This window comes from Streptomyces sp. NPDC000878, from assembly GCF_053599695.1.
Window position 1 is genome coordinate 57,672 of sequence record NZ_JBSFMT010000030.1, and the last position, 57,304, is coordinate 114,975.

Annotated in this window: 43 protein-coding genes and 1 pseudogene (1 of these 44 running past the window's edge); 17 read left to right on the plus strand and 27 right to left on the minus strand. The window is 70.2% G+C overall.

The features are described 5' to 3' along the window. The 4 genes from ACWDR4_RS25575 to ACWDR4_RS25590 all read left to right on the plus strand — a co-directional run. A protein-coding gene (locus tag ACWDR4_RS25575) for an SPFH domain-containing protein (protein ID WP_450411968.1) crosses the window boundary here: on the plus strand, positions 1-856 show its 3' portion. It extends 182 nt beyond the left edge of the window; only the last 856 of its 1,038 coding nucleotides appear in the window; its start codon lies beyond the left edge, outside the window; it ends in the stop codon at positions 854-856. Between the two features lie 414 nt (positions 857-1,270). Further along, positions 1,271-2,503, plus strand: a complete 1,233-nt coding sequence (locus ACWDR4_RS25580; RefSeq protein ID WP_450411970.1) for an alpha/beta fold hydrolase — start codon at positions 1,271-1,273, stop codon at positions 2,501-2,503. A 718-nt stretch (positions 2,504-3,221) separates the two neighbouring features. Beyond that, positions 3,222-3,686 carry a hypothetical protein gene (locus tag ACWDR4_RS25585; protein ID WP_450411972.1) on the plus strand — a complete coding sequence of 155 codons (465 nt, stop codon included), beginning with the start codon at positions 3,222-3,224 and terminating at the stop codon, positions 3,684-3,686. Positions 3,687-3,805: 119 nt separating this feature from the next. Continuing rightward, positions 3,806-5,140 carry a hypothetical protein gene (locus tag ACWDR4_RS25590; protein ID WP_450411974.1) on the plus strand — a complete coding sequence of 445 codons (1,335 nt, stop codon included), beginning with the start codon at positions 3,806-3,808 and terminating at the stop codon, positions 5,138-5,140. 208 nt (positions 5,141-5,348) lie between these two features. On the opposite strand, the gene ACWDR4_RS25595 is transcribed toward ACWDR4_RS25590, so the two are convergent. The 3 genes from ACWDR4_RS25595 to ACWDR4_RS25605 form a co-directional block, all read right to left on the minus strand. Continuing rightward, positions 5,349-6,563: an alpha/beta fold hydrolase gene (locus tag ACWDR4_RS25595; RefSeq protein WP_450411976.1), complete on the minus strand. Its 1,215-nt coding sequence runs from the start codon at positions 6,561-6,563 to the stop codon at positions 5,349-5,351. A gap of 88 nt (positions 6,564-6,651) precedes the next feature. Continuing rightward, on the minus strand, positions 6,652-8,232 hold the full coding sequence (locus ACWDR4_RS25600; RefSeq protein WP_450411978.1) for an AMP-binding protein: 1,581 nt from the start codon (positions 8,230-8,232) through the stop codon (positions 6,652-6,654). A gap of 89 nt (positions 8,233-8,321) precedes the next feature. After that, the gene (locus tag ACWDR4_RS25605; RefSeq protein ID WP_450411979.1) at positions 8,322-9,650 is read right to left on the minus strand and encodes a hypothetical protein; all 1,329 of its coding nucleotides are present in this window, start codon (positions 9,648-9,650) and stop codon (positions 8,322-8,324) included. Positions 9,651-10,117: 467 nt separating this feature from the next. Here ACWDR4_RS25605 and ACWDR4_RS25610 point away from each other — a divergent pair, with 467 nt between their 5' ends. After that, positions 10,118-10,669, plus strand: a complete 552-nt coding sequence (locus ACWDR4_RS25610) for a DM13 domain-containing protein (RefSeq protein ID WP_450411981.1) — start codon at positions 10,118-10,120, stop codon at positions 10,667-10,669. A gap of 7 nt (positions 10,670-10,676) precedes the next feature. On the opposite strand, the pseudogene ACWDR4_RS25615 reads toward ACWDR4_RS25610, so the two are convergent. The 9 genes and pseudogenes from ACWDR4_RS25615 to ACWDR4_RS25655 all read right to left on the minus strand — a co-directional run. Continuing rightward, a pseudogene (locus ACWDR4_RS25615) lies at positions 10,677-11,224 on the minus strand (PucR family transcriptional regulator); the annotation flags it as partial. Between the two features lie 185 nt (positions 11,225-11,409). Then, a complete protein-coding gene (locus tag ACWDR4_RS25620; protein ID WP_450411983.1) occupies positions 11,410-12,240 on the minus strand; it encodes a hypothetical protein in 831 nt (276 codons plus the stop codon). Positions 12,241-13,012: 772 nt separating this feature from the next. Beyond that, positions 13,013-13,336, minus strand: a complete 324-nt coding sequence (locus ACWDR4_RS25625) for an alpha/beta hydrolase domain-containing protein (RefSeq protein ID WP_450411985.1) — start codon at positions 13,334-13,336, stop codon at positions 13,013-13,015. 465 nt (positions 13,337-13,801) lie between these two features. Beyond that, a complete protein-coding gene (locus ACWDR4_RS25630; RefSeq protein ID WP_450411987.1) occupies positions 13,802-14,731 on the minus strand; it encodes a PDR/VanB family oxidoreductase in 930 nt (309 codons plus the stop codon). A gap of 13 nt (positions 14,732-14,744) precedes the next feature. Further along, positions 14,745-16,199 carry a glutamine synthetase family protein gene (locus ACWDR4_RS25635; protein ID WP_450411989.1) on the minus strand — a complete coding sequence of 485 codons (1,455 nt, stop codon included), beginning with the start codon at positions 16,197-16,199 and terminating at the stop codon, positions 14,745-14,747. A gap of 5 nt (positions 16,200-16,204) precedes the next feature. Continuing rightward, the gene (locus tag ACWDR4_RS25640; RefSeq protein WP_450411991.1) at positions 16,205-17,563 is read right to left on the minus strand and encodes a Rieske 2Fe-2S domain-containing protein; all 1,359 of its coding nucleotides are present in this window, start codon (positions 17,561-17,563) and stop codon (positions 16,205-16,207) included. 46 nt (positions 17,564-17,609) lie between these two features. After that, positions 17,610-19,613, minus strand: coding sequence for a primary-amine oxidase (locus tag ACWDR4_RS25645; RefSeq protein ID WP_450411993.1), 2,004 nt, complete (start codon positions 19,611-19,613; stop codon positions 17,610-17,612). Continuing rightward, the gene (locus ACWDR4_RS25650) at positions 19,610-21,322 is read right to left on the minus strand and encodes a gamma-glutamyltransferase (protein WP_450411995.1); all 1,713 of its coding nucleotides are present in this window, start codon (positions 21,320-21,322) and stop codon (positions 19,610-19,612) included. The genes ACWDR4_RS25645 and ACWDR4_RS25650 overlap by 4 nt, the downstream gene beginning before the upstream one ends. After that, positions 21,319-21,978, minus strand: coding sequence for a cyclase family protein (locus ACWDR4_RS25655; protein WP_450411997.1), 660 nt, complete (start codon positions 21,976-21,978; stop codon positions 21,319-21,321). Before ACWDR4_RS25655 ends, ACWDR4_RS25650 begins: the two co-directional genes overlap by 4 nt. Positions 21,979-22,115: 137 nt before the next feature. Here ACWDR4_RS25655 and ACWDR4_RS25660 point away from each other — a divergent pair, with 137 nt between their 5' ends. Then, positions 22,116-22,805 (plus strand): GntR family transcriptional regulator, encoded by a 690-nt coding sequence (locus ACWDR4_RS25660; RefSeq protein WP_450411998.1) that lies wholly within the window; start codon positions 22,116-22,118, stop codon positions 22,803-22,805. A 35-nt stretch (positions 22,806-22,840) separates the two neighbouring features. Here the strand turns inward: ACWDR4_RS25660 and solA are convergent, their stop codons facing one another. The 12 genes from solA to ACWDR4_RS25720 all read right to left on the minus strand — a co-directional run bounded on the left by solA (position 22,841) and on the right by ACWDR4_RS25720 (position 36,399). Then, positions 22,841-25,492, minus strand: coding sequence for an N-methyl-L-tryptophan oxidase (gene solA / locus ACWDR4_RS25665; protein ID WP_450412000.1), 2,652 nt, complete (start codon positions 25,490-25,492; stop codon positions 22,841-22,843). Continuing rightward, positions 25,489-26,946, minus strand: a complete 1,458-nt coding sequence (locus tag ACWDR4_RS25670; protein ID WP_450412002.1) for an aldehyde dehydrogenase family protein — start codon at positions 26,944-26,946, stop codon at positions 25,489-25,491. Before ACWDR4_RS25670 ends, solA begins: the two co-directional genes overlap by 4 nt. A 69-nt stretch (positions 26,947-27,015) precedes the next feature. Beyond that, on the minus strand, positions 27,016-27,864 hold the full coding sequence (locus tag ACWDR4_RS25675; RefSeq protein WP_450412004.1) for a creatininase family protein: 849 nt from the start codon (positions 27,862-27,864) through the stop codon (positions 27,016-27,018). Positions 27,865-27,911: 47 nt separating this feature from the next. Next, positions 27,912-28,370 (minus strand): cytidine deaminase, encoded by a 459-nt coding sequence (locus ACWDR4_RS25680; RefSeq protein ID WP_450412005.1) that lies wholly within the window; start codon positions 28,368-28,370, stop codon positions 27,912-27,914. Then, on the minus strand, positions 28,367-29,131 hold the full coding sequence (locus ACWDR4_RS25685; protein WP_450412007.1) for an amidohydrolase family protein: 765 nt from the start codon (positions 29,129-29,131) through the stop codon (positions 28,367-28,369). Before ACWDR4_RS25685 ends, ACWDR4_RS25680 begins: the two co-directional genes overlap by 4 nt. Continuing rightward, complete coding sequence (locus tag ACWDR4_RS25690) at positions 29,128-30,147, minus strand: ABC transporter ATP-binding protein (protein WP_450412008.1); 1,020 nt, start codon at positions 30,145-30,147, stop codon at positions 29,128-29,130. The genes ACWDR4_RS25685 and ACWDR4_RS25690 overlap by 4 nt, the downstream gene beginning before the upstream one ends. After that, positions 30,144-31,190: an ABC transporter ATP-binding protein gene (locus ACWDR4_RS25695; RefSeq protein ID WP_450412009.1), complete on the minus strand. Its 1,047-nt coding sequence runs from the start codon at positions 31,188-31,190 to the stop codon at positions 30,144-30,146. The genes ACWDR4_RS25690 and ACWDR4_RS25695 overlap by 4 nt, the downstream gene beginning before the upstream one ends. Beyond that, on the minus strand, positions 31,187-31,876 hold the full coding sequence (locus ACWDR4_RS25700; protein WP_450412011.1) for an alpha/beta hydrolase: 690 nt from the start codon (positions 31,874-31,876) through the stop codon (positions 31,187-31,189). The genes ACWDR4_RS25695 and ACWDR4_RS25700 overlap by 4 nt, the downstream gene beginning before the upstream one ends. Positions 31,877-31,881: 5 nt before the next feature. Continuing rightward, positions 31,882-32,967 (minus strand): ABC transporter permease, encoded by a 1,086-nt coding sequence (locus tag ACWDR4_RS25705; protein WP_450412013.1) that lies wholly within the window; start codon positions 32,965-32,967, stop codon positions 31,882-31,884. Continuing rightward, positions 32,964-33,842 (minus strand): ABC transporter permease, encoded by an 879-nt coding sequence (locus ACWDR4_RS25710; protein WP_450412015.1) that lies wholly within the window; start codon positions 33,840-33,842, stop codon positions 32,964-32,966. Before ACWDR4_RS25710 ends, ACWDR4_RS25705 begins: the two co-directional genes overlap by 4 nt. Beyond that, a complete protein-coding gene (locus ACWDR4_RS25715; RefSeq protein WP_450412017.1) occupies positions 33,835-35,490 on the minus strand; it encodes an ABC transporter substrate-binding protein in 1,656 nt (551 codons plus the stop codon). Before ACWDR4_RS25715 ends, ACWDR4_RS25710 begins: the two co-directional genes overlap by 8 nt. Before the next feature lie 105 nt (positions 35,491-35,595). Further along, entirely contained in the window at positions 35,596-36,399 is an 804-nt protein-coding gene (locus ACWDR4_RS25720; RefSeq protein ID WP_450412019.1) for an N-acyl homoserine lactonase family protein, read from the minus strand. A 163-nt stretch (positions 36,400-36,562) separates the two neighbouring features. Here ACWDR4_RS25720 and ACWDR4_RS25725 point away from each other — a divergent pair, with 163 nt between their 5' ends. The 4 genes from ACWDR4_RS25725 to ACWDR4_RS25740 all read left to right on the plus strand — a co-directional run bounded on the left by ACWDR4_RS25725 (position 36,563) and on the right by ACWDR4_RS25740 (position 43,427). Then, the gene (locus ACWDR4_RS25725) at positions 36,563-37,750 is read left to right on the plus strand and encodes an ROK family protein (protein WP_450412021.1); all 1,188 of its coding nucleotides are present in this window, start codon (positions 36,563-36,565) and stop codon (positions 37,748-37,750) included. A gap of 93 nt (positions 37,751-37,843) precedes the next feature. Continuing rightward, on the plus strand, positions 37,844-39,655 hold the full coding sequence (locus ACWDR4_RS25730) for an alpha-galactosidase D (protein ID WP_450412023.1): 1,812 nt from the start codon (positions 37,844-37,846) through the stop codon (positions 39,653-39,655). Positions 39,656-39,689: 34 nt separating this feature from the next. Beyond that, on the plus strand, positions 39,690-42,149 hold the full coding sequence (locus ACWDR4_RS25735; protein WP_450412025.1) for a glycosyl hydrolase family 95 catalytic domain-containing protein: 2,460 nt from the start codon (positions 39,690-39,692) through the stop codon (positions 42,147-42,149). Positions 42,150-42,152: 3 nt separating this feature from the next. After that, complete coding sequence (locus tag ACWDR4_RS25740; RefSeq protein WP_450412027.1) at positions 42,153-43,427, plus strand: SGNH/GDSL hydrolase family protein; 1,275 nt, start codon at positions 42,153-42,155, stop codon at positions 43,425-43,427. Positions 43,428-43,449: 22 nt separating this feature from the next. Here ACWDR4_RS25740 and ACWDR4_RS25745 read toward each other — a convergent pair whose 3' ends face one another. From ACWDR4_RS25745 to ACWDR4_RS25755, 3 genes are read right to left on the minus strand one after another with little or no spacing between them, the layout of a single operon-like run. Further along, positions 43,450-44,472, minus strand: a complete 1,023-nt coding sequence (locus ACWDR4_RS25745; protein ID WP_450412029.1) for a TolB family protein — start codon at positions 44,470-44,472, stop codon at positions 43,450-43,452. Next, positions 44,469-45,812 carry an MFS transporter gene (locus tag ACWDR4_RS25750; protein WP_450412031.1) on the minus strand — a complete coding sequence of 448 codons (1,344 nt, stop codon included), beginning with the start codon at positions 45,810-45,812 and terminating at the stop codon, positions 44,469-44,471. Before ACWDR4_RS25750 ends, ACWDR4_RS25745 begins: the two co-directional genes overlap by 4 nt. A 25-nt stretch (positions 45,813-45,837) precedes the next feature. Then, positions 45,838-46,695, minus strand: coding sequence for a glycosyltransferase (locus ACWDR4_RS25755; RefSeq protein ID WP_450412033.1), 858 nt, complete (start codon positions 46,693-46,695; stop codon positions 45,838-45,840). Positions 46,696-47,075: 380 nt separating this feature from the next. On the opposite strand from ACWDR4_RS25755, the gene ACWDR4_RS25760 reads away from it, so the two are divergent. The 7 genes from ACWDR4_RS25760 to ACWDR4_RS25790 all read left to right on the plus strand — a co-directional run bounded on the left by ACWDR4_RS25760 (position 47,076) and on the right by ACWDR4_RS25790 (position 57,164). Next, the gene (locus tag ACWDR4_RS25760) at positions 47,076-48,422 is read left to right on the plus strand and encodes an exopolysaccharide biosynthesis polyprenyl glycosylphosphotransferase (RefSeq protein WP_450412035.1); all 1,347 of its coding nucleotides are present in this window, start codon (positions 47,076-47,078) and stop codon (positions 48,420-48,422) included. 23 nt (positions 48,423-48,445) lie between these two features. Then, on the plus strand, positions 48,446-49,516 hold the full coding sequence (locus ACWDR4_RS25765) for a Gfo/Idh/MocA family protein (RefSeq protein ID WP_450412037.1): 1,071 nt from the start codon (positions 48,446-48,448) through the stop codon (positions 49,514-49,516). Positions 49,517-49,563: 47 nt separating this feature from the next. Further along, positions 49,564-50,550: an NAD-dependent epimerase/dehydratase family protein gene (locus tag ACWDR4_RS25770; protein ID WP_450412038.1), complete on the plus strand. Its 987-nt coding sequence runs from the start codon at positions 49,564-49,566 to the stop codon at positions 50,548-50,550. After that, positions 50,547-51,686, plus strand: a complete 1,140-nt coding sequence (locus ACWDR4_RS25775; protein WP_450412040.1) for a DegT/DnrJ/EryC1/StrS family aminotransferase — start codon at positions 50,547-50,549, stop codon at positions 51,684-51,686. The genes ACWDR4_RS25770 and ACWDR4_RS25775 overlap by 4 nt, the downstream gene beginning before the upstream one ends. Then, on the plus strand, positions 51,683-52,375 hold the full coding sequence (locus ACWDR4_RS25780; RefSeq protein ID WP_450412042.1) for an acetyltransferase: 693 nt from the start codon (positions 51,683-51,685) through the stop codon (positions 52,373-52,375). Before ACWDR4_RS25775 ends, ACWDR4_RS25780 begins: the two co-directional genes overlap by 4 nt. Then, the gene (locus ACWDR4_RS25785; RefSeq protein ID WP_450412044.1) at positions 52,372-53,490 is read left to right on the plus strand and encodes a DegT/DnrJ/EryC1/StrS family aminotransferase; all 1,119 of its coding nucleotides are present in this window, start codon (positions 52,372-52,374) and stop codon (positions 53,488-53,490) included. The genes ACWDR4_RS25780 and ACWDR4_RS25785 overlap by 4 nt, the downstream gene beginning before the upstream one ends. A gap of 71 nt (positions 53,491-53,561) precedes the next feature. After that, positions 53,562-57,164 carry a DUF4082 domain-containing protein gene (locus ACWDR4_RS25790; RefSeq protein ID WP_450412046.1) on the plus strand — a complete coding sequence of 1,201 codons (3,603 nt, stop codon included), beginning with the start codon at positions 53,562-53,564 and terminating at the stop codon, positions 57,162-57,164. Positions 57,165-57,304: the final 140 nt, after the last annotated feature.

Below are 57,304 nucleotides of genomic sequence, written 5' to 3' on the forward strand. Positions count from 1 at the left end.
TCCGGTGATCGATCTGCGGGAACAGGTTGTTTCCTTCAAACCGCAACCGGTCATCACCGAGGACAACCTGGTCGTCGAGATCGACACGGTGCTCTACTTCCAGGTGACCGACCCACGAGCGGCTTTCTACGAGATCGCGAATTTCCTTCAGGGGGTCGAACAGCTCACCGTGACCACCTTGCGCAACGTCGTGGGATCCATGGATCTGGAGAAGACGCTCACCTCGCGGGACACCATCAACAGCCAGCTCCGTGGTGTGCTGGACGAGGCCACCGGAAAGTGGGGGCTGAGGGTCAACCGGGTGGAGATCAAGGCCATCGACCCGCCGCAGTCCATCAAGGACGCGATGCAGAAGCAGATGCGAGCGGAGCGGGACAAGCGGGCCGCGATTCTCGGGGCCGAGGGGCAGCGCCAGTCGCAGATCCTCACCGCCGAAGGTGACAAGCAGGCCGCGGTCCTGCGCGCGGAGGGTAACCGTACCGCTGCGATCCTCCAGGCAGAGGGCCAGTCCCGGGCCATCGACGAGGTGTTCCAGGCCGTACATCGCAACGACCCCGACCCCAAACTGCTCGCCTACCAGTACCTTCAGACGCTGCCCCAACTCGCGCAGGGCTCGGGCAACAACTTCTGGGTGATCCCCAGCGAGATCACCTCCGCGCTCCAGGGCATGTCCCGCGCCTTCACCGAGGTGCTGCCCCAGTCGCCGGCCACCCGCGAGAAACCTTCGGACGACATGGTCGCCCAGGCCGCCAACGACAAGGCCCAGGCCGCCGAAGCCGCTGCCGAGGCCCTCGCCGAAGCAGCAAAGGCCGAGCGCGTCACCCCCGATACCCTTCCGTCCCACCCGCCTCGCTGACGGCAGGCGGGCGGTGTCTCCACCTGCGCTACTCCGACACAGGAAGTCTCTGAGCACCTGACCAGCTGGCAATCGCCGCTCGTCAACCCTGCGCAGCTTGAGTGATGCCCGGGCGTAGGGCCTGGCCGCAGTGGCCGGCGCGACGGCCGCCACCCTTCAACTGCTCGGCCATGTCCACGAATTCCCAGCGCCCTGAACCCTGAGACCCGCGCGGTGACCCGCTGCAGCACCAGCCGATCCGTGAACGGGTCACCACGATCCCGCAGTTCGAGTTCCGGGCCGCCGGTGCCGACGGCCCTGCCGACGACGGTGGGGAAGCCGTCGCAGGCAGGCGGCTCAGCGTCCGGCCGGGTGTCGGCGTGCACCTGGATCGTTCATGTGTACGCCGGTAGACGGGAGTTGTACGATGCAAAGGTGGAGGGGGACACGTATCGCTTCGGGGAGTACGAGCTTGACCTCGCTCGTCACCAGCTCCGTCGGGCTGGCGATCCGGTCCATGTCGAGCCCCGGGCCCTGGATCTGCTGAGCCATCTGGTCGAGCACCGGGACCGGGTGGTGTCGAAGAACGAGCTGCTCGACGAGGTGTGGGGGGACCGGTTCGTCAGCGAGGCCGCGCTCACCACTGCGCTGCGGACCGTGCGCCTGGCTGTGGGAGACAGTGGCAGCCGACAGCAAGTGATCCGCACGGTGCACCGGCGGGGATACCAGTTCGTGGCTGCGGCGATGGTCATCGGGGCGGACACATCCATCGGCTCTGCCCGGGAGACAGACCTGAAGGCGCCGGTGGTCGGCGGACCGCTGGGCCCTGATCGTCAGACCATCCGGTTCTGCCGGGCCGACGACGGCACCCGTATCGCCTATGCCTCCGTCGGCGCGGGGCCGCCCCTGCTCAAGGCGGCCAATTGGATGACCCACCTCGACCTTGAGTGGACGACTCCGGTGTGGGCGCACTGGCTGGGCGGCCTTGCCCGTAACCGTGGCCTGATCCGCTACGACGAGCGCGGGTGCGGCCTCTCGGACTGGGTGGTGCCCGGCTTCACGTTTGAGGACTGGGTCGACGACCTGGAGACCGTGGTCGAGGCCGTGGGGCTCGACAGGTTCCCGCTGCTCGGGGTGTCGCAGGGCGGTGCGGTGGCGGTGGCCTATGCCGTGCGCCATCCGGAGCGGGTCAGCCGGCTGATCCTCGCCGGGGCCTACGCCCGAGGACGGCAGGTCCGGGCCCGAAGCGAGACCGAGAGCGCCGAGGCGGCCCTCGACCTGGATGTGGCCCGGGTGGGATGGATCCACCAGGACCCCAGATTCCTGCGGGTCTTCGCCTCCCAGTTCCTGCCCGACGGCACACCGGAGGACTGGGACGAGTTCACCGCCTTCCAGCGGCAGACGACCTCGCCGGCCAACGGGGTCCGTTTCCTTGAGGAGTTCGCCCGGATCGACGTGTCCGACATCGCCCACAGAGTGGCCTGTCCGACGCTGATCCTCCACTCCCGCGACGACGAGCGGGTGCCGGTCTCGCAGGCCAATGAGCTGGCCTCTCTCATTCCCGACAGCCGGCTGGTCCTGCTCAAGAGCCGCAGCCACCTGCTCACCGCGTACGAACCGGCCTGGGACGAGTTCCTGTCGCACGTCGACGCCTTCCTGACTGAGTGAGCCGCGTGGCCTCAGCAGTCGTCGGCCAAGGCGGCGCCGAGCTGGGGCAGGTGGCCGGCCGCCTGCGGGCCGAGGGGTCGGCGGGCGGCCACCAGGACCCAGACGACCGTGACCGCGTCATCAACGACTCGGGCCGACGAAGTCGGTCCTGGCGGCCTGGCGTGCGGGGCGGCGAAGCCAGCGGCCGCAATCTTCGCCGGTGACGGCGACGTCCTGATCTTCCCGCGCCATGTGTGGGCTGCCCTGAAGGTTGCTCAGCCTGATTCCCCGGGCAGGCCCACGCCGGCCTGCGGGCGGGCTGCGGCATCATGCGCCGACCAGCCGTGTCACCGGTGCGGGCCGATGGTGGGGATGAGTGATCAGCCCGCCCCGTAGACCGGTGTTGCGATCTCCGGTTGTCTGCTGTTTCCGGTGTTCGGCGACCCGCATTGCGGCCCCGCGGAGGAGAACATCCGGGCAGCCTCACACACCCCCGTTTGCGTCCGGCCCGCCGGACGCGGTGCACACGCGCCTCGTCAACCCGGCTCGCCCATGAGGGAAGCGCCCTCAGCCCACCCTCAGACATGCCTCAGACATGCCTCAGACCTCCACCAAGCCTTGCCGATCGGCGAGCCCGATGCTGGAGAAGTGCCGGGCCGAAGAGCAGCCGTGAGGGCGTCTCCCCCCAGCCCGGCACTCACCTCAGACACGAGACACACACGAGAGAGAAGGACAGAAGATGCGACTCGACAACACCAGGACGTCCGGCCAGGCCCGGACTCGCCGGGGGCTGGCGCTGCTGATCGCGACGGGGGCCGGGCTGGGCTCCCTGCTGCTGGGAACGCTTCCGGCGCAGGCCAACGACACCACCAAGACGGTCGCGGCGGACGGCCAGTCGATCACGTTCGCCACGAGCGACAGCAGCCGGAGCGTCAACGGCAACGTCACCTTCGTGGTGAAGGCGGACGGCAACTGGTCGATCGCGGGAAGCGGGCACAACTCGAACCTGCTCGTCCGCACCTTCCACTGGACCTGTGACCTGACGTGGGGTGCGGCAGAGGTCTCGCACTCGACCGGGAAGAAGGCCGTGCCCGGCAAGAAGACCCGCAGCATCAGCTCGGCGGCGTACGACCCCGCCATCCAGGCGGACTTCGCCGACATCGCCGCCAGCGGCAGGGCCGACTGCGACATCGTCATCGGCTAGTCGCACACCGATCGCACAGGCCGGCGCGATGCCGGCCCGGCAAGACCACCGGCGTCCGTGAAGCCGTTCGACGGCTTCACGGACGTCATTTCGGAACACCACAGGGGGAACCCAGACACATGATCACTCAGCGCTACGGCGACCTGGAGGTCGCCTACACCACGCAGTGGCACGCGAACACGTACCCGTACTTCCAGGCCGGAGTCCCCGCGGGGGACGGGCAATGGCGCGCCCTGGGCGCCGTCTTCGCGAACAATGCATTTTCGACGACGTGGCCGGGCGGCGAGTTCGGAGGGCTCCTGGTCAAGGACCTCTCCTCCGGTCAGGACCTGCTCCGGCCGCCCGTGGACTTCCAGAAGGTGGGCCGTTTTGACCCCTGGACGTCCCGCGACGCCGACATCTGGCGGCCCGTCCCGCCCGCCGGCTACGTCGCCCTGGGAGACGTGGTGACCATGCACACGAGCGCGGGGGCTGTCAAGCCCCGCGTCTCTGAGTTGGGCCTCGTGTGCGTCAAGCAGGTGCACGAAGGACGCGCCTATGTACGCCGCGGCGAACTCGGTCGGCTCCCGCTTCGGGTAAATGGCTCGGGGGAGGCTCTCTGGGCCGTCACGACCCCGCTGTTCCCGGCGGACGACACCGAGGAGCATCTGCTCCTGCCGGCCGCCACCTTCAGCTGCGGCCCTGATGTGCAGCACGCGCCGACGGCCGTGACCTGGGTGCTGGACCTGCCGGCCGCCGTCGACAAGACCGGCTACGCCCCGGAGATGACCCTGACGTCCTACAACCCGCCCCCGGCACAGTCGATCGTCACCGACCGGACCGTGACCGTGCCGTATCACATGGTCAAGGACGATGGGCGCACCGAGGCGTGGAAGGTGGAGAACTCTCCCTTCTACAAGATTCAGCGCAAGCGTCAGTACGATCTCGTCCGCCACGTCGACTACCGGGGCTCGGGCAGCGGGACGATCCTCGAGGAGATCCAGCAAGGCGTCTCGGAGGAGAGGGGGCAGGAGTTCTCGCAGAACGTCGGGATCTCCGTCAGCGTCACCGCGGGCGTGGAGGCGTCGGCCAAGCCCTTCGGCATGGGGGCCAGCTCCTACGCGGAAGCCACGGTGAGCGCGTCCCTCGAACTCGGGTACGCCTCGCGCTACAGCGTGTCCACCTTCGAGAACAAGGCGGTGAGCGTGTCGTACGACGTGCCCGCCGACCATGCCGGCGCACTGTGGACCGACACTCATCTGCTGGTCCCGATCCGGGGCGACGCCACCCTGGTCACCAGCGCGAACCTGAAGCTGAACTCCGGCTACTACGTGGGCCGCACCTTCCCGCACCTCGACGCCACCAAGATCGTCGTCGCCCGCAAGTTCTCGGACGAGGAGATCAAGGCCGCACAGGACATGGGGATCGACCCCAAGATCCTGACCGAATCCGACGTCACCGAGATCCAGCAGTAACCGTCACCTGGCGGGCAACAGGGGCCCACCGGCCGACGCTGTGCCGGTGGGCCCTCGCCCGTCGCTCATCTCTTCCCGGCATGGCCATGGACTGTGCGACCGCCACACCCACCGGAGCGCGGACCGGCATCCGCACGCAGTCGCCGATACGGCCGTGTGCCGCGCCCCGCGGGGCCCTCCTGTCGTCGCGGGCGTTTCGTCTGCCGGGCTACTCGGAGAGGAAGTTGTCCAGGTGGGTGAGGAAGGTGGGCCAGGCCGGGTCGTCGGCGGTGAACAGGTGGTTGCGGCTGTCGAGCAGGATCAGCCGGCTGTCGGGGATGAGCGTGGCCAGTTCCAGGGCCTGTGCGACGGGGACGCGCGCGTCGTCGCGGGAGTGGATGATCAGCGTGGGGCAGGTCACGTCGTGAGCGATGCCGGAGACGTCGATGCGGGTGAACTCCTCCAGGAAGCGCAGGCCGTTGGCGGGCGAGGTCGTCTGGCGCTGGTAGGCGGCGAACGCGTCCCACTCCGCGGGAGTGGCGTCGGCGAGGAACTGGGAGGCGAAGTAGCGCAGGAAGCTGCTGTCCTGCGAACGCCATCCGGCGCGGGCGATGTTGAGGTCGACCTCGGCGGCATCGCGCTCGGCGTCGCTGCCCGCGCGGATCTGCTGTCCCCGGGCATAAGCGGAGGTGAGGATCAGATGACTGACCCGCTCGGGGCGAAGCGCGGCGTAGGCCACCGCCACCGCGCCGCCCTGTGACACCCCGAGCAGGGGGAATCGGTCGAGGCCGACGGCATCGGCCACGGCATCGAGGTCGGCGACCAGGTTGTCGAGGGTGAAGCTGCCCATGTCCCACGAGGAGAGGCCGCAGCCCCGCTCGTCGTAGCGGATGAGCTGCCGGCCGCGGGTGAGACCGTCGAACCAGTGGGCCCACATCGGGTTGGTCCGGTCGAGGTCGAGGTGAGTCAGCCAGTTGGCGGTCTTCACCAGGGGCGGGCCCTCGCCGGTGAGCGCGTAGGCGATGCGGGTGCCGTCGGCGGACCGGCAGAACCGGATGACCTCGTGGTCCGCCTCCGTTCCTGCCGGGACGCCGGGGGCCGTGGGCATGGCGGCCGGAGTGGTGGACGCCACCGTCGTATGCGAGACGAACCGATAGCCGTGCGGGTGCACGGCGCGAATCAGCTGCTGCCGTGTGTCGCTGTCACCGATCGCGAGACGGGCCGTGCGCAGGACGGTGGCGAGTGCGGCCTCGCTGACCGCGTGTCCGTGCCCCATCCGGTCGCGCAGTTCTTCTTCGGGCACGACGCGGCCGCGGTGCTCGACCAGGTGGCACAGGAGGTCCAGGGCCTGGGGCTCGACGTCGACCCCCTGTCCGTCATGGCTGAGTCGACGACGGTCCGCGTCCAACGCGTACTGCCCGAACCGGTAAACCGCGCTGCCCACACGAAAACTTTACAACATCCCTTCAACCTGAGGGAGTTGGGGGCTCCCACGTCGTCCCAGACGCCGGGCCCGCGAGCACGGACACCGCTCAGGAGCGCGCCGGCTCCCGTTCCCGCAGCTGCCGCCGGAGGATCTTCCCTGAGGCCGCCTTCGGTACCGCCTCGATGAACTCGACCCGGCGGATCCTCTTGTACGGGGCGACCTGCCCCTCGACGTGGGCCATCACCGCGGCGGCGGATATCGGCACCCCCGTCACGGGCACCACGAACGCCTTGGGTATCTCGTTGCCCTCCTCGTCGCTGACGCCGATCACGGCCGCGTCGGCGATGCCGGGATGCTGCACCAGGATGGCTTCGAGCTCGGCCGGCGCCACCTGGTAGCCCTTGTACTTGATGAGCTCCTTGACCCGGTCGACGATGAACCAGTTCCCGTCCTCGTCGACCCGGCCGATGTCCCCTGTGTGCAGCCAGCCTTCGGCGTCGACGGTCGCGTCGGTGTCCTCCGGGCGGCCGAAGTAGCCCTTCATCACCTGTGGCCCGCGGATCCACACCTCGCCCGGTTCGCCTTCCGCGACGTCCTGCCCGGTGAAGGGATCGACCAGGCGTGCCTGCGTCGACGGGAGCAGGTGCCCGACGCACGCGACGGGCTCGTCGAGGTTGCCGTCGGCGTGGATGTGTGAGGCGGGGGACAGTTCGGTCATTCCGTACGCCTGCCCGACCTCCACGCCCAGCCGGTCGGCCACCGCCGCCTGCAGCCCGGCGTCGAGTGGTGCCGCCGCGCAGATGACGCGCCGCAGATGCGACAGGTCCAGGTTTCCGACGGCGGGGTGCTTGGCCAGCGCCAGCATCACCGGCGGTGCGACGTAGGCGTGGGTGATGCGGTCGCGCTCCAGGCTGGTCAGGAACGCGTCGAGATCGAACCGCGCGTGCACGTACACAGTCGCGCCACGGTGCAGCGCGCTGTTGACCAGTGCGGTCAACCCGAAGATGTGGAAGAAGGGCAGGACCGCGATGACGCGGTCGTTCTCACCGACCCGATGCAGTCCGTTCAACTGTTCCAGATTGGTGCACAGGTTGCGGTGGGTCAGCATCACGCCCTTCGGCACGCCCGTCGTACCGCTCGAATACGGCAGCACGGCGACGTCCACGGCGGGATCGAGCTCGAACGCTGGCACGTCGCCGTCGCTCAGCAGCTCCAGCACCGAACGGTGACCGTCCGCCCTGTCACAGACCAGGATCTCGATGCCCCGGCCGGTCTGCCGCCGGACCAGCTCGACCGCGGCCCGCGCGGTCTCGACCAGCGCTGACACGCTCACCATCAGCCGGGCCTCGGAGTCGATCAGCTGCTTGGCGATCTCGGCGGGTGTGGCCAGCGGCGACAGCGTGGTCACCGTGGCTCCCGCGGTGGTGCTGGCGTAGAGGACCACGGGGAACAGAACAGTGTTCGGCGAGTGCAACGCGATCACGGCGCCCTTGCCGATGCCCTCGGCGGCGAGGCCCGCCGCGATCCCCCGGACCAGCGCGGCCAGTTCGCCGTAGCTGAGCGTCCGTCCGCCCGCCACGTCCACCAGGGCCGGCCGCGTTCCGCGCCGCGACGCATCGCCGAGCACCCATTCATGGAGGGGACGGTCGACGACGGCGACATTCGGGTACTTGCTCTTGTAGATCATCGGAACTCCGTTTCTCGGTTTGCCGTGCTGGTCACAACAGCAGGGACACACCCACCTGTCGGTATGCCCCTGCTGTCGCCAGGCGGGTGTTACTGGGTGATCTCGGTAACGTCGGCCAGGGTCTTGAGGTCGACGCCCAGTTCCTCCGCGGCCTTGAGTTCCACGTCGGAGACCTTGCGAACGACGGACACCTTGGAGCGTGCGGTCTCCGGGAAGGTGCGGCCCACGTACGAACCGGAGTCGCCGGCGTTCAGCCTCAGGTTCGCGTTGGTGACCAGGGTGCCGTCACGGCGGATGGGTACCAGCTGGTGGGTGTCGGTCCACAGGGCGCCGGCATGGCCTGCGGGCACGTCGAACGTCACGCCCACGCTCTTGTTCTCGAAGGTGGACACGCCATAGCGCGTGGTATAGCCCAGTTCGAGCGATGCGCTCACCGAGGTTTCCGCGGAGACGCTCGCACCCACACCGAAGGGCTTGGCCGATGCTTCCACGCCCGTCGTGACGCCGACGGTGATCCCGGTCGTGAGGGCGAACTCCTCCCCCCTCTCCTGTGTGACGCCCTCCTCGACCGTCTCGGCGATCTGCCCGCTGCCGGCGCCCCGGTAGTCGACGTGGCGGATGAGTTCGTACTGGCGCTTGCGCTGAATCTTGTAGAAGGGGGAGTTCTCCACCTTCCACGCTTCGGAGCGTGCATCGTCCTTGACCATGAAGTAGGGCACGGTCACGGCCCGGTCGGTGACGATCGCCTGGGCCGGGGGCGCGTTGTAGGACTCCAGCCGCAGTTCGGGGGCGTAGTCGGCCTTGTCGACGACGGCCGGCAGGTCCAGCACCCAGGTCACGTCCGTCGGCCCCTGCGGGGTGGCGGGGCCGCAGCTGAACGTACCGGCGGGCAGGAACAGGTGCTCCTCGGTGTCGTCGAAGGGATACAGCGGGGGCGTGATGGCCCACAGGCCCTTCCCGTTGCCGTTCGTCCAGAGGGGAAGGCGGCCGAGTTCCGCGCGGCGTACGTAGGGGCGTCCGTTGTGCTCCTTCTTCACGCACACGATGCCCAGGGCGGAGGCGTCGGGCTTCGGCGGCCCCTGCCCGAGCAGAGACAGGTTCGCTACGTCTCCCAGGGCCACGTATCCGGCCGGCGGGACAGGACGCCACATTTCGACCTTGATCGTGCCCAAGGAAAAGAAGGGGAAAGTGCCCACGTGCTGGAAGCCGACGGGCGGCTTGAGCAGGTCCTGGTCGGCAGAGCGGTCCTGGACTACGAGTCCGCCGTACAGGCCCTGCCAACTCGACGTCATACCGCCCCCGTAGACGCTCCCCAGCGTGCGCCACGCCCCGGTCCGGGAAACGGTTGCGGCATAGAACATGTCGTTCCATCGGGTGGTGTAGCCGATCTCCAGGTCGCCGTAGCGTTGAGTGATCATCTGATGGTCCCCCTGTGGGTCATCCGGCAGGGTCACGCATGTCAGGCCCTTGCCGGCTCGGTCGTCGGTGTTTTGTGGGGCCGGCGGCGCCGGCCCTGCGCGAAACAGTCGGAGAGGCCTGTCGCAGCGCGTGGTTCCGATCGTCGGGCCTGCCGCCGGGCCACCGCTTGGCGGAACTCTGAGGCTTTTCTGAGGAGAGGCTGAGGGCAGGTGAAGAAGGCGAAGGACGGCAGGGGCATCCAGGCCACCGTTCCGGACAACCGCGACCTGGTCCCGACCGGCCGGTGCATGGTCTTCGTGACCGGCGACAGGGGACACCGGTCAACGCGTTCTAGGTGAGGGGGCCCTGAGCCGACGGATGTTCCGGCCGCAGCGATGTAAGAGTTCCGGCATCTCTCCGGACGCCTGTGACGGCCGCATCTCCTCTTGAATGAGGACGGACAGGGAACTCTCAAGGGGCGCGGCGCGTGCGGAAGTTGTCGGGCAGGTTCTGGTTCATCGGGGTACTGGTGGTGGCCGTCGCCGGGGTCGGCTTCGGGCTGTACTGGTTCCAGCCGTGGGAGCTGTGGCAGGACGAGACGGTGCAGGAGGCGTTGCCCGGCGTGGCGGAGGCGTCCGCCACGCTTGCGGCGGCACCGTCCGGGTCACCCTCCGTGCAGTCCGTGCCGGACACGCTGGCAGGCGGTGAGCTCATCAGCCACGAGCATGCGACGTCAGGCACGGTGAAACTCGTCCGGCTGGCCGACGGCACACACGTCGTCCGGTTGGAGAACCTCGACACCAGCAACGGTCCTGACCTGCGCGTGTGGCTGACCGACGCGCCCGTGAAGGAGGGTGTGGCCGGCTGGCGTGTATTCGACGACGGGGAGTACGTCAGCCTCGGCAGGCTGAAGGGCAACAAGGGCAGCCAGAACTATGCGGTGCCCGAGGACGTCGACCTGTCCCGGTACAGCAGCGTCAGCATCTGGTGCGACCGCTTCGACGTCTCCTTCGGCGCCGCCGAACTCGCCCAGGTCTGACCGGGATTCAGAGGTCCTTGGCTGGCCAGTCCAGCAGACGGGCGCCGATCACCGCGGTCTGGAGCATGTAACGGTGCCTGGGATCGGCCGGGTTGGCGCCGGTGAGCTTGTGGATGCGTGCCAGGCGGTAGGTCAGGGCCCGCACGCTGCGCGTGAGGCGGCGGGCGGCCTCGGCGGCGACACACCCGGAGTCGAAGTGGATGGTGAGCGTGTCGAGGAGGGGCTGGGCGCCGCCGCGGGCCGTGGTGAGCGGGCCGAGGGTGTCGACGACCAGGTCGGCCATGGCTTGGCGGTCGCGGGTGAGCACGGGGTGGACGAGGATGTCGGCTGCGCGGAGTACGGGGTCGCCGAGTACGGGGCGTCGAGGGCGAGGCGTTCGGCGAGTTCGAGGGTGTTGAGTGCTTCCTTGTAGGACTGGACGACACCTCACGGGCCGGGCTGGGCGTGGCCGGTGGCGATCCGCCCGGCGTCCGTGGCGGCGTGCGCCGGCTTGGCGAAGTGGCTGAGTACCTCGTCCTGGTGGCCCGGGGGGATGCACAGCAGTCGGCCGTCCCTCGGCCAGGCCGAGTTCACGCGTTCCGTGCGTGTTTCATTTCGAACCCACCGCCACAGCCGTCGCGGCAGTTGGTTCGGTCAGTACGCTCACCCCTGTCGCCCGGACGATGCCCAGCCAAAGCGGCGGAGTGTTCGTGGAGGCTCCTTGGCAGGCTGCCCGCAGCGATGTCCGAAAGTACGTCTCCTTATGTGAAGCCGCCGGGTTGGTCCTTGGCCCACCACAGGAAGGCGGCGGCGTGTTGCTGGTTGGCGAAGCCTTCGCCGACCAGGGTACGCAGGACGTCGTTGCTCCAGAGGATCAGCCGCCCGAGCGTCCAGTTCACCGACTCAGGTGCCGGCAGCTCCAGGCCGTAGACCATCCGCGCGATCTCGCGCTTGCCGCCCGCCTCCGTCCTGTACTTGAGGATCGTCAGGAACCGGTCGGGCTGCATCACGCAGAGAACCCTCGTGAGGAGGGCTTCTTTGAAACCGGTCATGGCGAACGACTTGGTGCCGTCCAGCAGTTGCTGCAGCCGGTCTTCGAGCGGCACGTCGTCAGGCCCGTACAGGAGGTACTCGATCGTCTTGCGGGTCGCCTCTCCGGCCGCGGTGTCACCCATGGTGTTCCAGACGGAGTTGAAGGTGGCCTGGTTGCCGGGGCGGGCTCCGACGTCGGAGTTGGCGAAGTCCTTGAGGAGCCTCGGGTCGCAGGTCCGCAGCCCGTCGGGAGAGAAGATCTCCTGGTACTTCGCCCAGTAGGCCGCTACCGCGGGGTCGAAGTCCGGCCTGGTGGCGAGGTACTGCGCCTTGAGCCGGGCAGTGCGTTCCAGCAACTCGGGCTCGACGTCCTCGGGTTTGGGGAAACGGGCTTTGAGGTCGTTGAAGGAGTGGGACAGCATCGTCTTCGGGGCGGCGGGCGCCCCGTGTTCCCACGCGTAGCCACACCGGTGTTTGACGACGCGTCGTCCGTCATCGAGGGTGCGGACCACCTCGATGTCCTCGTCTTCACTGCACAGCGGGCACATGGCCAGCCCCATGGTCTCCCCCGTTTCAACGGTGGTTGCGTCCCACCGTGCGCCAGTGCCTTCTTCGCATTAGGGCCGCATTGTTGCATCTGGCGTGGGCGGGCGGGATGTCGTGTCAGTCAGTCAGATCACAGAGGGCACATGCCGATCGAGAGCGCGTACGTCCATGGCCGTGCGGCCACCGTCGGGCAGTTTCACGTGCGGGCCTGCGATCGGTCATTCGAGCAACACCGGCAGCGTCTGGGCCGGTACGGCAACGACCTGGCCGGCCGCTTCACTGAGCTGCCCCGAGTTTCGTAGCGTCCGGTGGCCGCTCCGGAGGCGGTATGGGTCGACATGGGCTGTGCCACGCTGTCCGCCATGAAGTACGCGACGGTCCGGGGACTGGCCTTGCCCGCACAGCTGACTTCCCTGCTCGATCAAGGCCGGTGGCGTCATCCCGGTGACGCCGAGATGGCGAGCCTGATCCCGTGGTTCGGGAGCCCGATCGACTTCCTTACGGCCAGGGGCCAGATGGAACGGGAGTCCGGCCTTCCCGGTGCGAGGCCAGTGGCACCGATCGGACCGCCACCTGGACTGACTGCCGCGGGCGTGCAGGCAGGGCTTCACCCACGCCGAAGCCAGGACTCGCTCACGCGGAGTCCCTGCCCTGGGAGGTAGGCTCCGGGGTTGTCCTTACGGAGGTTGGTGGATACGAATCGGGACAACCCGGACAGGGTGGTTCGGTTGTCGTTTCTCGGGTGAGGGCTGTGGGGCCCTCCCCGTTCCCGCCGCTCCGCTGCTGCTAAGGGATCTCCAACTCCCGTGCCTCGCTCCGCAGGTCCTCGGCGTCCTCCGCGAGGAGCCGGTCCGCGGCGATGAGTTCGTCCAGGCGGCTTTCGAAGCGCCGGAGGTAGTCGGCGGAGTCCCGGTACAGTTCCCGCAGTTTCGCCGTGTCGAACGGCTCGTCGCTGCCGATCGCCACCCACTCGACCAGGTGGTGCAGGCCCATGTTGAACAGCTCGAAGTGCGGCAGGCTGTTCATCTTCGGGCCGAACGAGACGTCGTCGTCGGGGAAGTTGGCCTTCCACAGCGACACGTCGTTGTACGGCGCCTGCCGGGTGCCCATGTGGGGGACGCCGGCCAGTTAGTGGAGGCGGAACCGGTCACCGGGCTTGTCACTGTCCTCGCGACGGTACCCGCGCCCGGGCCCTCCATGTGCAGGGACTCGTAGTGCTGCGGATCGGACGCCTTCACACGCAGGTCCTTCAGTGGCGACCTCACCCCGGCCGTCACGAACGTGGGGGCCGACAAGCGAGGGGGACGCGACGTGGACCGGACAAGACAGCGCGGGCCCTACGCGAAGACGGCGGCCCGGCGGGCGGACATCGTATCTGGCGGAGATCCTGCGCGGGCATCAGAAGGCGCCCGAACTGATGCGGCTGTGGGCGGAGTTGACCGCCTCGGCCTCGCGCCCCGGCCATCCCGCTCACCCGTACTTCGTCGAACGCAATGACCGAGTGCACGCCTACACGGTCCGGACCATGCGGGAACGTGCGGCGCGGGGCGGGCCGGGAGTTCCGGCGGGCAGGTCCTAGAGGTCCAGCTCCAGCACCGCCGACGCGGAGCGGCTCACGCAGATCATCATCGTGGTGGCGGTGGCGCGTTCGGACGGGTCGAGCACCGTGTCGCGGTGATCCGGTACCCCGGCCATGACCGGTGTCTCGCAGCTGCCGCAGTAGCCCTCCTCGCACGAGTACGGCACGGCCGGGAGCAGCTCCCGGACGACGTCCAGCACGGAACGGTCCGCGGGCACGGTCGTACGCAGTCCGGAGCGGCACAGCACGACCTCGAACTCCGTCTCCGTGCCGGTGACTTGTGTGCCGTCGTCGCCCGGGGCGAAGCGTTCTGTGTACGCCGTGGGGCACAGGGACAGCACCGTGTCGAGCATCGGCGTCGGCCCGCAGGCGTAGACCGCGTGACCGGGCGGAGCGGCGGCGATCTCGGTGGCCAGGTCCGGGAAGCCCGCCTCGTCCTGTGGCACGAGCAGTACGCGGTTCCCGCCCCATTCCAGGAGGTCTTCGGCGTACGCCAGGCGGGAGCGGTCCCTGGCGCCCAGGACCAGGCGCCAGGGCAGGCCGTGCGTGGTCAGCTCGCGGGCCATCGGGAGCAGTGGGGTGATGCCGATGCCGCCGGCCAGCAGGAGATAGCCCTTCGCCGGGAGCAACGGGAACCGGTTGACCGGGCCTCGCACCTCCAACTCCCGCCCCACCAGTGCCGTGTCGTGGATCTCCCGTGAGCCGCCGCGGCTGTCGGGCACCCGGTGCACGGCGATCGTCCACGTGCCCTTGTCCGCGGGGTCGCCGCACAGGGAGTACGCGCGGCGCAATCCCGAGGGCAGGGTGAGGTCGATGTGGGCTCCCGGCTCCCACGGGGGCAGAGTGCCGAAGTCGGGCCGGGTGAGCTGGAGTTCCAGCACATCGCGGGCGATCCAGCGGGCCTGCCGGACCAGTAGAGGTCCCATGGGCGGTGAGGGGTCAGAAGACACGGAAGTACTCCCGTTGTTCCCAGTCGGTGACCTCCTGCTCGAAGCGGGCGATCTCCGCGCGCTTGATGCCGGCGTAGTAGGACACGAAGTCCTTGCCGAGCCGGGCCGCCAGGCCCTCGTCCGCCTCCAGCGCGGTCAGTGCCTCGCCGAGCGAGCGCGGTAGCGGCTCGGCGCGGGTTGCGTATGGCTCGTCCGCTGCCGGGCCGGGATCGATGTCGCCCGCCACCCCGTCCAGGCCGGCGGCAAGTTGGGAGGCGAGGTAGAGGTAGGGATTGGCTGCTGGCTCACCGATTCGGTTCTCCAGCCGTGTCGATGACGGTCCGTCACCCAGGACACGCACCATCGCCCCTCGGTTGTCACGCCCCCACACCGCGCGGTCGGGGGCCAGGGACAGGGACCGAAACCGCTTGAAACCGTTGAGAGTCGGCGTGGAGAACGCGCTCGTCGCCCGTGCGTGCCGCAGCAGCCCGCCGAGGAAGGCGGTGCCGTACGGCGACAAGGGCGGCCGTACGGACGCGGCGCCGTCGGATCCGCCGTCCGCTGCCGCCTCGGGGGCGAAGACACCGACGCCGTCACGCAGCACGCTCTGGTGCAGATGCCAGCCGCTGGAGAACACCCCGGGCAGATGGGGGCGGCACATGAAGGTGGCGTGGTGGCCGTGCCGGGCGGCTACCTGCTTGACCGCGCCGCGCAGCAGCACCATCGCGTCGGCCGTGCCGAGACCGTCGGCGGGCTGGAGGGTCAACTCGACCTGGCTCGGCCCGAATTCGACCTCCATGCTGCGCAGCGGCAGCCCCAGCCCCTCGATGTTCGCGCGCAGGACGTCGAGGATGGGGTCCAGCTCGTCGTACCGCAGCTCGCTGAGGTACTGGTAGCCGTGGTTGAGCATGCCGACCTCGGGGGCCGAACCCGGCTGGCCCAGATCTCCGGGGCCCAGGCGCGGATCGGTGAGCCGGAAGAGGTGGAACTCCACCTCCAGACCGGTGCGGTAGGTCAGCCCGCCCGTCTGCTCCAGCACCGAGCGCAGCAGCCCGCGCGTGCACAACGGCACCGGCGCTCCGGTGGTGAAGCGCAGATCGCACAGCAGCCAGCCCGTGCCCGGCGACCAGGGCAGCATCCGGAACGTCAGCGGGTCCGGGACCATCACCATGTCGGCGGCGCCCCGCAGTTCGGGCAGCCCGAGCGGGGTCTCCTTGGTGAAGAGAGGGAAGACGGTCCGCCCCGAGGTGTCCTTGGCGAGCAGCGACGAGGCGATGCCGGTGCCCTCACGCAGCACGTTGGGCAGTTCCCCCACGGTGACGGTCTTGCCGCGCAACAGCCCGTGCTGGTCGGCGAAGACCAGGCGTACGACCTTCATGCCGCCGCTCTCGGCGCGCTCGCGTATCTCCCCGGCTGCCGCGGTCTGTTCGGGGCTCCACAGGCCGTGGCGCTCGATGAATCCCACGTCGCTCAGCCGTCCGTTCCGACGGGCTGCGCCCAGCTGCTGTCGGCGCGCTGCTTGGCGGTGGCGGCGGCCCAGTACTCCTGCCAGCCTTCGGTGGGGCCGATGCCGTCGAGCGTGACCGGCCCCTGGAGCTGCTCCGCCTCCTCGGGCGGCAGCACCAGCGGCGGGTTCTCACCACGCTCCACGGCAGAGATGGCCTCGCCGAGCATCCGCCGGTACATCACGATCGCCTTGTCCGTGCGGCCCAGATGCTCACGCGTACGGTCCTGGACGGCTCCCTGGCCCTCGACCGCCCACTGGTCGTGCACGTTGATGTCGGTGCCGAGACCGGTGTACGTCGTCGTGCGCTGTTCCTCCGGGTCGTAGCCGTAGTTGTTGGTACGGCCGAAGCGTGGGCGGTAGTCGGGCAGGGTGACCGCGCCGACCCGCTGCCTACGCATCTCCTCGGCGTCCACCGGACCGCCGACGCTGGTGAACAGGGCATACCAGTACGAGGAGTTGTCGTCGATCGGCACGTGCCACTGAGTGATCGCCGTCTCCGCGTCGAGCGGGATGTGGAAGGCGTGCGGGAACACCTGGTGCGTGACGCGGACATGGGTGCGGCTGCCGTCCATCGCCCGGCCCTGGGTGTCGGTGCCGTCCAGGGTGCGCAGGGCGGTGATGCGGATGCCGTACGGGGTGCGCACGGCGTCGATGTCGGGCCGCCCGTACTCGCGCAGGATCTTCGTCATCGGCAGGTCCGTGCCCCGGGAGGCGGCCCGGAACTGCTTGCCGTAGCTGTCCTCGGGGTCCTCGTCCTGGAAGAAGCGGTGGAGGTAGGAGGCGTGGGCGGGGTCGATGCCGACCTCCAGGGCCTGGAGCCAGTTGCACTCCAGCAGGCCCTTCCAGGCGAAGGCGTGGTCGGCGGGGGCCCGGAAGCAGTCCAGGGCTGGGAGTTCGGGCGGTTCGCCGGGGCCGAGATAGCCCCAGATGATCCCGTTGATCTCGCGCACCGGGTAACTGCCCAGGCGTACACGGGACTTGAGCGGGCTGCCGACCGGTTCGGCGGGCGTGTCCAGGCAGGTGCCGTCGCGGCCGAACAGCCAGCCGTGGAAGCAGCAGCGCAGGCCGCCGTCCTCCAGCCGGCCGAGCGCCAGGTCGGCGCCACGGTGCGGGCAGCCGCGGTCGACCAGGCCGAGTTCGCCGTCGTCGTCCCGGAACAGGACGAGGTCCTGGCCCATCACTCTGGGCGCCACCAGGGGCCGTACGCCGTCGAGTTCCAGTTCCTCGCTCAGGGCGATGGGCTGCCAGTAGCGGCGCATCCACTCGCCGGCCGGGGTGCCCGGGCCGGTTCGGGTGAGCCGTTTGTTCTCTTCCTCGCGCATCAGAAGCCCTTCCGAGGTGTCACAGAGGGTGGGTGCGGGAACGGGGTCAGCCGCAGCAGTGGTCCGTCGGCGTCACGGACGACGGCTGATTCGGCGTGTGGGACGGCTGCACGGGCGTGTTGGACGGCTGCTTCGGCGTGTGGCAGGAGACCGGCGCGGGCACGTCCAGGGCCGGGTTGCGGTCGAAGAAGCCGTCCGGCTCCAGCCGTAGCCGTGCCTTGGCCACCGGCATCACCGGCCACTCCTCGGGGCGCGGGAAGTGGTGGGAGCCGATCGTGGCCCACAGCACCAGGTCGGTGCCGTCCAACGAGCGGTTCTCCTCCTGCCACTTGTGCACACCGTCGGCGCCCGGCTCGGCCTGGTTGGGGTACTCGCCGGCGACGAACCGCCGGTCCGGGTCGTAGGCCGTCGCCCACAACTGCCGCCCCACGAACGGGGCTCGGCGGGCACACACACTGTCCTCGCGCACCGGCAGCACCGCCGTGTTCTCCAAGTGCACGCGGTACGCGGTCGGTTCGCCCATCCGGTTGCGGGCCTCGGTGCTCTCCACCCGCCAGTGCAGGGCCCGGGAGGGGTCCGTGCTCCGGGCGCCCTCCGCCTCGCTGAGGATCGGACGCAGTACCGTCCGGGCGGCGTTGCCGTACGGGTTCAGCTCCGGGTCCGGCTCGGGCTCCGCCGTGACCTCGACCAGACGGTTGCCGGTGCCGTCCACCGCCATGTCCAGGCGTACGGCGAAGAAGTGCTGGTGGTTGGTGACCGCGACGTTCGGGGCGACCCGGCGCGCGTACGGGGTCTCCTCGTCCTCCGTGACGCCGGTCGCGGAGAGGATGCCGGTCATCTTGATCTCCAGCATCACCGAACCGTCCTGGTACAGCGACCAGTAGAAGCCGTAGTCGTAGTTGGCGACCGTGGCGAACGCCGAGATGATCAGCCGGCGGGAACGGCGGACCTCCGTGCGGCCGGTGCGGCCGTCGTGGTGCTTCCAGAGGATGCCGTCGTCCTCCTCGTGGACGCAGACGGCGTTGGGGATGAGCCGGGGGACGCCGTCGCCACCGAGCACCGCCGCGTCGAAGTACTGGATGACGCCGAGGCAGTCGCAGCCCAGGGCAAGGGAGTTGGTGAGCGGGCCCGCGCCGTACTCGCCCCAGTCGAAGAAGTTCTTGCGGTACTGGGTGGAGGCGGTGTCGAAGTAGGGGACGTACATCTCGTTGACCGCCGCACGCCGGATCACCTGCCGCGGTCCCTTCCCGGCCGCGTCGAAGGTCAGGTCGTGCAGCACCAGGCCCTCACGGTGGCTGAAGCCGACCCGCACCGACCAGCCCTGCCAGTCGAGCCGTTGACCGGTGACGGTGAAGCTGGGTCCGTCGGGCTGGACAACCTCCAGCGGCTTCAGGCCTGTTCGTTCCGGCACGACGCCCGCGCCGAACACCCCGGACTCCTCCGACAGCGGCACGATGCCGTGGTCCTCGATGTGCAGGATCTCCATCGACTCCATGTCGATGATCGGTACGACGCCCTGGACCGGGCGTGCATAGCCGTTGTCGTCCTCGGAGGTGCGGTGCCAGACGCTGCCCCAGGTCAGCCGGCGCCCGGGGTACTCGGGTGGTTCGAAGCCGCCGATCGACTCCGGGTCCACCATGACCAGCGACACGTCGTGGATGCCGCGCAGGGCCAGTGCCTCCCTGAAGCGCGGGTCGGCCCGGCACATGGCGGCGGCCTGGCGGGCCTCCTCGGAGGAGCAGCCCGGGCTGCGTACGTCCAACTCCTGCCAGGCGGTGCTCTGCGGCTTGTCGCCGAGTTCGAGGGCGACCTCGTAGGCGATGTGCGCGGAGGGGCAGATCACGACTGCGCGGGCCCGTCTCGGATCGCCCGGGGTGGCGTGGCGGGCGTGGTCCTCGTCCAGGGCCACGCCCCAGAAGCGGGCGTCCTCGGTGACCCGGGTGTCCGCCTTCAACACCGTGACAGCGGCGGCCAGTTCGGTGACGTCGAGTGGGTCCAGCGGGTGTGGTGCGTCGGTCGCCGGTACGGGTTCGGGGGCGAGGGTGCTCATGCGGGTGTTCCTTCCGGGAGGGGGATTGCCGGGCCGCCGCACAGCACGGTGCCGCCGTCGGCGCGTGGATCGGCGGCACCGTCGAGGCGGCCGTCGGCGGACAGTCGTACGACCTGGGTGTGGCCGGCCAGATCGGTGCGGCCGGGCGCGACGACGACCGGTAGCCCCGGCGGGAGCGTGGCCGTGGTGGCGGGGGCCGCCCCGGGCTCGGCCAGCAGGGTCTGTGTCTCGTGGCCGATGTCGCGGGCGCCGACCACCCAGCGTGGGCGGTCCAGCACGGTGGCCGGATCGGCGTCGGGGTCCATCAGGGAGGGCACGGTCTGGGCGAGGATCTGGGGCTGGGCCCGGCCGCCCTGGCATCCGGCGGCAAGGAGCAGGTCGGCTGAGCGGCCGAGCACGGGGCAGAGGGTGTGCGGGGGGCGTAGGCCGGGGCCGATGAGTGCCGGGTGGCCGGGGTCCAGGCTGAACGCCGAGCCGCGGTTGTGCAGCACGATGCCGGTGGCTGGGTCGCAGATGCCGGAGCCGAAGGTTTGGTAGACGCTCTGGATCAGGGAGATCGCGAGGCCGGAGTCGTCGACTGCCGTGATGGCTACGGTGTCGCCCGCCGGGCGGGAGGGGGGTTTCGGTGGTTCGGCTCCGGCTAGCGGGGCGGGTCGTAGCAATCCGTCGAGGTCCGGCTGTGAGCCGCGTGGGTCGCCGAGGAGTCGGTCGCGGGCCGCGGAGGCGTCTTGGCAGAGGGAGGCCAAGAGTTCCGCTGGATAGGTGGGTTGTTCGCTGCGGGTCGGTGGGGGCTGGTCGCGCAGTTTCCCGCGCCCCTGAAGGGGCGCTTCACTGGACGGGAGTTCATAGGTCCCGTTCAAGACACCGGTCCCGTGCAAGGCCACGGTTCCGCTGGGGACACCAGCCCGCTCCCGCTCGGGAAGCTTCGCTGCCGCGTCCAGTATCGCCAGCAGCGTCGCGCCCTGGCTTGGTGGGGGAGCCGCCCACCAGCGGGTGTCGGCTGTGTCCAGTACCAACGGCTCGACCGTCTCCGGCCGGTGGGCCGCCAGGTCGGTAGCCGTCAGTGGGCTGCCTGCCCGGCGCAGGCCGTCGGCGAGGGCCTTGGCCACTGTTCCTCGGTAGAAGGACCAGGGATCGTCGGCCAAGTTCCGTAGTACGGCGGCCAATTGTGGCTGGGGGAGCGGGGCGCCCTCCGTGAGTGGGGTTCCGTCAGGGTCGGTGAGCAGGGCGGTGAGTCCGGGGTCCGCCGCGATCTGCTCGGCGCGCTCGCTCACCGCCCGGGCCAGGCCCGCCGAGACCGTGGCGCAGTTCTCCGCCAGTTCGGCCGCGTCCCGGAGTGTGGATGCGAGGGCGCCCGGAGTGCCGTAGGACTCGGCCAGGGCCGCCCAGCCGGCCACCACGCCGGGCACGGTCACCGTCTGCGGTCCCTGTGCGGGCATTCGTCGGTCAGCCGCCCGAAGCGCCTCGACGTCCACGTTCTGCGCGGCGGCTCCGGCCGACACGATCGCGCGTACGGTCCCGTCGGGGGAGTGGACGAGGGCGATCAAGTCGCCGCCCAGGGAGCACTGGTGGGGGTAGACGACGGTGAGGGCCGCGGCTGCGGCCAGCGCCGCGTCCACCGCGTTGCCGCCACGCTCCGCCGCTCGGCGGGCGGCAGCCAGCGCCGCAGGGTGCGGTGCGGCGAGGATCAGCCGGGAGCCGGCGCTCATGCGTCGTCCCGGGGCAGGAGAACCGTCCGGGACGGGGCTGCCTCGGCGCCCTGCAGCGGCAGGGGGAGCGAGAGCATGTCGTAGACGCCCGCCGGTGTGTGCAGCAGGTCGACCACTTCGAGGATCAACACCTCGGCGGCACACAGGAGTTGGTGGGTCTCCCAGTGGGTGGTGTAGGCGACCGCCTCGATGCTCAGGTAGTCGATGCCTGCCGTGCGCACCCCGGCTTCTATGAGGCGTTCCGCGCCGTCGGGGGCCAGGCCGACCCACTCCCTGGCCTTCCACGGGCTGCGCAGCACGCCCTCCGAGTTGCTGGTGCGCAGCAGCACCCGCTCCTCGTCGCCCAGGCCGGCCGCGTCCAGGTCCGCGGCGGTGATCTGCTCCTTCACATGGGTCAGGTCGAGGACCCTCGCGGTGCCGTTGAGCGCGGACAGATCTAGCTGGTCGACGGTCTTTCCGCCGTCGATGAAGTGGGCGGGTGCGTCGATGTGGGTGCCCGTGTGGGCGCCGATGCGCCAGCGGCTCACGTTGGACGGGTCACCGGCGGTCCGGGACTCCACGATCTCCATCTCGGGACGGCGGCCCCAGTGCAGCATTCCGGGGTGGATGGGGACGGACACGTCGATGGCCTTGGCGAAATCCAGGATCATGTTCATGCTGTGCTCCTATTGGATGCGGATATCATGGAAGTGGATCCAATAAGTGATGGCTGTGGATGCCCTCGGGTGCATGGGAAACTGCTCCACCACCGCGCACCCTCCGACCGACCCCGAGAAGGGCTTGACCGACTCCGATGACGCCCCAGACAGACGAGGGCCCCCTCGTCGACGACATCGCGGCCCGCATCCGCGCGCGGATCATGAACGGCGAACTGGCGATCGGCAAACCGCTGCGCCAGGCGGCACTGGCCGCCGAGTTCGGGGTCAGCCGCACTCCCGTGCGCGAGGCGCTGCGGCAGCTCCAGAACGGCGGCCTGATCGAGATGCAGCCCCACCGTGGCGCGGTGGTCCGGGTGCCCGCACCCTGGGAGGTGCGCCAGGCCTACGAGGTGCGCGCCGAGCTGGAGGGCCTGGCCGCCCGGCGTGCCGCCACCCGCATCACCGAGCGCCAGCTCGCCGAACTGCGCGAGCACAACGCGGTCCTGCACGAGGCCGCGGAGCGCGAGGCCGGTGGCAGCCCCGCCACCACCGCCGCCAACGACTGCTTCCACACCGTTGTCTGCGTGGCGGCCGACAACCCGTGGCTGAGCCGGATGATCGACCGCATAAACGAGAGCTTCCCGCGCAACGTCTCCTCGCTCGCCCTCGCCGGCGACGAACGTCACCGGCAGGAGAACATCCGCCAGCACGAGGCGATCATCGAAGCCCTGACCGCCCGCGACCCCGACCGTGCCGACGACGCCATGCGCGACCACGTCATCAGCTCGGGCGAGCATCTGACGGCCTGGTACGAGCGCCGTTCCCAGACCGTGTTCCACGGCTGAGACGGTTGAGGTCACTGAGGTGACGGTGGGGCCCCTCACCGGGCCCCACCCGTCAACAGGCGTGCCGGGGAGAGGAATTCGAGGTCCGGGCGGGCCGTCCCGCACACGAGATCGGCCAGTGCCTCGCCGATCGCCGGGCCGAACTTGAACCCGTGCCCCGAGCAGGCCGACGCCACCAACACCTGGGGTACGCCCGGTACTTCGCCGACGACGAAGCGACGGTCCGCCGTCATCGTGTAGAGGCACGTCAGGCTCTCGGTCACCGGTCCGGCACCGGGCAGCACCTGCGCCACCGCCTCGGCGAGCAGGGCGAGTTCGGTCGCACTCGCCGGGGGGCGGGGTGTGTCCGGATCCCATGCCGGGCCGCTGTCCAGCCCCGCCTTGAGACCGCGGCCGTCGGCGGCGGGGAACCCGTACAGCAGGCCCTGCGGCAGATCCACCGAGAAGCTGCCCAGCCCGGACCGGCCCAGCGGGCCTTCGGGGTCGGCCGCGAAGTAGGCGTTCACAATCCGAGTGACCGTCAGATGGGGGGTGAGGGAAGGGACTTGGGCCGCCGTCCAGGGTCCCGTGCACAACACCAGGCGGCGCGTGCGCAGTTCGCGGCTGTCGGCGGTGCGTACGACGACCTCGTCGCCGTCCGGCTCCCAGCCGAGGACCGGCGTACGGTCCAGCACGGTCGCGCCCGCCCGTTCGGCCAGGGCGAGTTGGACCCGTAGCGTCTCCGCCGCGTCGATGATTCCGGCCCTCGGGTCGTGCACCGCGCCGAATCCGGCGGGCAGTCGGAGCCCCGGGAAGATCCGCGCGGCCTCCTCGGGGCCGACCTGACGGCAGCCGGGGCCACGCAGGGGGTCGGGCCGGTCGAGCGGGGCCGCGTACAACCCCCCGGTGATGTCGAGGAGTTGGGTCTTCGCGGCTTCCTCCAGCTCCGCCCAGGCCCGGTAAGCGGTGTCCACCAGGCCGTCCCAGTCGGGGTGCGGATAGGCGCGCCGGATCATCCGGGTCGCACCGTGCGAGGAACCCAGCTCGTGGGCCGACGCGTACTGCTCCAGGCCGAGGACGTCGAGTCCGCGTGCGGCCAGCCGGTGCAGGGCGGCGCTGCCGTGGACGCCGAGACCTACGACAATCGCGTCGTGGCGGCGGGGGGTGGCGGCACGGCGTGCGGAGGCGGCCGTGTCCTGAAGCGTCGGCGCCTCCGAAACGGTCCTCGGTCCAGCCCGTACGTCCGCCCTGGGCGCTGGTGCCTCCGACACCTTCCCCTGCCCCGCGGCTCGTACGTCTGTCCTGGGCGTCGCCGCTTCCGACACCTTCTCCCGCCCTGCGGCCAGGACGTCCGCCCTGGGCGCCGGTGCCTCCGACACCTTCCCCTGACCTGCGGCCCGTACGTCTGCCCTGGGCGCCGGTGCCTCCGACACCATCCCCCGTCCTGGGGCCCGTACGTCCGCCCCGTGCCCCCGTACGATCTCCCGCACCGCCTCCACCAGGGCATCGAGGTCGGACTGGTCGTTGTAGACGTGCACCGAGGCCCGGACCACCTTGGTCAGCCCCCGGGGATCCATGTCCCAGCGGCCGTGCCCGGCCGGTACCGCGATCAGATGGACCCGGCGCTCGGCGAGTTCGCGCTGTACGTCGGAGGCGTCCAGGCCGTCGACCACGAAGGTGACGATGGCGCCACCTGCTGCCGGTGGGTCGGTGATGTGCACGCCGGGCAGATCCGCGAGCCGCTCCCGCAGACCCGTGGCGAGTGCTGCCAGGTGACCGGCGACCACATCCACGCCCAGGGAGTCGAGGCCGGCCAGCGCGGCACCCAGACCGAGGCGCAGGGCGTGTGCGGCCTCCCACAGCTCGAACCGCTTGGCGTCCGGGACCAGTTCCCAGCTCCGCTCGGCGGTCCAGTGGGCACCCCGGACGTCGGGGGCCTCGGGGGCGAGCCGTTCCAGGAGCGGGCGGCGGACCGCGAGCAGGCCGGTGCCGCGCGGGGCGCGCAGGAACTTGCGGCCGGTCCCGATGAGGAGGTCGCAGTCGATGGCGCCCATGTCGACGGGCAGTTGGCCGAGCGACTGGGTGGCGTCGAGGAGGAAGGGCACCCCGTGGGCCCTCGCCAACGCGCCGATGCCGGCGGCGGGTTCGACCAAGCCCGAGGAGGTCGGCACATGCGCCGCGGTGACCAGCGCGGCGGGACCGGCGCGCAGTGCCGCCTCAAGCGCCGCCAACTCCACGGCGCCGTCAGGGCCGTTGGGCAGCAGTTCGACCCGAACGCCGAGATCGCGCTCGGCCGCCAGCAGGTGCAGGGCACAGCTGACGTAGCTGGAGCGGGCGGCGAGGACCCGGTCGCCGGGGCGCAGCCGCAGTGCCGACACCGCGCGCTGCCAGCCCGCCGTCGCGCTCTCGACGAGGGCGACCTCGTCCGGGCCGACGCCCAGGAGTCGAGCGGTACGCGCGTAGACGGCGTCCAGGGCGGGGGCGGCGTGTTTGGCGGCCTCGTATCCGCCGGACAGGCTCTCGGCGCGCAGGTGGTCGATGACCGCGTCGACGGTGCCGTTGGCGAGCAGGGCCGCGCCGGCCGCGTTGAAGTGGTGGCCGGTGGCGGAGCCGGGTGTCCGGGCGCGCTCGGCCGCGACGTCCGGTGTGCGGGCGGCCGGGGACGAGGGCGCGGCTGTCGTCCGGGTGGTCGTCACGGGGGCGCTCACAGGGCGATCGTGATGCTCTTGAGCTCGGTGAACCCGTCGACGGCGGCGTCGCCGAGGTCCCTGCCGAGGCCGGACTGTTTCATCCCACCGAAGGCCACGGCGGGATCGAACTCGTTGTACGTGTTGACCCACACAGTGCCCGCCTCCAGCGCGGCGGCGGTGCGGTGGGCGCGCTGGAGGCTGCCGGTCCACACACCCGCGGCGAGCCCGTAGTCGCTGTCGTTGGCCAGCGTGATGGCCTCCTCCTCGGTGTCGAAGGGCATGACCGCGGCGACCGGGCCGAAGATCTCCTCCCGGGCGATCCGCATGTCGGGCGTGACGCCTGTGAAGACGGTGGGCTGCACGAACCAGCCCGCGCCCGGCACCGGTTCGCCGCCCACGGCCACCTCGGCGCCCTCCGTACGCCCCAGCTCGACATAGCCGGTGACACGGTCGTACTGCTCCTGCGACACCAGGGGACCGATGTTGATCCCGCCCGACAGACCCGGACCGATCCGCAGGGCCTCCACGGCGGGTACCAGCAGATCGAGGAACTCCTTGACGACCGTGCGCTCGACCAGGAGCCGGCTCCCGGCGGTGCACATCTGCCCGGAGTGCCCGAACACCGCACGCACGGCGGCCGGTACGGCGGCCTCCAGGTCGGCGTCGGCGAAGACGATGTTCGGCGACTTGCCGCCGAGTTCGAGGGTGAGCCGCTTCACCGTCGGCGCGGCGGCGGCCATGATCAGCCGCCCGACCTCGGTGGACCCGGTGAAGGACACCTTGGCGACGTCCGGGTGGGCGACCAGCTCCGCCCCCGTACGGCCGTCACCCGTCACCACGTTGACGACGCCCTCGGGGACGCCCGCCTCCAGGCAGAGCGCGGCCAGCCGCAGTGCGGTGAGCGGGGTCTGCTCGGCCGGCTTGACCACGACCGTGCAGCCCGCCGCCAGCGCCGGGGCGAGCTTCCAGGCGGCGATCATGAAGGGGAAGTTCCACGGCAGTACGGCCGCCACCACGCCGACCGGCTCGCGGACGCTGTAGACGTGCCGGTCGGGCCCGGCCGCGTGCACGGTGCCGGTCAGCCGGGCCGGGGCGCCGGCGAAGTGCCGGATGGCCTGGAGGCCGAGGTCCACGTCACCACGGGCGCGCTCGATGGCCTTGCCGTTGTCCAGGGTGTCCAGGACCGCCAGTTGCTCCGCGTCGCGCTCCACCAGGTCGGCGAGGCGGAGCAGTACGTCACGGCGTTGCCGGGGCGGCAGCCCGCGCCAGCGCCGGTCGCGGTGTGCGGCGGACGCGGCGGCGACTGCGGCGGCCACCTCTGCGGGGCCCGCCTGCGCGATGGTGGTGAGCTGCTCGCGGGTGGCGGGGTCGAGCACCGGGATCCGCTGCGGCGAGGTCCCCGTGGTCCAGTCGCCGCCGATGAGCATGGGCTCGCAGTCCGGCAGCGGGGGGAGGGTGATGCTGGGGTCCAAGGTGTGCTCCTTCTGGGGCAAGGGGTCACGCAGGGGGCACGTCCGGGTCAGGTGCGGCTGACGTACGGCTCATGTACGTCCGCCGGGCCGATGGGTCGGGTCGGGCCATGGCTCGCGAACCGCCGCCGACACGGCCCGGGCGGTGGTCAGGACGCAGCGGTCGAACTCCGCCGCCCCGTGCTTGGCGTCGGCGTCGGTCACGTCCCTGCCCCATACGCCGGTCTCGCTGACCTGGTCCATGCGGTAGTCCCAGAAGGAGTCGACATCCACGTGGGAGGTCGCCCGGTCCATCCGTACGAGTTCCGGGGACAGGTGCAACATGACCGAGGTCTCGAAGAAGTTGGCGTGCATCAGCGCCCGGCCGTAGGTGACGTGCCCGTCGACCTCGGGGCCGGGGTACATCGTCACGTACCCCAACGCCCGCACCCGCGCGTCCTTGTGACGGACCCTCAGTTTCTCGGCCGAGACGTCGAGCGCCCCGTTGTTCCAGATGTGCCCGTTCAGCAGGACGAACTGCCTTACCCCGGAGGCGTACAGCGAGTCGATGACGTCCTCGACGACGGCGATCATGGTCTCGGGGCGCAGCGCCACCGTCCCGGCGAAGTCGCCGTGGGACGCGGACACCCCGAAGCTCAGGGGCGGCAGGACAGGGACCCCCGTCAGGGCGGACACCCCGAGGGCGACGGCCTCGCAGATCCGGGTGTCCACGGCGAGGGGCAGATGCGGGCCGTGCTGCTCGGTGGCGCCGACGGGGATGATGACGGCGTCCTGCGCGGCGGCCGTGGTCCCGGCCTCCGGCCAGGTCAGCTCCTCCCACAGAACGGGGGCTCCGCTGCCGCCGAGTTGGCCGGAGAGGTCGGGGACGTCGAGTTCCGTGGGGACGGTGCGTCCGGACGGCCCGGTGATGAAGGTGGCCATGTCTCTCCTCAAGGTCATCAAGGTCATCAAGGTCGTCGCGTGTGTGTTCACCACTGGCGCCGGCTCTTCTCGGGCAGCAGGTCCAGGGCGCGCAGCGGGACCGGCTCGTCCCCGTCGACCGTGGTGACCCACACGGTGGCGTCCGGGCAGTAGTCGCTGATCAGCTCCCGGCACACCCCGCACGGCGCGATGATCCGGAACTGCCCCGCCGGTTTGATCTGCACGGACACCACGGACGTGATGCCCAGCGCAGTCCCGCCCGGCAGAGCGCCCCGCGCGGCCCCCATGGCCACTCCCTCGGCACACACCGAACTGCGCCGACAGGAACCCTCCATGTGCACGCCGGTGTGGATCCGGCCGTCGGCGGTACGCAGCGCGGTCGCCACCTCATGCCTGCCGTGCTGCCACACCCGGGCCAGCAACTCCTGTGCGGTGGCGAGGAGTTCGGCGTCGTCCGTGCTCATCGACGACGGGACGGAGACGGAGGTGACGGAGGCCGCGCTCATACCGGCAGACCCAGCAGCCGGGCCATGTTCCCGCCCTCGACCAGCGCGCGGTCCTTCTCGTCCTCGATCGCCTTCGCGATCTTCATACGCTCCAGGTCGAAGTCGGAACCGGGCCACTCGCTGCCCATCAGGATCTTCTCAGGGCCCAGTCGCGCGTACGCCCGCCGGACATCGCTCAACAGCGTCGCGGAGGTCTCCAGGTACACGTGCGGCTGACGCTCGGCCACGATGATCGCCTCGGGTACGTTCCACACGGCGCCCATGTGGGCGATGATCGTGGGCACTTGAGGGTGGTCGCGGGCGATCTCCTCGATCGCGAACGGCGCGCAGAAGGCGTCGTCGAGAGCATTGACGAGCACCAGCAGTCCGCGCCGCGCGCACGCCTCGAACACCGGGTCCAGCAGACCGTGGTCGGCGACGTGGTAGCCGTGCAGGCTCGGATGCAGCTTCAGGCCGACGAGGCCCGCGTCGGCCATCCGGTCGATCTCCTCGATCGCGTCGTCGGCCTGCGGCAGCACCTGCCCGAAGCCGAAGAAGCGGTCCGGGTGCGCGGCGACCAGGGAGGCGATGAAGTCGTTCTCGATACGCTGGGCGAGCGAGCACACCATCGCCATGTCCACCCCGGCGGCGTCCATCCGGTCGAGGATGCGCCGGGGATCGAAGGGCGTGTACGGCGGCGGAGCCTGGCCCTTGCGGGCGCCGGTGAGGTAGTCCGAGCGGCCCCGGACGTCCTGCGTGGTGTTGTAGGCGTCGATGATCAAAGCGTTACGTCCTTAATGGCCGGGCTCGCGGAACCGTCTGCTTCGAGGTCGCCGGAGATCAGAGGCAGATGACAGCGGACGCTTCTCCCCGGCGCGATCTCCCGCAGCTCGGGCATGCGCGTACGGCACTCGGCAGTCGCGATGGGACACCGTGTCCGGAACAGACACCCCTCCGGCGGATTCGCCGGGTCGGGCAACTCGCCCTCCAGCACCTCCCGTTCGCGCGCCGGATCGCCGCCGGGCCGCCGCAGCGCCGGTACGGAGGAGAGCAGCGCCCGGCTGTAGGGGTGCGCGGGGTCGGTGAAGAAGGCGTCCCGGGAGGCGATCTCGATGATCTGACCCAGGTACATCACGGCGATCCGGTCGGCGATGTGCCGTACGACGCCCAGGTCGTGCGAGATGAACAGCATCGTCAGACCCCTGTCGCGGACCAGGTCCGACAGCAGGTTCAGCACCTGTGCCTGGATCGACACGTCCAGCGCCGACACCGCCTCGTCGGCCACCACGAACTGCGGCGAGGAGGCCAACGCCCGTGCGATGCCGATACGTTGACGCTGGCCGCCGGAGAACTCGTGCGGCCTGCGTGCCCCGGCCTCCGCGCCCAGACCGACCAGGTCGAGGAGTTCGGCCACGGCCCGCGCGGCCTCGGCACGGGTCGCACCGCGCGCCCGCAGCAACGGCTCGGCGACGATGTCGGCGACCCGGCGGCGCGGGTTTAGCGAGCCGAAGGGGTCCTGGAAGACCATCTGCAACTCGGCCCGGGTGCGCCGCAGTTGACGCCCCCGCATCCGGGTGAGGTCGGAGCCGGCGAACTCGATCCGGCCCGCCGAGGGTTCGATCACCCGCAGCAGCGCCCGGCCGAGCGTCGACTTGCCGCACCCCGACTCGCCGACCAGACCGAGAGTCTCGCCCTGGAGGATGTCGAGGTCGACGTCCCGCAGCGCCCTGACCCGGCCCCCGGCACGACCCGGGTACTCGACCCGCAGCCGGCGGGCGGAGACGAGCGGGGCGCTCATTCGGCGCCCCCCTTGGCACGGGCCTCGGCACGCTCGGCGCCGGGCAGTACGCAGGCGTCCACATGCCCGTCCCCACCGTGCCGCCGCCGCAGTTCCGGACGCTCGTCGCAGGCGTCGTGCACGAACGGGCACCGGGGTGCGAAGGCGCAGCCGGACGGCCGCTCCACCCCGGTCAGCGGGCTCCCGGAGATCGCGGGAAGCCGTCGTAGAACCGGACCGTCGATCGGCGGAACGGAGCCCAACAAGCCCATGGTGTACGGGTGTTGAGGGCTGAACAGCACCTCGTCCCGCAGGCCCTGCTCCACGATCCGGCCCGCGTACATGACGGCCACCCGGTCGGCGACCTCGGCCACGACGCCCAGATCGTGGGTGATCAGCAGCACCGAGGTGCCGTGGTCGCGCTGGACCCGCTTGAGGACCGCCAGGACCTGGGCCTGGATGGTGACGTCCAGGGCGGTGGTGGGCTCGTCGGCGATCAGTACGGCCGGGTCGTTGGCCAGGCCCATGGCGATCATCACGCGTTGGCGCATGCCGCCGGAGAGTTGGTGCGGGTAGGAGCGTGCCGCGCGGTCCGGGCCCGCGATGCCGACCTCGCCGAGCAACTCCACCGCGCGGTCCCTCGCCTGTGCGCGAGGCACGTCACGGTGGGCACGGATCATCTCGGAGACCTGGGCGCCCGCCCGGTGCAGCGGGTTGAGCGCGGCCAGCGCGTCCTGGAAGACGACCGCGATCTCCTTGCCCCGGACCGCGCGCAGTTCACGTTCCGAGGCGGCGACGAGGTCACGGCCGCCGAAGGTCACCTCGCCGGTGATGTGGGTGCGCGGGCCCCGGTTCAGGCCGACCAGGCTCATCGACAGGGCGGACTTGCCGGACCCCGACTCGCCCACCAGGGCCAGGACTTCGCCCTGCCGGAGCGTCAGGTCGACGCTGTCCACGGCGGGAAGGCGACCCCCGGGGACGTCGAACTGCACACGCAGGTCGCGGATTTCGAGTACGGGCTCGGACACAGCCTGGACCGGGGGGTGTTCGAGGGCGGCCGTCATGAGGCCGTGCCGACGGCCAGTGCGGCCGTGTGGATCAGGTCGGCGACGCGCTGTGGCCACACGAGGGTCGTGTAGTGGCTGCCGGGCACGTGCTCGACCGTCGCCTTCATCCGCTCGGCCATGTCCCGCTGGATCTCGGGGCGCAGGGTGCGGTCGTCGTCGGCGACCATGTACCAGCTGGGCAGCGTGCGCCAGGCGGGGACACCGGTCGCCTGCCTGAAGATTGCGTTCTCCGCCTTGCGTCCCTCCGCCTCGACGATGACCCGCTGCTCGGGGGAGAGGTCGGGGCCGATCTCGGCCCAGAACTCGGGACTCGTCTCCGACTTCCACTCGCCGTTCGGGCCGCGCCGCATGTACTTGGAGATCTCGGCATCCTCGTACCGCTCGACGATCTCGTTGACCGTCTCGCCCTCGTCGGGCCCGAACGCGCAGATGTACACCAGGCCCTTGACTCGTGGATCGCGGCCGACGTTGCTGATGACCGCGCCGCCGTAGGAGTGCCCGACGAGCAGTACGGGGCCCCAGGTCTCCGACAGCACGGCGGAGGTGTGGGCGACGTCGTCCGCCAGCGAGGTCATCGGATTGGTGACGGTGAACAGCCGGTGGCCGAGGGCGGTGAGCAGGGGCTCCACCGCGGACCAGGTCGTCGGCCGTCCGCCGGCGCCGTGGACCAGCACGATGTCCATGCGGCTCATCCTTTCCGTATGCGCGGGTCGAGGACCGTGTAGAGCAGGTCCACCGCGTGGTTGACCAGGGTGAAGAGCAGGGCGATGGCGAGGGCGGCGCCCTGGACGACGGGGTAGTCGCGTTGCAGGACGCCCTGCACGAGAAGGCGGCCGACACCGGCGTACGAGAAGACCGTCTCGGTGATCACCGAACCGCCCAGCAGCGAGCCGAACTGGAGCCCCAGGACCGTCACGATGGGCAGCCAGGCGTTGCGCAGCACATGGCGGCGGACGACCGCGCCCTCGCCGAGGCCCTTCATCCGGGCCGTGCGCACGAAGTCGTCGTCGAGCACCTCCAGGACCGAGGCGCGCACGATGCGGGTGATGAACCCGGCCATCGACAGGGCCAACGTCACGGCGGGCAGGATCAGATGCTGGATCCAGGGCCACACCAGCTCGGGGCGGTTCTGGAGGATTGCGTCCAGGAGCACGAAGTTGGTCGTGGGGTTGTAGTCGAGCGAGCTGGGAAGCCGCCCGAGTACCGGCAGCCAGCGCAGCCACACGCCGAACACGACGATGCCGAGCACCCCGAGCGCGAACCAGGGCAGCGAGAAGCTCACCGTGGCCACGACCCGCGTCGAGGTGTCGACCCAACTGCCCTTGCGCAGCGCGGCGATCACCCCGGTGACGACCCCGAGCACGACCGCGATCGTCATCGCGGCGAGCGTCAGCTCGATCGTCGCGGGGAGGGCGTCCCCGAGCAGCCCGAGGACGCTGTTGGACCCGAAGAAGGAGGTGCCCAGCCGCAGATGCACCAGGTCGTCGAGGAAGTGGCCGTACTGCGTGAGCAGCGGCTGGTCGAGGCCGAGCGCCTTGGTGACCCGCTCCTCGTTCGCCGACACCTCGACCGCGGACATGTCGCCGCGGCCCGCCGAGAGCGAGGTCGCGGGCGAGCCGGGCAGCAGACGGATCGCGAGGAACACCAGGCTGGCCAACGCGAACAGGACGACGGGGACGACCACCAGCCGCCGTATGACCAACAGGGCTGTGCTGTTGGCCCACTTGGGCACGCGCAGCCGAAGGGCGGAGGGCGCGTCGGCCGTCGTACTCATGCCGTCCCCCGGGGATCGAGGGCGTCGCGCAGGTCGTCGCCGACGAAGTTGCAGGCGACGACGAACAGGAGGGTGAGCGTGGCGGGGAGGACGACCAGCCGGGGCGCGGAGTAGAGGAACTCCTGTCCCGCCTGGACCATGTATCCCCAGTCGGGCTGCGGCGGTTGGATGCCCAGACCGATGTACGACAGGCCGGCGGCGAAGCCCGCCGCGACCGACAGTGTCATGACGACCTGGGCGAGCATCGGGCCCGCGATGTTCGGCAGCAGCTCCCGTACGAGGATGCGCGGGGTGGTTGTGCCGCCGAGGCGGCAGGCGACGACGTAGTCACGGGCCGCCTCGCGGGCCGTCAACGCGCGGGCCAGCCGGGCGAGTCCGGGCGCGAGCGAGACGCCGATGCCGACGATCAGACTGGCCGTGCCCGGTCCGGCCGCCGCCACCAGCAGGATGACGAGAAGGATGGAGGGGAAGGCGAGCGCGAGGTCCACCAGGCGCATCAGGGCCTGCTCGACGACACCGCCCGCGTACCCGGCGACGAGCCCGATCGCCGTGCCCACCACGGCGGCCAGAGCCGTCGCCGCGAACGACACCATCAGCAGCGGACGCGCCCCGTGCACCAGCCGGGCCAGCTCGTCGCGCCCCAGGTCGTCGGTGCCGAGCGGATGCCCCGCGGAGCCGAACGGCAGGAGCGCGGACGGGGTCTGGCGCAGCGGGTCGGCCTGGACGAGGAGCGGGCCGACGGCGGCGACGAGGAGTACGGCGGCCAGGACCAGCCAGGACAGGACGGCCGGCCAGGACCGGGCAAGGCGACGCCCGCGCAGGGCGGCCACGACGGACGGCCTGCGCGTGACGGTGGCCAAGGCCGCGTCAGACACTGGCTTTCTCCATGTAACACCGGTGGTTGGCGAGGGCGCTGGTGTTCATGTCCTTCACCTGCGAGCCGCTGACGACGAGGTTGGTGAAGCAGGCCAGCATCGACAGGACCATGTACTCCTCCGCCCAGCGCCGCTGGATCTTCGTGTAGGCGGCGGTGCGCTGCTTGCCGTCCGGGAGGTTCTTGGCGGCGAACAGGTCGTCCGCGAGGGAGTCGACGCCGTCGAGGGTGTCCAGGCCGGTGATCTTGGAGCCGTAGATGCCGGTGGGGCTGGCCATGGCGCCGACCATGTCGTTGGCGTCGGGGACGTAGGTGTTGCGTTCCCAGATCATCAGGTCGTGGTACTCGTCGTCCGGGTCGAGGAGGCGGCCGAAGTAGGTGGCCGGGTCGACGGAGGTGGTCTCGACCTTGAACCCGACGTCGGTGAGGTTCTGGGCGATGATCTGGGCGGCCTTCGGATGCCACGAGTCGCTGGCCGCCATGATCCGGATCGTGCGGCCCCCGGCACCGGCCTCGGTGACGAGCCGCTTCGCCTGGGCGACGTTCTGGGTGCTGAGGTCGGCGAGGGCGGTGTCGTAGCCGTTCTGGGCGGGCGGGATGGTGTAGCCCTTCGGCTCGCTGCCCATGCCGAAGAACGCCTGGCTGAGGATGGCCTTGCGGTCGACGGCGAGGTTGATCGCCTTGCGCACCTTGATCTCGGGGATGCGCCGGGCGTCGATCATCATGATCGCGTCCGCGCTGTGCGGGGTGTCGTAGACGGTGACCGAGTCGTCGCCGCGCAGCTGGTCGGCCGCCGAGTAGGGCGTGAACTGGGTCGCCGACACATCGCCGCTGAGCAGCGAGCTGACGATGGCCGACGGGTCCTGGACCTGGCGCAGCACCAGGCGGTCGATGGGCGGTCTGCCGAGCCGGAAGCCGTCGAAGGCCTCCAGGGTGATCGCCTGGCCGGAGGTGGCGGAGGAGAAGGCGAAGGGGCCGGTGCCGACGAGGTGCTTGCCGATGTCGGCGCCGTACTTCTCCAGGGCGGCCTTGGAGATGATGCGCCCGCCGATGTCGGACAGCCGGCCGAGCACCGTCCGGTCGGGCTGCTTGAGGACCATCTTCACGGTGAGGTCGTCCTCGGCGGTCAGCGAGGCGACGTTGGTGCCGAGGCTCGCCAGCGGCCGGGTGCCGCCCTTGGGGAGGGTCTTGTCGTTCTCGTCGAACTGCCGCCCCAGGCTGGCCAGTACGTCGGCGGAGGTCAGGGTGGTGCCGTCGTGGAACTTGACGCCCTCGCGCAGGGCGAAGGTGTACGTCAGCTGGTCGTCGGAGATCTTCCAGCTCTTGGCGAGGTCGGGTGTGGGTTCGTTGGTCTCGAAGGAGATGAAGCTGAGCCCGCGGCAGATGCAGTCGACGGCCATCCAGTCGCCCAACGAGGTGTAGAAAGCCGGGTCGTTGACGGCGCTCGTCGCGTCGATGGCGAGGGTCAGCGTCCCGCCCTTGCCGCCTCCCTCCGCGTCGTCGGCCGCCGCACCGCAGGCGCTCAACAGGGCGGGCAGCCCGAATCCGACACCCACGCCGAGGAGTCCGGCACCCCTGAGCATCGTGCGGCGCGAGACCTCCGGCGTGGTGGAGCCGGGCGAGAGCGATCCATGTGAACGGTCCGGCATGTGGGCCTCCTTGGGCACCGATCCTCGGAAACTGGATCTAATGTGTGCTGGATTGGATCCAAAATGAGCTTCGGGGGTCACGAAATCGTCCTCGTGTCCCAGAAGTTAAAGGCGTGTGAACCGGCGCCGCATCAACTCCGGCCAGACGACGGGGTCATGGCCGGGGATGAGTTCGTAGCCGCGCTCGGCGGCGATGCGCTTGAGCCGGCGGATCGGCTCCAGTGTCTGCTCCGGATCGACCCCGATGGAGGCGCCGATCGGCAGCTCGTGCTCGATGTTCTCGGTGAGGTCGGCGGCGTCGAAGGCGAACACGAGCCCTCCGCCGCCCGCGAGGTCCACCACGAAGCTCTGGTGTCCGGGCGTGTGCCCGGCGGTCAGTACGGCCGTCACCCCGGGGGCGATCTCGACGTCGCCGTCGGCCTGCCGCCAGTCGATACGGGGATCGTCGAAGTCGACCCGGAAGATCGAGTGCCGCTCCACCTCGGGCCGCCCCGACAACCCGTACGCCAGCTCGGCCTGTTGTACATGCACCGGCACCCGGCCCGCGAAGTGCTTGAGCCCGCCCGCGTGGTCGGCGTGCAGATGGCTGACGGCCACCGCGTGGATCGCGTCCATAGGGATGCCGGCCGCGTCCAGGGCCTCCTCCAGCGGCTCGCCCGGGCCCGGCAGGACGGGACGGTAGTTGGGGGAGGCGTAGAAGCGGCGGCGCAGCGCGGGGTCCCGGATCAGGGCCGTGTTGAAGCCGGTGTCGAGCAGCAGCCAGCCGCCGTCGCACTCCAGCAGCACCGCGGGTACGGGCTCGCGCAGCCGCTCCTCGTACGGGGCGCCGTGCACGGAGACCGACTTGGGGAGTTCCTCCCAGCCGAGCAGCAGCGGCACGATCCGCCGCACGCCGTGTCGTGTCGTCATGCTCCGGTCCCGGCCTTTCTGCCAGCCTGCACGGATCCATACCATAAATATTTGGATCCAATGATGGGTTGCGGTGAAGTAAACAACGGGAGTGAACAGTCACTTCACAGGAATCGTGTTTCTTTTATTGACAGCAGAAAAGAATGAACCGTACGTTCCGGCCATGCGCTCGACGCCACCCTCCGAGGCGTTCCCGGCCCACACGCCTGCCGCCGCCCAGATCTTCACCATCGTGCTCTCCCACGGCCCGGTCACCCGGGCGGAGATCGCACGGCGGGCCGCGCTGTCCCCCGCGGCGGTGACCAAGGCCGTCCGGCCCCTGATCGAGGCGGGATACCTGCTGGAGGACGTCGACGAGGAGCACCGGCGGGCGCTCGGCCGACCCGCCAACCCGGTGCGGGTCAACGGCGGTCGCGCGCTGTTCCTCGGGGTCAAGGTGACGGGCGACGAGATCATCGCCGTACTGACGGATCTGTGCTGCCGTATCAGGGTCGCCCGGCACACCCCGCTCGGCGACCGGCGACCCGGGGGCGTTCTCGCCACCCTGAGCGACCTCGTCCTCGAACTGCGCGCCGAGGCCGAGGGGTTGGGAGCGCGGGTCAGGGGCGTGGGGATCGCCGTCTCCGGCGATGTGGACCGCACGGAGGGCATGGTGCGGTACTCCCCGTTCCTTGAGTGGCGGGACGTTCCGCTCGCGAACCTCGCTGCCCTGACCATCGGTCTGCCGGTCACCGTCGACAACGACGTCCGCGCGCTCACCGTCGCCGAGCAGTGGTTCGGCGCGGGCGTGGGCCTGTCCGACTTCGCGCTGGTGACGGTGGGCGCCGGTATCGGCTGCGGACTCGTCGTGGGCGGCCGGGTGGTCTCCGGCGCGCACGGTGTGGCCGGTGAGATCGGGCATCTCTCCTTCGACCCGGCGGGCCCGCGGTGCCACTGTGGCAACCGGGGCTGTGTGGAGGCCGTCGCCTCGGAGTCGGCGATCGTGCGCGACGTTCGGGTGGAGACCGGGATCGACGTGGCGGACGCGGCCGAGGCTTTGGAACTCGCCCACCGCGGCGACCCCGGAGCCCGTGAGGTGTACGCGCGTGCGGGGGCGGTCATCGGGCGGGCCATCGGGTCCGTGGTCAATCTGCTCGGACCGGAACGAGTGATCATCTCCGGCGAAGGGCTCGCCGCCTACGACCTGTTCGCCGAGCGGATCAGGGAGACCTTCGCCGCCTCCGCCTTCGGCGCCGCCGCGCGATGCGATGTCACCACGCGTCCGCTGCCCTTCGAGGAGTGGGCGCGTGGAGCGGCGGCCACCGCCATCCAGTCCTTCATCCGATCGGACACGCCCAAGGAGCAGAGGTGACGCCGTAGAGCCGTGTCGCGTGGAGGTCCGACCATGCACTCTCTCATGTCATGCGCACGTCATGATCGTTCAGTGATCCGGAGGTAGCCCCCCATGCGGTTGTCCCCCCACCGTGCCCGCCGCGCCGGCAGCACCCTGCTCGTCCTCGCCCTGACCGCGGGCCTCACGGCGCTCACCCCCGCCGCCACGGCCACCGACTCCCCGGCCCCGCAAGCCGTTTCTTCACCGACGGCGGCCAAGCCGTACATGGGCTGGACGAGTTGGAGCATGCAGTCCTCCAAGTACCCGGGGCTCAACCCGGACGGGGACTACAGCTATCTGACCGAGAAGAACGTCCTGAAGCAGGCCGACGCCCTCGCCGCCAAGCTCAAGCCGTACGGCTACGAGTACGTCAACATCGACGCCGGCTGGTGGATGGACATGGACTGGAAGCCCCGCTTCGACGAGTACGGCAGACAGGCCGCCGATCCGGGCCGCTTCCCGCGCGGAATGAAGGCCGTCGCCGACGACCTGCACGCCAAGGGGCTGAAGGCCGGCATCTATCTGCCGGTCGGGCTGCAGAAGGAGGCGTACGGCGAGGGCAGGGTGCCGCTCTGGAACGCCGGGGACTGCACGACCGCCGACATCGTCTACGGCGACCTGCGCACCACCAACGGCTGGGACAGCTCGTACAAGATCGACTTCTCCCGGCCCTGCGCCCAGAAGTACATCGACTCCCAGGCCCGGATGTTCGCCGACTGGGGCTACGACTTCCTCAAAGTGGATGGTGTCGGGCCCGGTTCCTTCAAGAGCGGGGAGAACTACGACAACGTCGCCGACATCGCCGCCTGGCAGAAGGCGATCGCCGCCACCGGACGGCCGATCCACCTCGAACTGTCCTGGTCGCTCGACATCGGCCATGTCGCCGACTGGCAGCGGTACTCCAACGGCTGGCGCATCGACACCGACGTCGAGTGCTACTGCAACACGCTGGTCACCTGGGAGAACTCCGTCGAGGACCGCTGGGACGACACCCCCGCCTGGACCCGCCACGCCGGCCCCGGCGGCTGGAACGACCTGGACTCCCTCAACGTCGGCAACGGCGAGATGGACGGGCTCACCAAGGCCGAGCGGCAGAGCTACGCCACCCTGTGGGCCATCGCCAAGACGCCCCTCTACACCGGCGACGACCTGACCCGCCTCGACTCCTACGGGCTCTCCCTGCTCACCAACAAGGAGGTCATCGCGGTCAACCAGGGCGACACCCCGCCCGCCCGGCCCGTCACCCCCTCCGACGACCAGCAGGTCTGGGCGGCGAGGAACCCCGACGGGAGCTTCACGGTCGCCCTGTTCAACCTCGGCGGGGCGCCCGCGTCCGTGACCGCCGACTGGGCCGCCCTCGGCTTCTCCGGCAAGGCGAAGGTCCGCGACCTCTGGAACCGGGAGAACCTCGGCACCTACCGGGACAAGGTCACGCAGGCGCTTCCCGCGCACGGCTCACGGCTGTTCACCGTCACCCCGCAGGGCAGCCCGGCCCTGACGAAGACGGCCTACGAGGCGGAGGCGGGGGCCAACACCCTCGCAGGCAACGCCTCGGTGGCCGACTGCGGCGCCTGCTCCGGGGGCCGGAAGGTCGGCAACCTCTACGTCGGCGGAAAGCTCACCGTGAACGGCGTCGACGTCGCGAAGGCAGGACGGTACGTCGTCGACATCGCCTACGTCAGCGGTGACGCGCGGTCCGTGCGGATCTCCGCCAACGGCGGCGGTGCCACCGGCCACAAGTTCCCCTCCACGGGCGACTGGGGGACCGTCGAAACCGTGAGCGTGCCGCTCAATCTGAAGGCCGGCACCAACACCATCACCTTCGACAGCGGCGACGGCTACGCCCCGGACATCGACCGGATCGACGTACCGAACCTGTCCTGAACTCCTGCCGGCCGACTCTCACTGGAGCGCATCCATGGACACCCCACGCCCCGATTCGCCCGAACCCCGCCCCGGCGTCCCCGGCATTCCCGGCTTCCCCAGCAGACGCGGCCTGCTCTCCTTCGCCGCCGCCGGAGGAACCCTGGCCGCCCTCGGCGGGCTGCCCGCCTTCACCGCCTCCGCCGCACCCCGGCGACCGGTCGACTCCCCAATGGCAGCCGAGGACGAGAGTGCCACCACCCAACTCTGGTGGCAGGCGCCAGCCGACGACGGCTCGATGATCACCCAGGGCCTCCCGGTCGGCAACGGCCGCCTCGGGGCGCTCGTGGGCAACGACCCCGGCCGGGAGCGGCTGTTCCTCACCGACGCCACCATGTGGACCGGGGACCTCAACTCCACCCTCGACGACGACGGCCAATTCCCGTACGCCCGCGAGAACTTCGGGTCGTTCACCCTCCTGGCCGAGCTGACCGTCGACATCCCCGACCACGACCTCTCGGCCGTCTCCGGCTACCGGCGCGCCCTCGACCTCCGCCAGGGCCTGGTCGCCTCCTCCTACGTCCGCTCCGGCGTGACCTACCGACGGCAGGTCTTCGCCAGCGCGCCCGACGACGTCATCGTCCTGCACTTCACCCAGGACGGCGGCGGTCGCCACACCGGCGGCATCAGCCTGGACGGCACCCACGGTGAGACCACCACGGGCAGCCGGTCGGACGGCCAATACGCCTCCTTCGGCGCGGAGTTCGCGAACCGGCTGCGGTACGGGGCCGCCGTCACCGCGTACGGCAGCGGCGGGACCGTCGCCGTCGACGGAGCGCGGATCTCCTTCCGGGACTGCCGAAGCCTGACGGTGATCGTCGCGGGCGGCACGAACTACGCGCCCGACCCGGCCACCGGCTACCGAGCCCCGTCGCTCGACCCGCGCAGGCTCGCCCGCAGCAAGGTGCTCGACGCCGCCGAGCACTCCGCGACCACCCTGCTGCACACCCATGTCGCCGACCACCGCGAGCTGTTCGAGCGCATGGACGTCTCGCTCGGCACATCCACTCCACTGCAACGCGGCATGGACACCTGGGAGCGGATCAGCGCGCGGTACACCGACGACACCCCCGATCCCGAACTCGAAGCGGCCTACCTGCAGTTCGGGCGCTACCTAATGATCGCCGGGTCTCGCGGCAGCCTGCCGCTGAACCTCCAGGGGCTGTGGCTCGACGGCAACGACCCGGACTGGATGGGCGATTACCACACCGACATCAACCTTCAGATGAACTACTGGCTGGCCGACCGCGCCGCCCTCTCCGACTGCTTCGACGCCTTCACCGACTACTGCCTGGCCCAGCTGCCCTCCTGGACCGCACTCACCCGCGCCCACTTCAACGACCCCCGCAACCGCTACCGCAACTCCACCGGGAAGCTGGCGGGTTGGACCGTCGCCATCTCCACCAACATCCACGGCGGCATGGGCTGGTGGTGGCACCCCGCGGGCAACGCCTGGCTGTGCAACTCCCTCTACGAGCACTACGAGTTCACCCAGGACCGCACCCATCTCGCCCGTATCCACCCGATGCTCAAGGGGGCTTGTGAGTTCTGGGAGGCGAGGCTGCTGACGACGACGGTCACGGACCCGGTCACCGGCGAGAAGCGGGACGTCCTCGTCGCCGACAGCGACTGGTCGCCCGAGCACGGCCCACTCGACGCCAAGGGCATCACGTACGCCCAGGAGCTGGTCTGGGCCCTGTTCGCCAACTACCGCACGGCGTGCGAGGTGTTGGGCAGGGACACCGCGTACGCCCGGACCGTCGCCGATCTCCAACGACGGCTTCATCTGCCGGGGGTGAGCCCGAAGACCGGCTGGCTGGAGGAGTGGATGTCCCCCGACAACCTCGGGGAGACCACCCACCGGCATCTCTCGCCGCTCGTCCAGTTGTTCCCCGGCGACCGTATCCGCCCGGACGGCTCGACGCCCGAGGAGATAGTCGAGGGCGCGACCGCGCTGCTCACCGCGCGCGGCATGGAGAGCTTCGGCTGGGCGAACGCCTGGCGCGCCCTGTGCTGGGCCCGCCTGAAGGACGCCGACAAGGCCTACCAACTCGTCGTGAACAACCTGCGGCCCTCCACCGACGGCACCAACGGCACCGCGCCCAACCTGTTCGACATCTACCAGGTCGAGCAGGGCCGGGGCATCTTCCAGATCGACGGCAACTTCGGCACGCCCGCCGCGATGATCGAGATGCTGGTGTACTCCCGCCCCGGCCATGTCGAGCTGCTGCCCGCGCTGCCCGACGCCTGGGCCGCGTCCGGATCGATCACTGGGGTGGGCGTACGAGGTGGCTTCACCATCGACCTTCGATGGAAGGACGGCAGGCCGACCGAGGTCACGGTGACGAGCGTCGGCGGTCGCAGCCGCACGACCACGGTGGCGTACGGGGAGAGGTCCCTGAAGGTCACCCTGTCGCCCGGCCGGTCAGTGACCCTGCGCGATCTGGGGCGGTGAGCGATGCGTCCCGCCTTGCTACGGCGACTCGCCCTACCGGGCGCCGCGCTGACCGTCGCCGCTCAGCTGCTGACCGCGTCGGCGACGGCAGCGCCTGTCGCGCCGACTGCGCAGACCGCGACCACCGCGCATATCGCGCCTACTGCGACCCACGAGATCGTCACCTGGGGCGCGAGCGCCGACCGTATGGGCGAGGCCGTCTCGAACCGCGGTTACCGGCTCGTCGTACGGACCAGCGTCGGAGGAACCCACCTGCGCGTCCGTCTCTCCAACGCCTTCGGCGACCGGCCCCTGACCTTCGGCCGGGCGTACGCGGGAGTCCAGAAGGAGGGTGCCGCCCTGGTCCGGGGCAGCAACCGACAGCTGTCGTTCGGCGGGGAGCAGTCCGTCACCGTACCCGCCGGTGAGACCGTGCTCAGCGATCCACTGCCCGGACGGCTGCCGGCCGCGACCTCGCTGGTGGTCAGCCTGTACGCCGCCGAGGCGGGCGGTCCGGCGACGGGGCACGGCATGGCCATGCAGACGTCCTACACGAGCGCCGGCGACCACACGGCGGAGGAGGGCCCGGACAACTGGACCGGAACCACCGGCTCCTGGCTCTACCTGGATGCCGTCACCGTACGGACGGGCTCGGACGTCGGTGCGGTCGTCGCTCTCGGCGACTCCATCACCGACGGCTGGCAGTCCAGCACCGACAAGAACCGCCGCTGGCCCGACTACCTGGCCCGCCGTCTCCAGGCCGACCCCGGCTCCGACACCGACATCGAGGGAGTGGCCAACGAGGGGATCTCCGGCAACAAGGTCCTCGCCGACGGAGCCGGGCAGAGCGCCCTCAACAGACTGGACCGGGACGTGCTCTCCCACCCCGGAGTCCGCACGGTCCTTCTCTTCGAGGGCGTCAACGACATCAAGGCCCACACCGGTGTCACGGCCGGGGACCTGATCGACGGCTACCGTCGGATCATCGACCGTGCGCACGCGGCCGGGCTGTGTGTCGTCGGGGCCACGGTCGGGCCGTTCAAGGGCTGGTACGAGTGGGACGCGCCGGCCGAGACCGTACGGCGGGAGGTCAATGAATTCGTCCGTAGCAGCGGCGAGTTCGACGCCGTGGCGGACTTCGACCGCATCCTGCGCAGCCCCTACGACCACGAGCGGATCCTGCCGTTCTTCGACAACGGCGATCACCTGCACCCCAACGACACCGGCATGCAGGCGATGGCCGACGCGGTCCGGCTGAGCGACCTCTCCTGCGATCGCGACGCTCGCGACGCACCCTGAACTCGACGAACCCGACGGGCGCCTACAGCGGCGCCGGTGAGGAAGCCCCCGCGATCAGCAGGCGGGGGCTGCCCTTGCCGTTCGCGGGCACGCTCCACAGGTCGCTGCTGCCGACCTTGCCCTCGGTGGGGAGGGCGTAGGCGAGGGTGTCGTTGTCGAGCCAGGTGGCCTGGTCGTCGACGCTGTGGCGTTCGGCCAGTGCCGTCTCCTTCAGGGTCTTCAGGTCGAGGACGTACTCGTGCCAGAGGGCGGTACGGGACAGGACCCGCTTCTTGAAGGCGACGCGGGTTCCGTCGGGGGAGAGTGACGGGCACTCCACGTTCTCGACGAGGGTGGTGACCTTGCGCTCGGAGACGGAACCCCGGACCAGATACGTCTTGTTGGCGGTGTTGAGGGTGGCGTAGAACGTGTCGTCGTCGGAGGCGAAGGTGACGCCCCAGAAGTTGACGTCCGAGGCGCGGTAGGGCTTGCCGTCCAGGACGATCGAGAACGTCTCCAGGCTGGGGATCAGCCGCATCGTGCGGGTGTCCAGGATCGAGGTCCGGGTCGAGAAGAAGGCCGATGCGTAGGACTCGCCGGAGACGAAGACCGTCCAGGCGGCGAAGCGTCCGCTGGGCGAGACCCGGGCGCGGCTGGGGGTGCCCGCGAGCGCGTACGTGTGCACGGTGCGGAGGTCGGCGTCCAGGAGGAGGGCGCGGTTGCTCTGCTTGAGGACGCCGGGGACCGACTGGAGGCAGACACCTGTGCCGGCCGCCGCGTAGAAGCGCGCGCACTTCAGGTCCGAGGCGGTCCGGCCGGCGCCGGGGTCGGTGGACGGGACCGAGGCGACCGCGGTGCGGTGCGGACCGGCAGCAGCGTTGACGAAGGTCAGGCGGCTCTTCTGGTCGAGCGTCAGCCTGCCCGTGCTGACGGCGGGACCGCCCGCCTGCGGCTTGTTCGCCTGCTCAGCGCGGTCGGCGGCGTGCAGGACCACACCGGTTCCCAGGCCCGCGAGGAGCAGCACCCCCGTGACGAGTATGAGCAGGCGGCTGCGCAGCGAGGTCATCCGGATCCTTGGGGCGTTGTGGCTGTGGTGTCTGTGGTGTCTGTGGTGGACATCGGGTCCCTCGGGCGCAGCACGATGCCCGCGACGGCCGCGCAGCACAACAGGCCGACCGCCGATCCGGCCAGCGCCGCGCTGTCGCCCCACAGCGTCCAGGCGGCGCCGAAGGACAGCGAGCAGCAGAACCGGGCCAGCGCCTGGCTGGTGCCGACGATGGCCAGGCCGGTGGCGCGCAGTTGCTCGGGCACGATGTCGGCGAGGGCGGCCGGGAGTACGCCGTCGGTGGCGGCGTAGAACATGCCGTGCAGGGCGAGGACGAGAAAGGGCAGGGTCGGTGTGGCCGGGGCCCACAGCAGGAGGGCGTAGGCGGTGAGCAGACCCATGTGCCCGGTGAGGAACACGATGCGCCGCCCGACCCGGTCGGCCAGCGCCCCGACGGGCACGGCCAGGAGCAGGAACACGGCGGCGGTGCCCAGCGGCAGCAGCGGGAACCACTCGTCGGCGATGCCCGCGCGCCTTTGCAGCAGCAGATAGACGAAGGCGTCGCTGACCGTGGTGAGGCCCAGCAGCGCGGCGCAGCCGGCCAGCGCGCGCAGCCGTGGCAGGCGCAGCAGGGCCAGCGCGTCCCGTACGCGGACGGGCGGTGTGCTGTTCGCCGTACCCGCCTCGTCGCTCGGCTTGTTACTGGCTTGGTTCGGCAGTGTGACCCGCCCTCTGGCGGGAACGAACAGCACCAGTACGAGCACGCCGAGCACGGCGACGCACGCGCTGACCCCGAACACGGCGTCGTAGCCGTCGGCCGCCGCGCGCAGGATCAGGAAGGCCGCCAGTGGGCCGAGCATCGCGCCGGTGGTGTCCATCGCCCGGTGCACACCGAAGGCGCGGCCCTGCTTCTCGGACGGGGTGGACAGGGAGATCATCGCGTCGCGCGGGGCGGTGCGCAGGCCCTTGCCGGTCCGGTCCAGGGCGAGGACCGTGCCGAGCGTGGCGATGCTGCTGGCCAGCAGGAGCAGCGGTTTGCACAGCGCGGACAGGCCGTACCCGAGCCCGGCCATCAGCTTGTGGTTGCGCACCCGGTCGGCGACATGGCCGCCGGTGAGCTGGACCAGCGCACTGACGCCGTTGTAGACGCCGTCGAGGGTGCCGAACGCCAGCGGGGTGAAGCCGAGCGTGGTGACGAGGTAGAGCGGCAGAACGGCGGTGACCATCTCCGAAGAGATGTCGGTTATCAGGCTGACCGTCCCCAGGACGAACACGACCGGGGCGACTCTGCGCCCCGGGACGCGTCTTCGGCCCTGTTCGGTGTCCGTCTGTGCGGGGGCGGAGCGGTCGGTGAGATACATGATCGAGACTCCAGGTGCGGTGCGATCAGTTCTGCCGGCTGCTCTCGTCCCGTAGCCAGGTCCCGAAGTCCTGTGTCCGGACGGCCTTTCTGGCTCCCCGCCGGGCGGCGACCGCCGCCGCGAGGAAGACTACGACACTGGTCACGAGCCTCGGCTCCCGGCGGACCATGGCCCTGAGGTCCGCGACGCTCGTGCGCGCCGAGGCTTCCTCCGGCCCCTGTTGCTGTTCGACCTGGGCGGTGGACACCGCGGCCCGGATCCGCCGTTTCATCAAGTCCGGCCAGGTGCGCGGCGGATGGACCACGACACTCGCCCCGTCGACCACGAGCCGCTCGTGCGGGGCGAACGCCAGGGACGCGGCCAGGTCGTCCGCCATCAGCGGCGGCAGCGCGGCGATCCGGGCGTGCCCGGCCTTGGAGACCGCGATGACACCTCGGCCGAACAGCCCCTCGCGCACGGCGGGCAGGCGCTGCCACACCCGGTAGTAGGCGCGCACCCGCCAGGCGCAGCCGGCCAGCGGAATCCGCCGTTCAGGGGAGGTGGCGAGAACGTCCGAGGTGTCGTCGTTCAGGGGTTCGACCAGTGCCCGTACATCGGCCCCCGTGAGTACGACGTCCGCGTCCACGTAGAGACGGGGAAAGCCGCGGGCGTGGTCGTCCCCCGCGCGAAGAGCCGCGTGTTTGGAGGGCGTTGGTATCTCGACCACCCGGACACGTGGTCCATGATCGGCCGCGATCCGCGCGGTGTCGTCCGTGCAGCCATTGCATACAACCACGATGTCGGTCTCGTCCTCGGCGGAGTCGGCGGAGCCGGCCAGCAGCGAATCGAGGAGTCGTCCGATGACTCGGGCCTCGTTGTGGGCCGGGATCACGATGCTCGTCACGTGGGCAGTATGCCGCCAGTGTCACTAATGCGATGTGTGTTTCGTTCAACCGTTCCCGTGACTGCGTTCGGTGGTCTAGATTGAGTGCCGCCGGACCGGTTTGGGCGGGGAACTTGTCCATGACTGCATGTCATGGTTCGGCTTTATACATGGATTTGAGCATTTCAGTACGAGCATGCTGGGGGGCATGAGGCGGTTGGGGAACCGCTGACGCTCCCTCGCTTTCCAGTGCCGCTGTGTGGAGGGCACTTCGGTCGGGGGGTAGCCGCGCATGTGGTGGGGGGAGCATGGCCATTGAGGTCACGCATGAGCAATTGGTTGTGGAACGCAGCAGTCCGGAAGCCCGCCGAAGACGGTGGGAGCAGAAGTATCGATTCACCTTGTTGGTCGCGGACGGTTTCGCAGCCGTTGCCGCGGCCTTCTTGATCCACGCGGCCTACGACCGCTGGACGGTCGCCCTGGTGCTTCCCCCGACGTGGATCGTGACCATGCTCGTCCACCGCTCCTACGACCGCAGCGCCCTGGGTGTGGGTGCCGAGGAGTACCGACGGGTGCTGCGCGGAGCCGTCGCACTGCCGGCGCTGGCCATGGGTGTGCACTACGTGTTCACCCATGATGCGGGACTTCTTCATGACATGGTCATGGCTACGGTGCCCGCTGTCCTGATCGCCCTGCCGGGCCGTTACGTGCTGCGCCGCCGGCTCCACCGAAGATGGGCCCGGGGCCGGGACCAGAGCACCACGCTCCTGGTCGGGCCGTCGCACGGCATCGTGGACCTGGTCGCCGTGCTGCGGCGCGGCGGCGAACAGGAACTGCACATCGCCGGGGTGTGCCTGAGCGATCCGAGGAACCGCGCGGAGATCCGCAAGCTGGGGCTCCCCGTCCTCGGCGGCGTCGGCGACATGGAGAACGTCGTCCGGGCCATGGGCATCGGCACCGTGGTGGTCGTGCCGGTACCCGGGTCCGACGCCTCCGTCCTGCGCCGGATGTCCTGGACGGCGGCCGTACAGGGCGTCGACTTCCTGCTGGCACCCGTACTGACCGACGTGTCCGCCGCGCGGCTCGCGATCCGGCCCACCAACGGGGTGCCGCTGGTGCGGATCCAGGCACCGAACCTCGCCCCGGCCTCCCGGCTGCCCAAGGAACTCCTTGACCGGTCGCTCGCGGCGCTGCTCCTGGCGGCCCTCGCGCTGCCCATGCTGCTGATCGCCCTGATCGTCCGCCTGGACAGCTCCGGACCGACCCTGTTCCGGCAGCAGCGGGTCGGCCGCTACGGCGACCACTTCACCATGCTGAAGTTCCGCACCATGCGGCCCGACTCCGAGGATCTCCGGGCGGAGTTGGAGCACCTCAACGAGAACAGCGACGGTCTGCTGTTCAAGGTGAAGCAGGACCCACGGATCACCCGGGTCGGCTCGTTCCTGCGCCGCACCTCGCTCGACGAACTGCCGCAGCTCATCAACGTGATCGGCGGCCACATGTCGCTCGTCGGCCCCCGCCCCCCACTCCCCGAGGAGGTCGAGGAGTACACGCCGGAGGTCAAGCGCCGGCTGCTCGTCAAACCCGGCCTCACCGGGCTGTGGCAGGTCAGCGGACGCTCCGACCTGCCCTGGGACGAGGCGGTCCGGCTCGACCTCGGATACGTGGACAACTGGTCGATGGGCCTCGACCTGACGATCCTGGCGCGCACCGGCTCCGCCGTGGTGCGCGGAACGGGGGCCTACTGATGGACCGACGGAAGAGGAACCAAGTGACGCAGGGCACGGAGCCGTTGGGTTCGGAGCCGTTGGGGGTCGCGGTCGTCGGGGCGGGCTACTGGGGCCCCAACCTCGTACGCAACTTCCAGGCCAGCGAGCGGTTCCGGCTGCGCTGGCTGTGCGACCTCGACGTGGACCGCGCCCAGCGCGTCCTCGGCGGCTACTCGACGGTCCGGGCGACCGCCGACTACGCGGCCGTCCTCGCCGACCCCACCGTCGACGCCGTCGCCGTGGCCACGCCCGCCGGCACCCATCTCGACATCGCCCTGGCCGCCCTGCGCGCCGGAAAGCACGTCCTCGTGGAGAAGCCGCTCGCGGCGACCTACGCCGACGGGATGCGCCTGGTGACCGAGGCGGAGGAGCGCGGGCTCACCCTGATGTGCGACCACACCTACTGCTACACCCCCGCCGTGGGCCGCATCCGGGAACTGGTCCACTCCGGCGAACTCGGCGACATCCACTTCGTCGACTCGGTCCGGATCAACCTCGGGCTCGTCCAGAAGGACATCGACGTCCTGTGGGACCTGGCCCCGCACGATCTGTCGATCCTCGACTTCATCCTCCCCGACAACGTCGAGCCGGTCGCCGTCGCCGCCCACGGAGCCGACCCGATCGGCGCCGGACAGGCCTGCGTCGCCTATCTGACGCTCCAGCTCAACACGGGCGCCATCGCCCACGTGCACGTCAACTGGCTCTCGCCGACCAAGGTCCGCACCACCATGGTGGGCGGCGCCAAACGCACCCTGATCTGGGACGACCTCAACCCCGCTCAGCGCGTGGCGATCTTCGACCGGGGAGTGGACCTGGCAGCGCCCCAGGAGATCGGCGACGACGAACGCCGGGACATGCTCATCTCCTACCGCTCCGGGGACATGGTCGCGCCCGCCATCGGCGAGAAGGAAGCGCTGCGCAGCATGGTCGACGAGTTCGGCGACGCCATCAGGGAACGCCGGGCACCGCTGACCGACGGCCGGGCGGGCCTCAGGGTGCTGGACATCCTCGAGGCGGCCTCCCGGAGCCTGGAATTCAAGGGCGCGGTCGTCGGCCTGCGCGCCGGGCACTGACGGTTCCACATCACTGACAGTCCAACTTCACTGAGAGGGCAGCGCAGTTGAGCAGCGTACGAGGCAAGAAGATCCTGGTCACCGGGGGAGCGGGCACCATCGGCTCCAACCTCGTCGACCTCCTGGCCGAGGGAGGCGCCCGCGAGATCGTCGTACTCGACAACTTCGTGCGCGGACGGCGGGCCAACCTCGCCCAGGCACTGCCCAGCGGCGTCGTGGAGATCGTCGAGGGCGACATCAGGGACGCCGCCACCGTACGGAAGGTCACCGAGGGCGCCGACCTGGTGTTCCACCTCGCCGCGATACGCATCACCCAGTGCGCGGAGGAGCCCCGCCTCGCCAACGAGGTGCTGGTCGACGGCACCTTCAACGTCCTGGAGGCGGCTGCCGCGGCCGGCGTCAGCAAGGTGATCGCCTCGTCCTCGGCGTCCGTCTACGGCATGGCCGAGACCTTCCCGACGACCGAGCGGCACCACGCCTACAACAACGACACCTTCTACGGCGCGGCGAAGGCCTTCAACGAGGGCATGCTGCGCAGCTTCCACGCCATGTCCGGACTGGACTACGTGGCGCTGCGCTACTTCAACGTCTACGGCCCCCGGATGGACATCCACGGCCTCTACACCGAGGTGCTCATCCGCTGGATGGAGCGCATCGAGGCGGGCGAACCGCCCCTGATCCTCGGCGACGGCGCCCAGACCATGGACTTCGTCGACGTCCGCGACATCGCCAGGGCCAATGTGCTGGCCGCCGAGTCGGACCTGACCGACGAGGTGTTCAACGTGGCCAGCGGCACGGAGACCTCGCTGAAGGAACTCGCCGAGGGCCTGCTGGAGGCGATGGGCGCGTCGGGCCTGGAGCCCGAGCACGGGCCCGCCCGCGCGGTGAACGGCGTGACCCGGCGGCTCGCGGACACCTCGCAGGCCGCCGAGCGGCTCGGGTTCCGGGCGGAGATCGACCTGCGTACGGGCCTCAAGGACCTGGTGCAGTGGTGGCGCGCGGAGCGCTCCCTCTCAGAGGAGTCCGCCAAGTGAGCACCGACCGCATCCCCGTGATGATCCCCTGGCTCGGCGAGGAGGAGGCCAAAGCCGCCTCCGACGCGGTGCTGTCCGGATGGGTCGCCCAGGGCCCCCGCGTCGCCGCCTTCGAGAAGGCCTTCGCGGAGCGGGTGGGCGCCGAGCACGGCATCGCCGTCAGCTCGTGCACCACCGGCCTGCATCTGTCGCTCGTCGCGCTCGGCGTGGGACCGGGCGACGAGGTCGTCGTGCCCTCGCTGTCGTTCATCGCCACCGCCAACGCGGTCCGTTACGTCGGTGCCGAGCCGGTGTTCGCCGATGTCGACCCCGCCACGGGCAACCTGACCTCGGCCACGGTGGACGCGGTGCGCACTCCCCGTACGAGGGCCGTTCTCGTCGTCCACCAGGGCGGCGTACCGGCCGATGTGCACTCCCTGCGCGCCGCCTGCGCCGAGTGGGACCTGCCTCTGGTCGAGGACGCGGCCTGCGCCATCGGCTCGACCGTCGGCGGCAAGCCCGTGGGCCAGGGCGCGCTGCTCGCCGCCTGGTCCTTCCACCCCCGCAAGGTCGTTACGACGGGCGAGGGCGGCATGGTCACCACCGACAACGCCGAGTGGGCGGCACGGCTGCGCCGACTGCGCGAGCACGGCATGAACGCCTCGGCCGCCGAGCGCCATGCGAGCAACAAGCCGGTCCTGGAAAGCTACTTGGAGGTCGGTTTCAACTACCGGATGACGGACGTCCAGGCCGCGATCGGCCTGGTCCAGCTCGGCAAGCTCGACGCGATGATCGCCCGCCGCCGCGAACTGGCCGCGCGCTACGACGAGTTGCTGCGGGACGTCCCCGGCCTCACCCCCGTACGCGACCCCGCGCACGGGCAGAGCAACTTCCAGTCGTACTGGGTGCTGCTGGACGAGGACTTCCCCCTCGGCAGGGACGAGCTGCTCGCCGCGCTCGCCGAGGCCGGCGTCTCCGGGCGGCGCGGGATCATGGCCTCGCACCTCGAACCCGCCTACGCGGACCACCCGAGCGTGCCGCTCCCCGCCACCGAGCGGATCAGCCGGGACTCGCTGATCCTGCCCCTCTTCCACACCATGACCGAGGCACAGCAGGACCGGGTCGTGGCGGCGCTGCGCGAACAGGCCCGCGGATGAACGAACTTGTCATCATCGGCGCGGGCGGCTTCGCCCGGGAGACCGCACAGGCCGTACGCGACGCGGGCAAGTTCGAGCTGCTCGGGCACCTCGACGACAACCCCGAACTGCACGGCACGGAAGTCGACGGCGTCCCCGTCCTCGGCGGCTGCGACCTGGTGCACGCGCTGCCCGAGGCCCGGGTGGTGATCTGCGTGGGCAACCCGAGGGACTACGCGGCCCGCGCCCGCCTGGTCCGCAGGTTCGCTCTGCCCACGGACCGCTACGCCACCGTGATCCATCCGACGGCCGCGGTGTCGGCGACCTCGCGGGTCGGTCCCGGCTCGGTCCTGCTCGCGCACTGCGTCCTGACCGCCGCCGTGCGGGTGGGCGCGCATGTCGCCGTGATGCCGCATGTCGTCCTCACCCATGACGACGTGGTCGAGGACTACGCCACCATCGCGTCCGGCGCCCGGCTGGGCGGGGGAGTGCGGCTGGAACGGGGCGTCTACGTGGGCTCCGGGGCCCTGGTCAGGGAGGGCACGGCGGTCGGCGCCTGGTCGCTGGTCGGGATGGGAAGCGCCGTGCTCGGCGATGTGCCGCCCGGCGAGGTCTGGGCCGGGAGTCCGGCCCGGCGGCTGCGCGCGGCGGACGCGCCCGCGCTCGACGAACTCGCGACACGAACAACAGTGGGGGGACCGCTGAGATGAACCAGATACCGCTGGTGGACCTCAAGGCGGCACACGCCGAGGTCGCCGACGAGGTACGGGCCGGATTCGAACGGGTGCTGGCGAACACCGCGTTCGTCGGCGGCGACGAGGTGGGCGCCTTCGAGCGCGAGTACGCCGACTTCGGCGCCGTCGCGCACTGCGTGGGCGTCGCCAACGGCACCGACGCCGTCGAACTCGCCCTGCGCGCAAGCGGGGTCGGGCCCGGCGACGAGGTCGTCGTACCCGCCAACACCTTCATCGCCACCGTGGGCGCGGTGGCCAGGATCGGCGCCCGACCGGTCCTGGCGGACTGCCTGCCCGACACCCATCTCCTCGACCCGCAGGCCGCGTTGGACGCGGTCGGCCCCGCCACCCGCGCGGTGGTGCCGGTGCACCTGTACGGGCAGATGGCGGAAGTGACCGCCCTGACCGGCCAACTGCCCGACCAGGTACGGGTCGTCGAGGACGCGGCACAGTGCCAGGGCGCCACCCGTGACGGCCGGTCGCCGGGCAGCGGCGGGATCGCGGCCACCAGCTTCTACCCGGGCAAGAACCTGGGCGCCTACGGCGACGCGGGCGCGGTGCTGACCGACGACGAGGAACTGGCCGGCCTGGTGCGCGCGACCGCCAACCACGGCGGCGTCGCCAAGTACCGCCACGACGTACCCGGGTTCAACAGCCGGCTGGACGGGCTGCAAGCCGTCGTCCTGCGGGCGAAACTGGCGCGCCTGGCCGACGGCAACACGGCCCGGCGGGCAGCCGCGGCCCGCTACGACGAACTGCTCGCCGACCTGGCGGCGTCAGGGCGCGTGGTCCTCCCGACGACGGCGGACGGCAACGTCCACGTCTGGCACCTGTACGTCGTCCAGGTCGCCGGCCCGGACCGCGACGACATCGTCGGCAAGCTCAACGCCGAGGGCATCGGCGCGGGAGTGCACTATCCCGCCCCGGTCCACCTCACCCCCGCGTACCGCGGGCTCGGCCACGCCCGGGGTGACTTCCCCAACGCGGAGAAGGCGGCGGACCGCATCCTGTCCCTTCCGCTCTTCCCGCAGATCACCCCCGACCAGCAGCAACGCGTCGTGGACACACTCGCCGACGCACTCGACGGCTGATCGACCCTCGGTTTCTCGAGCCACCCCCCGCTTCATGGATCGGCACAGCACAGCACCGCTGAGAGGTACACATGAACAGATGGAGCAGACGGATCCGGGGCGGGCGCCTCGCCGTCGTAGCAGCATTGATATGGGCGGTGCTCCCGCAGGCGCTGCCGGCTCAGGCAGCGTCCGATCCGTGCGGCACGGCCTCGAACGAGATCGTGTGCGAGAACTCCAAGACGGGCAGCCCCATGTCCGACTGGTACTCGCCCAACTCCTACGGCGGCATCAAGGGGTTCTCCACCAAGGAGAGCGTCCAGGCCGGTGACACCGTCCAGTTCAAGATCCAGTCGCCGGTCACCTACCGCGTGGAGATCTACCGCCTGGGCTGGTACGGCGGCGACGGTGCGCGGCTGATCTCGACGGCGGCCCAGGCGGCCGTGACCTACTCGGCCAACTACACGACCAACCCCGCCAGTTGCACCACCAAGAGCAGCACGGGCCTGGTCGACTGCGGCAACTGGCCCGTGACCGCGTCCTGGACGGTGCCCAGCGACGCCGTGTCCGGCCTGTACATCGCGAACCTGACACAGACCGACGGCGACGGCCTGATGCCGTACCCCTTCGTCGTCCGCAAGGACTCCAGCACCTCCGACATCGTCGTACAGACCAGTGACCAGACCTGGCAGGCGTACAACGACTACGGCGGCCAGGACATGTACGGCGGCGCGGGACCCGCGCCCGACGGCCGTGCCTACGAGGTCAGTTACAACCGGCCGCTGGACATCGGCGGCGACAACGGCATCTACGGCTCCGAGTTCATGATGCTGTCCTGGCTGGAGCGCAACGGCTACGACGTCAGCTATCTGTCCGGCGTGGACGTGTCGACCCACGGTGACACCCTGCTGGAGAACCACCAGGTGTACCTGTCCTCGGGCCATGACGAGTACTGGACGCAGAGCCAGTACGACAACGTCCTCGCGGCCCGGAAGGCAGGCGTCCAGCAGGCCTACTTCAGCGGCAACGAGGTGTTCTGGAAGACCCGGCTCGCCCCGAGCAACGACGGCACGAGCACGGCGAACCGGACCCTGGTCTGCTACAAGATGACCAAGATGGTGCAGGGCAACGGCGTCGCCGACCCCAGCGGCATCTGGACCGGCACCTGGATGGACCCGACCAGCACCCAGTACGGCATGGACTACCAGCCGCCGAACATCCTCACCGGCTCCATGTTCCAGGTGAACGGCTACCGCGCCGACGCGATCACGGTCCCCGGCTCGTACGGCAAGAACCGGATCTGGCGCAACACCTCCATCGCGAACCTCACGTCGAGCCAGACCGCGACCTTCCCGGCCGGCACCCTCGGCTACGAGTGGGACAGCGACATCGTCAACAGCACCAGGCCCGCCGGGGCGATCCACGTGTCGTCCACGACCGTGGACATCGACGACGGCAAGTACCGCCTCGACTGGGGCAACATGTACGGCAACGGCACCGCGACGCACAACCTCGTCGAGTTCCGCGACCAGGACTCCGGGGCCCTGGTGTTCGGGGCGGGCACCGTGCAGTGGTCGTGGGGGCTGACCAACCTCCCGACGTACGACCCCGAGGACGTCGTCGTCACCGAGGACGCCCGGATGCAGCAGGCGACCGTGAACATCCTCGCCGACATGGGCGTCCAGCCGCTGGACCGGCAGAGCAACCTCGTCGCCGCCACGGCCTCCACCGACACCACCGGCCCGGCCATCACGGTGACCAGCCCGGCCTCCGGGGTCACCGTCCCGGCGCTGAAGCCGGTCACCATCAGCGGCACCGCCACCGACTCCGGCGGGGGAGTGGTGGCCCGCACCGAGGTGTCCACCGACGGCGGCACCACCTGGAACGCCGCCACCGGACTGACGTCCTGGACCTACAGCTGGACGCCGACGGCCCCGGGCAGCGCCTCCATCAAGGTCCGCGCGGTCGACGACAGCGTCAACATCGGCTCCGTCACCACCATCCCGCTGACCGTCGGCCCCCAGGCCTGCCCCTGCACCATCTGGCCGGCCACGGCAGTCCCCGGCACGATCAACGCGGGTGACGGCGGTCCGCTGGAACTCGGCGTCAAGATCCGCACCACGGTGGCCGGTTCGATCACCGGCGTCCGCTTCTACAAGTCGCCCGCCAACACCGGCACCCACACCGGCAGCCTGTGGAGCGCCTCCGGCACCCGCCTGGCCACCGGCACCTTCACCAACGAGACGGCCTCCGGCTGGCAGCAGCTGAACTTCGCCACCCCGGTGACCGTCAAGGCCAACACCACCTACGTCGCCTCGTACTTCGCCCCCAACGGCGGATACTCCTACGACGGCGGCTACTTCTCCGGCAGTTCGGCCGGCCTCGCCCCGCTCACCGCGCTCCAGTCCGGCACCGACGGCGGCAACGGCGTCTACCGCTACAGCTCGACCAGCGCCTTCCCGTCCTCGGCGTCCTCGGGCAGCAACTACTGGGTGGACGTGGTGCTGGACACCGCGACGGCCAGTACGACCCCGCCCGTCGTCACCTCGACCTCCCCGACGTCCGGGGCGACCGGCGCGGCGATCACGGCACCGGTGTCGGCCGTCTTCGACCACGCCATCGACGGCGACACCCTGACGTTCACGCTGAAGGACCCGAACGGCAACACCGTGCCGGGCGCCAAGACGCTCCCCGCGTCGAACAAGGCGACCTTCACCCCGTCGACGGAACTCGAACTGCACACCACGTACACCGCCTCGGTCCAGGCCGAGGACCTGTGGGGCAACGCCATGTCGGCCCCGGTGACATGGAGCTTCACCACCAGCTCCACCCCGCCCGCGGTCACCTGCCCCTGCACACTGTGGAACTCCTCCACCGTGCCGGCCAGGACCGCCGTCACCGACGACCCCAACTCCCTCGAACTGGGCACCCGGTTCCAGTCCTCGGCGAGCGGCTGGGTCACCGGCGTCACCTTCTACAAGGGCGCCACCAACACCGGCACCCACACCGGCAGCCTCTGGTCCACCGACGGCACGCTCCTCGCCTCCGGCACCTTCACCACCGAGTCCGCCACCGGCTGGCAGACGATGACGTTCGCCACCCCGGTCGCGATCAGCGCCGACACCGCGTACGTCGTCTCCTACCACGCGCCGAACGGCAACTACGCGGTCGACGGCGGTTACTTCGGCTCCGCCCACAAGTCCTACCCGCTGACCGCCACCGCCGACATCAGTACTGCCCACAACGGGCTCTACCGGTACGGCAGTGATGTGGCCTTCCCCAACGGCTCCTACGGGTCCGCGAACTACTGGGTCGGGCCGATCTTCACCGCCGACGACCCGTCGGCGTCACTGGCGACCGCCACCACCTCGGAGGTGAGCGCCTCCTCGCTGACGCGCACCGCCGACGCGTCGAGTCCCCTCGTCACCACACTGCCCAGCGCCACCAAGGTGGGGTCGGTCAAGGCGACGGTGACCGTCCTGCCGGGTGCGAAGGCCGCAGCCGCCAGGAAGCTCCACGTCAAGGCCGTCCTCTCCTACGACCGGGCCACCCACAAGGTGTCCGTCCATCTGTCCACCCCGCTGCCGGACGGCACGCGGTTCAAGATCACGGTCACGGCCCGGGACAAGAAGAACCACACGGTGAAGTCCCATGTCTGGACCCTGACCAGCAAGACCGTCCGCAAGAAGAACTGACCCACCACAAGAAGAACTGACCGACCACAACCCACCGCCGGTGGGGGCCCCCCCCACCGCCGGGGGCCCCCCCCCCGGGTTTGGCGTAACACCCCAAAAAACCACAAGGTTTTTAAAAACCAGCAAAAAAAAAACCCAAT

Bases quoted from the DNA above. Each gene is read 5' to 3' on its own strand.
- ACWDR4_RS25630 (WP_450411987.1), bottom strand. From the start codon at position 14,731: ATGGGACCTCTACTGGTCCGGCAGGCCCGCTGGATCGCCCGCGATGTG.
- ACWDR4_RS25740 (WP_450412027.1), top strand. From the start codon at position 42,153: ATGCGTCCCGCCTTGCTACGGCGACTCGCCCTACCGGGCGCCGCGCTG.
- ACWDR4_RS25705 (WP_450412013.1), bottom strand. From the start codon at position 32,967: ATGAGTACGACGGCCGACGCGCCCTCCGCCCTTCGGCTGCGCGTGCCC.
- ACWDR4_RS25655 (WP_450411997.1), bottom strand. From the start codon at position 21,978: ATGAACATGATCCTGGATTTCGCCAAGGCCATCGACGTGTCCGTCCCC.
- ACWDR4_RS25725 (WP_450412021.1), top strand. From the start codon at position 36,563: ATGCGCTCGACGCCACCCTCCGAGGCGTTCCCGGCCCACACGCCTGCC.
- ACWDR4_RS25680 (WP_450412005.1), bottom strand. From the start codon at position 28,370: ATGAGCGCGGCCTCCGTCACCTCCGTCTCCGTCCCGTCGTCGATGAGC.
- ACWDR4_RS25690 (WP_450412008.1), bottom strand. From the start codon at position 30,147: ATGAGCGCCCCGCTCGTCTCCGCCCGCCGGCTGCGGGTCGAGTACCCG.
- ACWDR4_RS25700 (WP_450412011.1), bottom strand. From the start codon at position 31,876: ATGGACATCGTGCTGGTCCACGGCGCCGGCGGACGGCCGACGACCTGG.
- ACWDR4_RS25720 (WP_450412019.1), bottom strand. From the start codon at position 36,399: ATGACGACACGACACGGCGTGCGGCGGATCGTGCCGCTGCTGCTCGGC.
- ACWDR4_RS25650 (WP_450411995.1), bottom strand. From the start codon at position 21,322: ATGAGCGCCGGCTCCCGGCTGATCCTCGCCGCACCGCACCCTGCGGCG.
- ACWDR4_RS25625 (WP_450411985.1), bottom strand. From the start codon at position 13,336: ATGGGCACCCGGCAGGCGCCGTACAACGACGTGTCGCTGTGGAAGGCC.
- ACWDR4_RS25600 (WP_450411978.1), bottom strand. From the start codon at position 8,232: ATGATCTACAAGAGCAAGTACCCGAATGTCGCCGTCGTCGACCGTCCC.
- ACWDR4_RS25730 (WP_450412023.1), top strand. From the start codon at position 37,844: ATGCGGTTGTCCCCCCACCGTGCCCGCCGCGCCGGCAGCACCCTGCTC.
- ACWDR4_RS25585 (WP_450411972.1), top strand. From the start codon at position 3,222: ATGCGACTCGACAACACCAGGACGTCCGGCCAGGCCCGGACTCGCCGG.
- ACWDR4_RS25605 (WP_450411979.1), bottom strand. From the start codon at position 9,650: ATGATCACTCAACGCTACGGCGACCTGGAGATCGGCTACACCACCCGA.
- ACWDR4_RS25745 (WP_450412029.1), bottom strand. From the start codon at position 44,472: ATGACCTCGCTGCGCAGCCGCCTGCTCATACTCGTCACGGGGGTGCTG.
- ACWDR4_RS25590 (WP_450411974.1), top strand. From the start codon at position 3,806: ATGATCACTCAGCGCTACGGCGACCTGGAGGTCGCCTACACCACGCAG.
- ACWDR4_RS25675 (WP_450412004.1), bottom strand. From the start codon at position 27,864: ATGGCCACCTTCATCACCGGGCCGTCCGGACGCACCGTCCCCACGGAA.
- ACWDR4_RS25695 (WP_450412009.1), bottom strand. From the start codon at position 31,190: ATGACGGCCGCCCTCGAACACCCCCCGGTCCAGGCTGTGTCCGAGCCC.
- ACWDR4_RS25735 (WP_450412025.1), top strand. From the start codon at position 39,690: ATGGACACCCCACGCCCCGATTCGCCCGAACCCCGCCCCGGCGTCCCC.
- ACWDR4_RS25645 (WP_450411993.1), bottom strand. From the start codon at position 19,613: ATGAGCACCCTCGCCCCCGAACCCGTACCGGCGACCGACGCACCACAC.
- ACWDR4_RS25640 (WP_450411991.1), bottom strand. From the start codon at position 17,563: ATGCGCGAGGAAGAGAACAAACGGCTCACCCGAACCGGCCCGGGCACC.
- ACWDR4_RS25660 (WP_450411998.1), top strand. From the start codon at position 22,116: ATGACGCCCCAGACAGACGAGGGCCCCCTCGTCGACGACATCGCGGCC.
- ACWDR4_RS25620 (WP_450411983.1), bottom strand. From the start codon at position 12,240: ATGGGGCTGGCCATGTGCCCGCTGTGCAGTGAAGACGAGGACATCGAG.
- ACWDR4_RS25785 (WP_450412044.1), top strand. From the start codon at position 52,372: ATGAACCAGATACCGCTGGTGGACCTCAAGGCGGCACACGCCGAGGTC.
- ACWDR4_RS25750 (WP_450412031.1), bottom strand. From the start codon at position 45,812: ATGTATCTCACCGACCGCTCCGCCCCCGCACAGACGGACACCGAACAG.
- ACWDR4_RS25790 (WP_450412046.1), top strand. From the start codon at position 53,562: ATGAACAGATGGAGCAGACGGATCCGGGGCGGGCGCCTCGCCGTCGTA.
- ACWDR4_RS25780 (WP_450412042.1), top strand. From the start codon at position 51,683: ATGAACGAACTTGTCATCATCGGCGCGGGCGGCTTCGCCCGGGAGACC.
- ACWDR4_RS25715 (WP_450412017.1), bottom strand. From the start codon at position 35,490: ATGCCGGACCGTTCACATGGATCGCTCTCGCCCGGCTCCACCACGCCG.